Source organism: Saccharothrix sp. CCNWYY140, assembly GCF_037401995.1.
Classification (GTDB): Bacteria; Actinomycetota; Actinomycetes; order Mycobacteriales; family Pseudonocardiaceae; genus Actinosynnema.
In genome coordinates this window covers 1-50,913 of the sequence record NZ_JBBEGC010000053.1, presented here as the reverse complement: position 1 = coordinate 50,913, position 50,913 = coordinate 1, and the positions used below count along the sequence as shown (strand labels likewise).

Annotated in this window: 49 protein-coding genes; 25 read left to right on the top strand and 24 right to left on the bottom strand. The window is 71.7% G+C overall.

All coding sequences use genetic code 11. From position 1 onward, the window contains the following. Positions 1-199 precede the first annotated feature (199 nt). A complete protein-coding gene (locus WBN91_RS22720; protein WP_337726046.1) occupies positions 200-850 on the bottom strand; it encodes a DUF3153 domain-containing protein in 651 nt (216 codons plus the stop codon). Positions 851-954: 104 nt separating this feature from the next. On the opposite strand from WBN91_RS22720, the gene WBN91_RS22715 reads away from it, so the two are divergent. Continuing rightward, positions 955-2,634, top strand: a complete 1,680-nt coding sequence (locus WBN91_RS22715) for a DUF885 domain-containing protein (protein WP_337726047.1) — start codon at positions 955-957, stop codon at positions 2,632-2,634. Between the two features lie 97 nt (positions 2,635-2,731). Next, the gene (locus tag WBN91_RS22710) at positions 2,732-3,355 is read left to right on the top strand and encodes a CHAP domain-containing protein (protein WP_337726048.1); all 624 of its coding nucleotides are present in this window, start codon (positions 2,732-2,734) and stop codon (positions 3,353-3,355) included. Between the two features lie 5 nt (positions 3,356-3,360). Here the strand turns inward: WBN91_RS22710 and WBN91_RS22705 are convergent, their stop codons facing one another. Together WBN91_RS22705 and WBN91_RS22700 are read right to left on the bottom strand one after the other, a co-directional pair. After that, a complete protein-coding gene (locus tag WBN91_RS22705) occupies positions 3,361-3,921 on the bottom strand; it encodes a GNAT family N-acetyltransferase (RefSeq protein ID WP_337726049.1) in 561 nt (186 codons plus the stop codon). Beyond that, on the bottom strand, positions 3,918-4,418 hold the full coding sequence (locus WBN91_RS22700) for a YbaK/EbsC family protein (protein ID WP_337726050.1): 501 nt from the start codon (positions 4,416-4,418) through the stop codon (positions 3,918-3,920). Before WBN91_RS22700 ends, WBN91_RS22705 begins: the two co-directional genes overlap by 4 nt. A 181-nt stretch (positions 4,419-4,599) precedes the next feature. Here WBN91_RS22700 and WBN91_RS22695 point away from each other — a divergent pair, with 181 nt between their 5' ends. Then, positions 4,600-5,022 (top strand): SAV_6107 family HEPN domain-containing protein, encoded by a 423-nt coding sequence (locus tag WBN91_RS22695; protein ID WP_337726051.1) that lies wholly within the window; start codon positions 4,600-4,602, stop codon positions 5,020-5,022. Further along, complete coding sequence (locus WBN91_RS22690) at positions 5,019-5,780, top strand: maleylpyruvate isomerase family mycothiol-dependent enzyme (protein ID WP_337726052.1); 762 nt, start codon at positions 5,019-5,021, stop codon at positions 5,778-5,780. The genes WBN91_RS22695 and WBN91_RS22690 overlap by 4 nt, the downstream gene beginning before the upstream one ends. Positions 5,781-6,413: 633 nt before the next feature. Here the strand turns inward: WBN91_RS22690 and WBN91_RS22685 are convergent. After that, positions 6,414-8,081 (bottom strand): alkaline phosphatase D family protein, encoded by a 1,668-nt coding sequence (locus WBN91_RS22685; RefSeq protein ID WP_337726053.1) that lies wholly within the window; start codon positions 8,079-8,081, stop codon positions 6,414-6,416. Positions 8,082-8,105: 24 nt separating this feature from the next. On the opposite strand from WBN91_RS22685, the gene WBN91_RS22680 reads away from it, so the two are divergent. Then, positions 8,106-8,816 (top strand): VOC family protein, encoded by a 711-nt coding sequence (locus tag WBN91_RS22680; RefSeq protein ID WP_337726054.1) that lies wholly within the window; start codon positions 8,106-8,108, stop codon positions 8,814-8,816. A gap of 3 nt (positions 8,817-8,819) precedes the next feature. Here WBN91_RS22680 and WBN91_RS22675 read toward each other — a convergent pair whose 3' ends face one another. Then, positions 8,820-9,428 (bottom strand): PadR family transcriptional regulator, encoded by a 609-nt coding sequence (locus WBN91_RS22675; protein WP_337726055.1) that lies wholly within the window; start codon positions 9,426-9,428, stop codon positions 8,820-8,822. A gap of 61 nt (positions 9,429-9,489) precedes the next feature. Here WBN91_RS22675 and WBN91_RS22670 point away from each other — a divergent pair, with 61 nt between their 5' ends. From WBN91_RS22670 to WBN91_RS22655, 4 genes are read left to right on the top strand one after another with little or no spacing between them, the layout of a single operon-like run. Beyond that, positions 9,490-10,059, top strand: a complete 570-nt coding sequence (locus tag WBN91_RS22670) for a GNAT family N-acetyltransferase (RefSeq protein ID WP_337726056.1) — start codon at positions 9,490-9,492, stop codon at positions 10,057-10,059. 6 nt (positions 10,060-10,065) lie between these two features. Next, positions 10,066-10,464, top strand: a complete 399-nt coding sequence (locus tag WBN91_RS22665; RefSeq protein ID WP_337726091.1) for a cupin domain-containing protein — start codon at positions 10,066-10,068, stop codon at positions 10,462-10,464. Beyond that, a complete protein-coding gene (locus WBN91_RS22660; RefSeq protein ID WP_337726057.1) occupies positions 10,461-10,949 on the top strand; it encodes a RidA family protein in 489 nt (162 codons plus the stop codon). The genes WBN91_RS22665 and WBN91_RS22660 overlap by 4 nt, the downstream gene beginning before the upstream one ends. Before the next feature lie 2 nt (positions 10,950-10,951). Next, positions 10,952-11,101 carry a hypothetical protein gene (locus WBN91_RS22655; RefSeq protein ID WP_337729399.1) on the top strand — a complete coding sequence of 50 codons (150 nt, stop codon included), beginning with the start codon at positions 10,952-10,954 and terminating at the stop codon, positions 11,099-11,101. A 112-nt stretch (positions 11,102-11,213) separates the two neighbouring features. Here WBN91_RS22655 and WBN91_RS22650 read toward each other — a convergent pair whose 3' ends face one another. Then, positions 11,214-12,239 carry a hypothetical protein gene (locus WBN91_RS22650; RefSeq protein WP_337726059.1) on the bottom strand — a complete coding sequence of 342 codons (1,026 nt, stop codon included), beginning with the start codon at positions 12,237-12,239 and terminating at the stop codon, positions 11,214-11,216. Between the two features lie 142 nt (positions 12,240-12,381). Here WBN91_RS22650 and WBN91_RS22645 point away from each other — a divergent pair, with 142 nt between their 5' ends. Together WBN91_RS22645 and WBN91_RS22640 are read left to right on the top strand one after the other, a co-directional pair. Further along, a complete protein-coding gene (locus WBN91_RS22645) occupies positions 12,382-13,020 on the top strand; it encodes a GntR family transcriptional regulator (protein WP_337726060.1) in 639 nt (212 codons plus the stop codon). A 1-nt stretch (position 13,021) separates the two neighbouring features. Next, a complete protein-coding gene (locus WBN91_RS22640; RefSeq protein ID WP_337726062.1) occupies positions 13,022-14,017 on the top strand; it encodes a 1-aminocyclopropane-1-carboxylate deaminase in 996 nt (331 codons plus the stop codon). A 154-nt stretch (positions 14,018-14,171) separates the two neighbouring features. On the opposite strand, the gene WBN91_RS22635 is transcribed toward WBN91_RS22640, so the two are convergent. Further along, on the bottom strand, positions 14,172-15,005 hold the full coding sequence (locus WBN91_RS22635) for a PHP domain-containing protein (protein WP_337726063.1): 834 nt from the start codon (positions 15,003-15,005) through the stop codon (positions 14,172-14,174). 9 nt (positions 15,006-15,014) lie between these two features. Beyond that, positions 15,015-19,559 (bottom strand): ATP-dependent helicase, encoded by a 4,545-nt coding sequence (locus WBN91_RS22630; protein WP_337726064.1) that lies wholly within the window; start codon positions 19,557-19,559, stop codon positions 15,015-15,017. A gap of 77 nt (positions 19,560-19,636) precedes the next feature. Here WBN91_RS22630 and WBN91_RS22625 point away from each other — a divergent pair, with 77 nt between their 5' ends. Next, positions 19,637-21,589, top strand: a complete 1,953-nt coding sequence (locus WBN91_RS22625; protein ID WP_337726065.1) for an Hsp70 family protein — start codon at positions 19,637-19,639, stop codon at positions 21,587-21,589. Positions 21,590-21,639: 50 nt separating this feature from the next. Continuing rightward, positions 21,640-22,878: an MFS transporter gene (locus WBN91_RS22620; RefSeq protein ID WP_337726066.1), complete on the top strand. Its 1,239-nt coding sequence runs from the start codon at positions 21,640-21,642 to the stop codon at positions 22,876-22,878. 151 nt (positions 22,879-23,029) lie between these two features. On the opposite strand, the gene WBN91_RS22615 is transcribed toward WBN91_RS22620, so the two are convergent. Beyond that, the gene (locus WBN91_RS22615) at positions 23,030-23,497 is read right to left on the bottom strand and encodes a winged helix-turn-helix transcriptional regulator (protein WP_337726067.1); all 468 of its coding nucleotides are present in this window, start codon (positions 23,495-23,497) and stop codon (positions 23,030-23,032) included. 84 nt (positions 23,498-23,581) lie between these two features. On the opposite strand from WBN91_RS22615, the gene WBN91_RS22610 reads away from it, so the two are divergent. The 3 genes from WBN91_RS22610 (at position 23,582) to WBN91_RS22600 (ending at position 25,719) form a co-directional block, all read left to right on the top strand. Continuing rightward, a complete protein-coding gene (locus tag WBN91_RS22610; RefSeq protein ID WP_337726068.1) occupies positions 23,582-23,776 on the top strand; it encodes a DUF3046 domain-containing protein in 195 nt (64 codons plus the stop codon). Positions 23,777-23,948: 172 nt separating this feature from the next. Further along, complete coding sequence (gene recA, locus WBN91_RS22605; protein WP_337726069.1) at positions 23,949-24,989, top strand: recombinase RecA; 1,041 nt, start codon at positions 23,949-23,951, stop codon at positions 24,987-24,989. Between the two features lie 121 nt (positions 24,990-25,110). Further along, positions 25,111-25,719, top strand: coding sequence for a regulatory protein RecX (locus WBN91_RS22600; RefSeq protein WP_443217774.1), 609 nt, complete (start codon positions 25,111-25,113; stop codon positions 25,717-25,719). 179 nt (positions 25,720-25,898) lie between these two features. Here the strand turns inward: WBN91_RS22600 and WBN91_RS22595 are convergent, their stop codons facing one another. Then, entirely contained in the window at positions 25,899-26,582 is a 684-nt protein-coding gene (locus WBN91_RS22595; protein ID WP_337726070.1) for a YqeB family protein, read from the bottom strand. A gap of 85 nt (positions 26,583-26,667) precedes the next feature. On the opposite strand from WBN91_RS22595, the gene WBN91_RS22590 reads away from it, so the two are divergent. Continuing rightward, on the top strand, positions 26,668-27,294 hold the full coding sequence (locus WBN91_RS22590; protein ID WP_337726071.1) for an HAD family hydrolase: 627 nt from the start codon (positions 26,668-26,670) through the stop codon (positions 27,292-27,294). 131 nt (positions 27,295-27,425) lie between these two features. On the opposite strand, the gene eda is transcribed toward WBN91_RS22590, so the two are convergent. Both eda and edd read right to left on the bottom strand, forming a co-directional pair. Further along, positions 27,426-28,046 (bottom strand): bifunctional 4-hydroxy-2-oxoglutarate aldolase/2-dehydro-3-deoxy-phosphogluconate aldolase, encoded by a 621-nt coding sequence (gene eda, locus WBN91_RS22585; protein ID WP_337726072.1) that lies wholly within the window; start codon positions 28,044-28,046, stop codon positions 27,426-27,428. Next, positions 28,043-29,908, bottom strand: a complete 1,866-nt coding sequence (edd, locus tag WBN91_RS22580) for a phosphogluconate dehydratase (RefSeq protein ID WP_337726073.1) — start codon at positions 29,906-29,908, stop codon at positions 28,043-28,045. Before edd ends, eda begins: the two co-directional genes overlap by 4 nt. Before the next feature lie 225 nt (positions 29,909-30,133). Between edd and WBN91_RS22575 the strand changes: the two genes are divergently transcribed. The 5 genes from WBN91_RS22575 (at position 30,134) to WBN91_RS22555 (ending at position 34,583) form a co-directional block, all read left to right on the top strand. Beyond that, positions 30,134-30,424, top strand: a complete 291-nt coding sequence (locus WBN91_RS22575) for a hypothetical protein (RefSeq protein WP_121221819.1) — start codon at positions 30,134-30,136, stop codon at positions 30,422-30,424. 106 nt (positions 30,425-30,530) lie between these two features. Next, the gene (locus tag WBN91_RS22570; RefSeq protein ID WP_337726074.1) at positions 30,531-31,292 is read left to right on the top strand and encodes a hypothetical protein; all 762 of its coding nucleotides are present in this window, start codon (positions 30,531-30,533) and stop codon (positions 31,290-31,292) included. A 10-nt stretch (positions 31,293-31,302) separates the two neighbouring features. After that, positions 31,303-33,177, top strand: coding sequence for a fumarate reductase/succinate dehydrogenase flavoprotein subunit (locus WBN91_RS22565; RefSeq protein WP_337726075.1), 1,875 nt, complete (start codon positions 31,303-31,305; stop codon positions 33,175-33,177). Position 33,178: 1 nt separating this feature from the next. Then, positions 33,179-33,928, top strand: a complete 750-nt coding sequence (locus WBN91_RS22560; protein ID WP_337726076.1) for a succinate dehydrogenase/fumarate reductase iron-sulfur subunit — start codon at positions 33,179-33,181, stop codon at positions 33,926-33,928. Between the two features lie 40 nt (positions 33,929-33,968). Continuing rightward, positions 33,969-34,583, top strand: a complete 615-nt coding sequence (locus WBN91_RS22555; protein WP_337726077.1) for a hypothetical protein — start codon at positions 33,969-33,971, stop codon at positions 34,581-34,583. Here WBN91_RS22555 and WBN91_RS22550 read toward each other — a convergent pair. The 6 genes from WBN91_RS22550 to WBN91_RS22525 all read right to left on the bottom strand — a co-directional run bounded on the left by WBN91_RS22550 (position 34,505) and on the right by WBN91_RS22525 (position 41,144). Next, entirely contained in the window at positions 34,505-35,248 is a 744-nt protein-coding gene (locus tag WBN91_RS22550; protein ID WP_337726078.1) for a ferritin-like domain-containing protein, read from the bottom strand. The two genes, WBN91_RS22555 and WBN91_RS22550, sit on opposite strands and share 79 nt — an antisense overlap. Positions 35,249-35,339: 91 nt before the next feature. Continuing rightward, the gene (locus WBN91_RS22545) at positions 35,340-36,323 is read right to left on the bottom strand and encodes an ADP-ribosylglycohydrolase family protein (RefSeq protein ID WP_337726079.1); all 984 of its coding nucleotides are present in this window, start codon (positions 36,321-36,323) and stop codon (positions 35,340-35,342) included. A 24-nt stretch (positions 36,324-36,347) separates the two neighbouring features. After that, complete coding sequence (locus tag WBN91_RS22540; RefSeq protein ID WP_337726080.1) at positions 36,348-36,482, bottom strand: hypothetical protein; 135 nt, start codon at positions 36,480-36,482, stop codon at positions 36,348-36,350. Between the two features lie 500 nt (positions 36,483-36,982). After that, positions 36,983-39,817: a vitamin B12-dependent ribonucleotide reductase gene (locus WBN91_RS22535; RefSeq protein WP_337726081.1), complete on the bottom strand. Its 2,835-nt coding sequence runs from the start codon at positions 39,815-39,817 to the stop codon at positions 36,983-36,985. Positions 39,818-39,908: 91 nt separating this feature from the next. Then, complete coding sequence (nrdR, locus tag WBN91_RS22530; protein WP_337726082.1) at positions 39,909-40,364, bottom strand: transcriptional regulator NrdR; 456 nt, start codon at positions 40,362-40,364, stop codon at positions 39,909-39,911. A gap of 285 nt (positions 40,365-40,649) precedes the next feature. Then, positions 40,650-41,144: a LysM peptidoglycan-binding domain-containing protein gene (locus WBN91_RS22525; protein ID WP_337726083.1), complete on the bottom strand. Its 495-nt coding sequence runs from the start codon at positions 41,142-41,144 to the stop codon at positions 40,650-40,652. A 219-nt stretch (positions 41,145-41,363) separates the two neighbouring features. Here WBN91_RS22525 and lexA point away from each other — a divergent pair, with 219 nt between their 5' ends. Next, positions 41,364-42,062: a transcriptional repressor LexA gene (gene lexA / locus WBN91_RS22520; RefSeq protein WP_443217773.1), complete on the top strand. Its 699-nt coding sequence runs from the start codon at positions 41,364-41,366 to the stop codon at positions 42,060-42,062. Positions 42,063-42,435: 373 nt separating this feature from the next. On the opposite strand, the gene WBN91_RS22515 is transcribed toward lexA, so the two are convergent. From WBN91_RS22515 to WBN91_RS22505, 3 genes are read right to left on the bottom strand one after another with little or no spacing between them, the layout of a single operon-like run. Beyond that, a complete protein-coding gene (locus WBN91_RS22515) occupies positions 42,436-43,494 on the bottom strand; it encodes a hypothetical protein (RefSeq protein WP_337726084.1) in 1,059 nt (352 codons plus the stop codon). 4 nt (positions 43,495-43,498) lie between these two features. Continuing rightward, positions 43,499-44,941 carry a GTPase HflX gene (hflX, locus tag WBN91_RS22510; protein ID WP_337726085.1) on the bottom strand — a complete coding sequence of 481 codons (1,443 nt, stop codon included), beginning with the start codon at positions 44,939-44,941 and terminating at the stop codon, positions 43,499-43,501. Positions 44,942-44,983: 42 nt separating this feature from the next. Further along, positions 44,984-45,469 (bottom strand): ArsR/SmtB family transcription factor, encoded by a 486-nt coding sequence (locus WBN91_RS22505; protein WP_337726086.1) that lies wholly within the window; start codon positions 45,467-45,469, stop codon positions 44,984-44,986. Positions 45,470-45,508: 39 nt separating this feature from the next. Between WBN91_RS22505 and WBN91_RS22500 the strand changes: the two genes are divergently transcribed. Continuing rightward, entirely contained in the window at positions 45,509-46,741 is a 1,233-nt protein-coding gene (locus WBN91_RS22500; protein WP_443217772.1) for an MFS transporter, read from the top strand. A gap of 44 nt (positions 46,742-46,785) precedes the next feature. On the opposite strand, the gene dapF is transcribed toward WBN91_RS22500, so the two are convergent. Genes dapF through WBN91_RS22485 form a run of 3 tightly spaced genes read right to left on the bottom strand, consistent with a single transcriptional unit; the run spans position 46,786 to position 49,208 of the window. After that, entirely contained in the window at positions 46,786-47,589 is an 804-nt protein-coding gene (gene dapF, locus WBN91_RS22495) for a diaminopimelate epimerase (protein ID WP_443217771.1), read from the bottom strand. Positions 47,590-47,599: 10 nt separating this feature from the next. Further along, on the bottom strand, positions 47,600-48,523 hold the full coding sequence (gene miaA / locus WBN91_RS22490) for a tRNA (adenosine(37)-N6)-dimethylallyltransferase MiaA (RefSeq protein ID WP_337726088.1): 924 nt from the start codon (positions 48,521-48,523) through the stop codon (positions 47,600-47,602). Between the two features lie 4 nt (positions 48,524-48,527). Further along, positions 48,528-49,208 (bottom strand): hypothetical protein, encoded by a 681-nt coding sequence (locus tag WBN91_RS22485; protein WP_337726089.1) that lies wholly within the window; start codon positions 49,206-49,208, stop codon positions 48,528-48,530. A 183-nt stretch (positions 49,209-49,391) separates the two neighbouring features. Here WBN91_RS22485 and WBN91_RS22480 point away from each other — a divergent pair, with 183 nt between their 5' ends. After that, complete coding sequence (locus WBN91_RS22480; protein WP_337726090.1) at positions 49,392-50,714, top strand: DUF349 domain-containing protein; 1,323 nt, start codon at positions 49,392-49,394, stop codon at positions 50,712-50,714. Positions 50,715-50,913: the final 199 nt, after the last annotated feature.

Genomic DNA, 50,913 nt, shown 5'->3' with positions numbered 1-50,913 from the left:
TTCGCCCAGGCCGGACGGGGAAAGAAACCGAGGCCCTTCCCGTGGTCGCTGCCGCTTGGCGGAACGCAAGAGCCCCCGCCCTTCGGGCGTACCGCCTTCGGCGGAAAAGCGTGCCTTCGGCGAAAAGCGGGCGCTCCGCGCGGAAAGCACGCGGCGGTCGAGTGGTGGGTCAGGCTCACCCGCGGCCGGCGTTACTCGTCTAGGCCACCTGGCTCCGGCGGTGCGCCACGATCGCCAGCACGACCACGATCAGGGCCGCACCGCCGGTCAGGCCGGCCAGCAGCATGGTCCACCCGAAGTACGAAGGCGAGTTCTCCCCGGCGTAGCGGACGGTCGCCTGCAACATCGACGCCTGGCCCGCCTTGGGCGACCAGGCGATCGTGGCCGACTCCTCCTCGCGCCCGTTGGTCTCCACGACCTCGCCCGGGAAGCTGATCTTGACCTGGATGTCCGCCCGCTCCGGCGGCACCTGGGTCAGGTCGACCGACCCGTTCATCGTCACCAGGTCGCCCGACCGGCGGAAGTTCAGCTGGTAGCGGCTCGACGACGCGCTCGTGGCCGCCGCCAGGGCGCGCACCTCGTCGAAGGTCAGGCCGCTGAAGAACAGCTGCGTGCCGGTGTAGTTGTCCTGCGAGTACGGCTTGGTGGTCACCCGGCTGGCCAGCTCGTTGGGCACCCTGAGCTGGGGACCGGGGTCGTTGTCGCGCGTCGGCGGTGTCGCGGCGACGATCTCGCCGGACACGCGGTCGTCCTGCGACAGCGCCATCGCCGCGTGCAGGCGGACGCAGCCCGTCAGCGAGAAGAGCGCGAGGAGCATCACCGGCAGGATCAGCGCTGTGGCCCTGGACACCCGGCCATCCTGCCGGCCGGGTCAAAAGTTGACCGCGCGAGTCCGGTCGTTCGGGCCGCTAATTACCTGTCGGGGTGACGCGACGCGCAGGTAACGTGCGATTCATGGCAACCTCTCCGGCCGGCGTGCACGGCATCAGCAACCAGTTCGTGGTCGAGTACGCCGCGGCGGACCCGTTGACGGCGACTTTCATCGGGACCCCCGGCCACGACGACGAGCTGACCGACTTCTCGCCGGAGGGGCACGCCGCGCGCCACGAGCTCGCGCGGCGCGCGGTCGCCGACATCACCGCCGCCGAGCCCGCGGACAAGTCGGAGGCCGACGCCAAGGCCGTGTTCCTGGAGCGGGTCGGGCTGGAGGTGGAGATCCACGAGGCCGGCCTGTGGGAGGGCGAGCTCAACGTCATCGCCGGGCCGATCCAGAGCCTGCGCGAGGTCTTCGACCTGATGCCCACCGACAACGCCGACCAGTGGGCCACCGTCGCCAAGCGGCTCGCCGCGATGCCCGAGGCGGTCGCCAACCTGCGCGCGGGCCTGGCCCACGCGGCCGACCGGGGCCAGGTCGCGGCGTTGCGGCAGGTCACGCGGGTCGCCGAGCAGTGCGACACCTACTCGGGCCGGACCAACGGCAAGTCCTACTTCGCGAACCTCATCGCGGGCGCGGACGTGGACGCGTCCCTGCGCACCGACCTGGAGGCGGGCGCGAAGGCCGCCGCCGAGGCCTACGCCGACTTCGCGCAGTTCCTGCGCACCGACCTCGCCCCGAAGTCCCCGCGCAAGGACGCCGTCGGCGAGGACGTCTACCGCCTGTGGTCGCGCTACTTCACCGGCGCCCGCCTGGACCTCGCCGAGGCCTACGAGTGGGGCTGGGAGGAGTTCACCCGCGTCGAGACCGAGATGAAGCAGGTGGCCAACCGGATCAAGGCCGGCGCCACGCTCGCCGAGGCCGCCGCCGCGCTGGACGCCAACCCGCGCTACCTGGTGCACGGCCAGGACGGCCTCCAGCAGTGGATGCAGCAGCTGTCGGACAAGGCCCTGCTCGACGTCCGGGACGTGCACTTCGAGCTGCCCGACGAGCTGATGAGGCTCGAATGCCGCATCGCGCCGCCCGGCGGTGGGGTGGGCGCGTACTACACCGGCCCGACGCCGGACTTCTCCCGCCCCGGCCGCATGTGGTGGTCGGTGCCCGCGGACAAGACCGAGTTCTCCACCTGGCGCGAGGTCACCACCGTCTACCACGAGGGCGTTCCCGGCCACCACCTCCAGGTCGCCACCGCCGTCTACCAGGCGGAGAAGCTCAACGACTTCCAGCGCCTGATGTGCTGGGTCTCCGGCCACGGCGAGGGCTGGGCGCTCTACGCCGAGCGCCTGATGCGCGAGCTGGGCTACCTGGAGGACGACGGCGACCTGCTGGGCATGCTGGACGCGCACCTGTTCCGCGCGGCCCGCGTGATCATCGACATCGGCATGCACCTGGAGCTGGAGATCCCCAAGGGCGCCGGCTTCCACGACGGCGAGCGCTGGACGCCGGAGCTGGGCCTGGAGTTCATGCTCACCCGCACCATCACCGACCCGCACCACGTGCGCGACGAGATCGACCGCTACCTGGGCTGGCCGGGCCAGGCCCCCTCGTACAAGCTCGGCGAGCGCCTGTGGCTCGCGGCCCGCGACGAGGCCCGCGCCCGCCACGGTGAGGCGTTCGACCTCAAGAAGTTCCACAAGGACGCGCTGGAGATGGGCGCGATGGGCCTGGACACGCTGCGGGAGCGCCTGAACGAGCTGTGAACGGTGGACGACAGGTGCCCCGGTGTCTGCCTTTACGGCCGTGTCACCGGGGCACCTGTTGCCTATGCTGGGGCACCGAGTTTTCCAGGGGGACGTCATGTCGAGACGAGTCGCGCGGTCCGCTGCGGGCCTGGCCGCGGTGTGCGCGCTGCTGTTCGGCGCCGCCCCCGCACTGGCGCAGGACGAGGTCGTGGACCCCGCCGAGTGGCGGGTGCGGCAGGACATCGTGGACTTCGCGCTCAGCCAGATCGGGGCGCGCGAGGACGGCCCCAACGGCTACCCGCTGAAGTACCAGGCGATCGACCCGGCGATCCGGCGGCCCGTCGAGTGGTGCGGCATCTTCGTCAACTGGGTGTGGACCAAGGCCGGCGTGGAGACCAAGCCGTCGATGGCGCCCGCGCCCGGCGCGCCCGGCGTCGACCAGGGCCATTGGGCCACGTACTGGCAGAAGTGGGGGCAGCAGAACAACCGCTGGCGGCCCCTGTCCTCGGGTGAGGCCGAGATGGGCGACGTGATCGTCTACGGCGAGTACCCGTCGATGTTCGCGCACGTCGGCGTCGTGGTGGAGGTCTCCTACGACTCGACCGGCCGGCACGCCACCCACATCCGGACCGTCGAGGGCAACGTCAGCGACCGGGTCGTCTACACGAAGTGGCGCAAGATCAGCGACCTCGCGTCCGGCGCGGGGCTGAAGGTCAGCGGGTTCGTCTCGCCGTTCTGAGGTCTCTAGTCGAGCGGGAGCGTCCGCCCGAGCACCGCGAACGGTCGCGGGTCTCCGGTGAACTGGTAGTGCCGCAGCACGTCCACGAACCCCAGCCGCCGGTACAGCCGCCACGCCTTGCTCGGGCCTTCGGGCGTGGACAGCAGCACGCGCGAGGTCGTCACGCCGCCCAGCAGGCTGCGCAGCAGGCCCTCGCCGATGCCCCGGCTCTGCGCGCGCGGCAGCACGTGCAGCTCGGTCAGCTCGAAGTAGTCGTGCATCCACTCCTCGACCGCGTGCGGCCCGGCGACGGCGGTCAGGCCGTGCCGCACCTGCTCGTGCCACCACTGGCCGACCGCGCCGCGGTAGCCGTAGCCGATGCCGATCAGCTCGTCCTGCTCGCCCAGCGCCACCACGCACCGCCAGCCGTCGCGCAGCATGTGCGCCAGCCACATCGGGGCGCGCTGCTCGGCCGTGCCGGGCGGGTAGTTCATCGCGCTGACGTAGAGGGCCAGGGCCTCGCCCAGCCGGGAGTTCAGCTCGCGCGCGGAGACCTCGACCAGGCGCTGCGACGGCGCGGCGGTCATCGGGCCACCCGCGCCGGTGTGCCGCCGGTCAGCTCGACCAGGCCCGCGTAGGTGGTGGGGAACACGGCGTGCGGGTGCCCGGCGGCGGCCCACACGACGTCGTACTGCTCCAGGTCCACGTCCACGAACGTCTGGATCGGGGCGGGGTGGCCCAGCGGCGAAACCCCGCCGATGACCTGCCCGGTGTGCTCGCGCACGAAGTCCGGCTTGGCCCGCTCGATGGCGTCGGCCCCGGCCAGCTCGGCCAACAGGTCGGTGTCCGCGCGGTGCGCGCCCGAGGTCAGGACCAGCAACGGGCTCGCGACACCGTCCCGGACCGCGGCGAACACCAGGCTGTTCGCGATGGCCCCGACCGGCACGCCCACGGCCTCGGCCGCCGCGGCGGCGGTGCGGACGGCGTCGGCGAGGACGACGATGCCGTCGGCGGCCTCGTGGTGGCCCGCCTCGGCCAATGCCGCCGCCACCTTTCGGATACCGGGGTGGTCAAGTGCGCTCACCTGTTCATGAGACCACGTGCGGGCGGGTTGAGGAGTAGCGGGTTTCCGGGTTACGCTGGGACGGCTCGAACATGTGTTCGAGCTATGCCTTGGTGGTGGGGCGGGGGAAGCGCCCCACCACCAAGTGCCGCCGTCTCCCCGCGGCGGTCGTCGCTGTCCCGACGCCGCGAGGAGGCCGCAAATGTCCACCGCGACCGACTTCCCCTCCATCCCGCTCCCGCTGCCCCCGGCGTCCGCCGTCAGCCTCCTCGCCCAGTCCCGAGAGTGCTTGCGCGAAGCCGAACGAGCCCCCGACCCCGCCGACCGCTTCGCCGCCGCGTACTTGGGCGCGATGCGCGCGGCAGCGGCAGTGCTGGCACTACGCGGCCGACCGCACCGGGGCAGGGCCAAGCCCACCAGCGTGTGGGTGCTGCTGCCCAGGCTCGCACCGGAACTGTCCGAGTGGGCCACGTACTTCGCGTCCTGCTCTGCGGCGCGAGCGGCAGTGCTGGCCGGCATCACCCGCCAGGTGACCCCGCGCAGCGCGGACGACTTGGTGCGCCAGACGGGCCAGTTCGCCGACCTGGTCGACGAGATCATGTACTCGCGCGAGGACGGGCTGTGACCAAGGGACTTCTCGACTACGCCCGCCTGATCGAGGTGGTGACAGCGGAGACGGAGCTCCTGGCGTCGTCCGCTGAGGGCCAACGCCCCGAACGCCAGGTCCCCGCATGCCCCGGCTTGAACCTCGGCGAGACCGTCCGCCACGTAGGCAGCCTGTGCCGAATGGCAACGGAATGGGTCCGCTCAGGCAGACAACCCACAACCTGGCAACAGGACCCCGACCCCGGCCAGTCCCTCCCCGACTACGTCCGCGCCGCCGCCGGTTCTCTGGTGGAGGCTTTGTCGTCCCGTTCGGCCGACGACCCGTGCGAGACGTGGTGGCCCGCGGACCGGACATGTGGCTTCTGGGCAAGGCGGATCGCGCATGAGGCGACCGTGCACCGGATGGACGTGCAGGCGGCAGCAGGCTTGCCGGTGGACCCGGTGCCGGACGACGTGGCGGAAGACGGTGTGGACGAGGTCCTGACCCTGTGGCTGGGCCACCGCTTGGCAGTGCTGGGCGTACGCGGGACAAGAGACGCCACAGTAACCATCCGCGTAGGCGACCGAGTCTGGCTAACCCACACAGGCCCAACCCCATCACAAGCATGGCGCGCCACCCCAGAGGAGACGGAGTCAGCGGATGCCGAGGTAACCGGCACCCCCATGTCTGTCTACCGCTGGCTATGGGGCCGCATCCCAGACCGCGAGGTACGCCCGGTAGGAGACCACGACGCAATCGCCCAACTCTGGGCTCTGCTGCGACTCGCAACAAAGTGACTACGAACGTGTGACACGCCTAAGCCCCTCTCGGACCTGCGACAATAGGCGGACCGGTCCTCACCCGAGCCCCGACGGCACCCCACCCGATCTTCGCCCGATCGAGTGACATGCCGGTTTGGGAACCGATCAGGGACTCACACGTCCCGTGAATTGAAGGAGCGGGCGGCGCGGCGGACACCCCGAACCCCGGAGGCCGGACGACCCGGACACCCGACCCGGGTAGCCGAGCCGGGCACCCAAGCCGAACAACCGAGCCGGACACCCGAGCCGCGAGCTACCCGGCAGGCAGCCGGGCAGCCGGGCAGCTGGGCAGCTGGGCAGCCGTGCCGCGGTCGCCAGCCGGTTCCGGCGGCGGTCGGGTCGGGCGGGGCGGCGGTCGGGTCGGGCGGCGGTCCGTTCGGCGGCCGTCGGGCTGTGCCGAGGTCGGCGGTCGGGCCGGGTCGGTTGGGCAGTCGGGCGCGGTGCGCGTGCGGCGGTGCGTGTGGTGCGTGGGTGCGCGTGCATGGGTGCTGTCGCCGGGAGCGGACTGTCGCCGCCGGGTCGTGCTGGTCGTGGCGCCGCCGGGTCGTGTCGTGTTGGCCGCTGGGTCGTGTCAGTCGCCGGGGGCGCGTCAGTGGCCGCCGGGGCGTGTCAGTGGCCGGGGTCGGGGCGGTTGGCGGGGGCGTGGCTGCTGCCGTCGTGGGGGTTGGCCTCGGTGGTGGCGTGGGGGTGGGGGTGGGGGAAGGACAGGTCGGCGGTTGTTGTGAGGCCGGTGGGTTTGGCGGTTTCCAGGTGGTAGCGGGCGGATTGGGGGGTCAGAGTCAGGATGGCTATCGAGTTGCCGAAGTGGGGGCCGCTGATCTTGCGCCAGCCCACCGGGTCCGGGGAGACGCCTGATCGGTTCGCGCGCCACCGCAGGAAGCGGGCCAAGGGCTTGGACCAGGACAGGGCGAAGATGGGGCGGAAGATCCACGGCGGGTCGTTGTGGATCGGGGAGCAGACCAGTTGCAGGACCTCGGAGTGCGTGGGGGTCGCGAAGTCCGCACGAGCCGCGTAGCTGTGGTGGACGTCGCCGGACAGGACGCAGATCGTGCTGGGGGCCTGAGGGCCGGTGCCGATTCGGTGAACCAGGCGGGCCAGGCGTTCGAAGGACGCTCGGAATGCGGGCCAGTGTTCCAGGTCGCCTACCTGGCGGACGCGTTCGGCCAGGCGTCCTCGTGGGCCGGGGCGGGCGGCCGATTTCTCGTTGAGGGATTGGAAGTGGCTCAGGGCGTGCGGCATGAGCCACGGTAGGGACGAGCCGATCAGCAAGTGGTCGTAGTCGCCCTCGGCGTTGCGTTCGATCCACTCGAACTCCTCGTCGCCGACCATCAGCCGCTCCGGGCCGTCGAGGATGCGGCCGGCTCGGGTGTCGATCACCAGCAGTCGCACCGGGCCCAGATCACGCCGGTAGCTCCAGCGCGTGGGTTTCCGCCCGTCGGCCTCTTCGTCGGCCTCCTCGGCGAACTCCTCCAGCAGGCCCTGCACGTCCTCGCCGGCCGCGCGCACCTTGCCCCACAACGCGTCCCGCGCCAGCTCGTCCGGGCCGAGGTTGCCCAGGTGCTGGTACACCCAGTACGACGCCAGCCCCGCCCGGATCCGCTGCGACCACCACGGGTACTCCGCCATCCGCGCCCGCCACACCCGCGAGGTGTTCCAGTCGTCGCGGATGTCGTGGTCGTCGAAGATCATCGACGTCGGCAGCACCGACATCAGCCACCGGATCTCCGGGTCCGCCCACGACTCGTGGTACAGCTCGGCGTACTCGCGGAACGACACCACCTCGCCCTCCGGCTCGGGTCTCCGCTCGGCCAGCCACCGCTTGACCTTCGGCGTCGGCTCGTCCGCGTACACCTGGTCGCCCAACAGCAGCAGGGCGTCCGGCCACTCGTCCTCGGGCGCGTCCTTGAGCCGCGCGCCGAACGCGTCCAGCGCGTCCGGCCCCAGCTTGTCGTGTCCCGGCCCGTGGTGTCCCTTCGCCGCACGGCACGAGCCGAACACCAAGCGCCGCACGCCCTTCGTCCGGATCCGGGGCGCGGGGAACGAGTAGTCCGGCGGCGGCCACACGACGTGGTCGTCCAGGCGCACGGTGTAAGGGGTCGTCGTGTCGGGCGTGAGCCCCTCGATGACGACCAGCGCGAAATGCTGTTCCCCCACCTGGAACGTGGCGGCCCGGTGACCGGCGACCTCCACCTCGCAAGCCACGTCGGTCTCCACCCACACGGTGGCCGACGTGGCGTCGACGTGCCGCAGCACCGGACCGAGCACCAGTTCCGCCATGCGAGCAGACGTTACCTTCGCAGCATGGCAACGAGGTTGTACGACGTCGTGGTGGATTCGGCCGACCCCGTCGCGCTCGGCCGGTTCTGGTCCGCGTTGCTGGACAAGCCGATCACCGGGGAGAGCGCCGACGAGGTGGACGTGGCGCTGGGCGAGGGCGTCGAGCTGGTGTTCGTGCCGGTGGCCGACGCGAAGCGGGTCAAGAACCGGCTGCACCTCGACCTGGCGACGACGTCGGCGGCGCACCAGGCGAAGGTGGTGGACCGGGCGAAGTCGCTGGGCGCGCGCGAGGCCGACATCGGTCAGGGGTCGGTGCCGTGGGTGGTGCTGGCCGACCCGGAGGGCAACGAGTTCTGCGTGCTGGAGCCGCGCGAGGAGTACCTGGGCATCGGCCCGGTCGCGGCCGTCGTGGTAGACGCGCTGGACCCGGTCGCGCTGGCCGGGTTCTGGGCGCACGCGACCGGCCTGCCGGTGACGCGGGAGCACCCGGAGTACGCGTCGCTGCGCCGGGAAGGCGGGTTCTGGGTGGAGTTCGTGCGGGTGGCGGAGCCGAAGTCGGTGAAGAACCGGCTGCATTTCGACGTCGTGCCGCCCGCCGACGGCGACCTGCCGCTGGAGGTTGCGCGGCTGGAGGCACAGGGCGCGGTGCGGGCCGACGTGGGTCAGCGCGACGTCGAGTGGGTAGTGCTGGCGGACCCTGAGGGCAACGAGTTCTGCGTCCTCACCCCGCGCTGACGGTCACCCCGGGGGTCGCGCCGCCTCCTCCAGCGGACCCGTCGCCGCCGGGCGCGGCGCGGTGTCGGGCCAGGCGGCCACGACGTCCTCCGCCCACCGTGCCCACCGCAGCACCGCGTTCGCCTGCTCCCACATGAACGCGAACACCAGCGCGTTGACGTGCAGCCGGTCGGGGAACGGGCCGCCCGTGGCGAGCAGGTCGGCGGCCAGTTCGGCGTGGTGCGCGCGCACGGCCTGCGCGTCGGCCCGCACCGCCGCCAGGGTGTCGAGCAGCTGCTCCCGGGTGCCCTGCTCGGCGAACAGCACCTTCACCAGCCCGTCGAACTCGACCTGGGGGAAGCCGCCCGGCGTGGCGAGCCACTCCCGCAGTGCCGCCCGCCCCTCGTCGGTGATCGCGTAGACCGTGCGCGGCCGGCGGCCCACGTGCTCGCGGGTCGCGGTGGCGAACCCCAGCGCGACGAGCTTCTTCGGCTCCTCGTACAGGTGGCTCTCGGCGCGCGGCCAGTAGTACCGGATGCTGCGCCGCATCTGGCGCGCCAGTTCGTAGGTCGACCAGCGGCGCAGCGCCAGCAGACCCAGGATCACGTAGGTCGTCGTCGTCGGCTTCGGCACTTGACGGATACCTCCGAACGGAGGATAAATTTACTCCAGTTGGGAGTATAGGGAGCTTGTCGTGGACGAACCCGCGACCCGACCCCCGCCCCGACCGGTCGTGCGTGACGCCCGGCCGGACGAGTCCGAGGCCGTCGCCGCTCTGCTCGCCGAGGTCTACGCGGTGTTCCGCGGGCACTTCCCCGCCGACGCCTGGGAGCGCTACCTCGGCGAGGTGGTCGACGTCGCCGCCCGCCTGCCGGATTCGGAGTTGATCGTCGCCGACCGCGGCGGCCCGCTCGTCGGGACGGTGGCCTTCTACCCCGACGCGACCCGGTCCGCGCTGGAGCACTGGCCGCCCGGCTGGGCTTCGGTCCGGGCGCTCGGCGTCCGCGCGGACGCCCGTGGACACGGCGTGGGCACCGCTCTCGGCGCGGAGTGCGTGCGCCGGGCCCGGCGGTGCGGCGCGCGAGCGGTCGGGCTGCACACGGCGTCGTTCATGACGTCGGCCACCCGGCTCTACCGGCGCCTGGGCTTCCGCCGCAGGCCCGACGACGACATCGAGATCGGCGAGATGTTCACCGGCCGTCCGCTGCCCGCGCGGTTCTCGTGGCGGGCCACGGCCTACTGGCTGGACCTCGCGGAGGAGTGATCGGTGATGGACAGGTGCGTCCTCGTCCGCCCCGCGGCCGGCGTGCCCGGCTCGACCGGCGTGACCTACGCGTCCGGGATCTCGGCGACCACCGCCGGCGCCCGCGCGCTGTGCCTGGAACTGGCGACCCTGCCGCCGGGCGCCCACGGCAAGCCCCACCTGCACGCCGGCCACGAGTCGGCCGCCTACGTCCTGAGCGGCGAGCTGACCCTGTGGTTCGGCGCCCGGCTGGAGGAGCGGGTCACCGCTCGCGCCGGGGACTTCCTCTACATCCCGAGCGGGGTGCCGCACCTGCCCGCCAACGCCAGTGCCACCGAGCCCGCCGTCGCGGTGCTCGCGCGCACCGACCCGGGCGAGCAGGAGAGCGCCGTCCCGCTCCCCGACCTGGAAGGGCTCGTGACATGAAGGTCGAAGCCAGACTGGAGGACATGGGGCTGCGCCTGCCCGCGCCGTTCCAGCCGCCGCCGGGGATCGTGCTCCCGTTCGAGTGGGTCCGCGTGCGCGGCAACCGCGCCTACATCTCCGGGCACGTCCCGCTGAACGACGACGGCACCCTGGCCCAGCCGCTGGGCAAGGTGGACACCGACGTCACCACCGAGCAGGGGTACGAGGCCGCCCGCCGCGTCGCGATGGCCCACCTGGCGAGCCTGCGCCGCGCTTTGGGTGACCTCGACCGGGTGACGGCGTGGCTGCGCGTGTTCGCGATGGTCAACGTCGCACCCGGCTTCAACCGGACGCCGGCGGTCACCAACGGGTACTCGGACCTGATCCTGGAGCTGTACGGGCCGGACGTGGGTGCGCACGCCCGGTCGTCGATCGGCATGGCCATCCCGCTGGACGCGCCGGTCAACTGCGAGGCCGAGGTGGAGATCGACGGCAGACCGTGGTGACGGTGGCGCCGCACGCGGCCTATTTCCCCGATCTGCTCACCCCGCCGGAGGACCTGTCCGGCATCGACGAGTGCGTCGAGGCCGTTCTGTCGACCGGCCGCAGCGCCTCCGTGCGGAGATCGGCCGGATCCGGCCCGCCCCCGGTGCGCTGATCGGCTACCCGTTCCCGGTCGCGGGGCCGCCCTGGTCGGCGGGACCGGGCCGCTGGTACACGGTCGCCGCCGACGGCTCCGCCCTCCACCTCTGTGCACTGGCGGACTGACGTCAGCGGACGCCGACGGCAGCGGCGAGGGTGCGCAGTTCGCCGCGCAGCCGCTCGGCGTCGTCCACGTCGACGCAGCCCGTGGAGACCCACACCGACAGTCGCTTGGTCTCGGGGAGGTTCAGGCGCAGGCCCGAGTTCTCGTCGACGGTCATGACGTAGCCGCGTTCCCCCATCCCCGCGTCCTTGCGGATCTTCACCTCGACCGCGGCGGCGGTGGCCTCGGGCAGTTCGCGGCTCTCCAGGACGAGGTGCAGTTCGACGAAGTGGGGCGAGGGGCCGAGGATGCCGTTGCGGCGCTCGCACCGCCAGGTGCGGAAGTCCACGGCGACGCCGGGCAGGGTCTCGTAGTCGCGGAACCTGGCGGCGAGGGTGCGCAGCGCGGCGGAGGTCGCCTCGGTGGAGGCCTGTTTGCGGTAGGTGGACCGGTCCGCCAGCTCCAGGCTCAGCAGCCCCGCGACCAGCGCCCACACCGACAGTGCGCACGCGAGCAGGCCGCCGGGCACGCCGAGCCGGGGCGTGCAGTCGCGGGCGGGGTAGCTGCCGTCGAGGCCGTAGGTGGGCTCGACGTCCGGGCGAGCGGCTTGCAAGGCCTCGACGAACGCCCGCTGTCCGGACGAGTCGCGCCACCGGGCGCGGACGCGGCCGTGGTTGGTGTCGACCTCCACGACCTCGCGGGCGAACTTGGTCGAGTTCTGCGCGGCCACGATGAGCCCGATGACCAGCGAGTTCGGCAACCAGAACGCGAGCCAGAACGGCTTGGCGGACACCCAGCCGGTGCGGGCGGAGGTGATCGAGCCGTACGGCACGCGCCGACCGCCCAGCACCAGCGCGTCCTCCTCGAAGACGGCGTGCCGGGGCCACCGCACGGCGTGGAGGGCGGCCACTGCGGCGACGACCAGGTCGGCGGCGGTGAGGTACCAGTAGAGGCTCCGCTCCGGGGTCTCGGTGATGCCCCAGATGTGCAGCGCGGCGCACGCCAGGGCCACCGCGACGACGCTCCACGCCCACAAGCCGGCTCTGGACAAGGGAATTCGTCGGGTCACGGAAGTATCGACGCCTGCCGTGCGACGGCGGTTTCCCGCTGCCCGCCGGAAACTTCCGCGTCCTCCGGCCGGGCGGCCGTTCGAGGTAGCGGCGGGGCGGGCAGGTGGTCTACAGTGCCGCAGTATGCAATATATCAGTCGGGCGCTGTACCGTGACCAGGCGCTTTCCGCGATCCGCGACGCGATCCTGGGCGGTGACCTCGCGCCCGGCGAGGCGATCAAGGACGTCGAACTGGCCGAACGGCTCGGGCTGTCCCGCACGCCGGTCCGCGAGGCACTGGCCCGGCTGACCGACGAGGGCTTGGTCGAGTCCAAGCCGCACAGCTACACCCGCGTCACTCCGTTGCGCACGGCACCCGTCCGGGACGCGTTGGCCGTCGTGCAGGCGATGCACGCACTTGCCGCGCGTTTGGCCGTGCCGCGCATGGGAGACGACGACCTGGTCGCCATGCGCACGGCCAACGCGAGGTTCGCCGCCGCGTTGGACGCCGGAGACGTTCCGGCGGCGCTCGCGGCGGACGACGAGTTCCACGGCGTGGCGGTGCGGTGCGCGGACAACTTCGCCGTCGCCGCCACGATCGACCGCTACACGCCCCTGGTGCGCCGGCTGGAACGGCTGCGGTTCGCGGGCGCGCCCGGCCGGCACTCCGTGGTGATGCACGACGAGATCGTCACCGCTTGCGCCGGGGGCGACGCCGACCTGGCGGCGCGGCTGGTCGAGCGGAACTGGGCGACCCTGTTCGACCTGCTGGAGGAGAACTGACATGGCGCTGCGCGACTTTCCCCGATACCCGCTGACCTTCGGTCCGTCGCCGGTGCACCCGCTGGAGCGGCTGACCAGGCACCTCGGCGGCGCGTCGGTGTGGGCGAAGCGGGAGGACTGCAACTCCGGGCTCGCCTACGGCGGCAACAAGACCCGCAAGCTGGAGTACCTGGTGGCCGACGCGCTGGCCACCGGCTGCGACACGCTGGTGTCCATCGGCGGCGTGCAGTCCAACCACACCCGGCAGGTCGCGGCGGCGGCGGCGCGGGTCGGGCTGAAGTGCGTGCTGGTGCAGGAGAGCTGGGTCGACTGGCCGGACGCCGTGTACGACCGGGTGGGCAACATCCTGCTCAGCCGGCTCATGGGCGCCGAGGTGCGGCTGGTCGAGGCGGGGTTCGGCATCGGCGTGAAACCCGCGTGGGAGCAGGCGATCGAGGACGTCCGAGCGGCCGGCGGCACGCCGTACCCGATCCCGGCGGGGGCGTCGGACCACCCGTTGGGCGGGCTGGGGTTCGCCGGGTGGGCAGCGGAGGTCGAGCAGCAGGAAGCCGAGTTGGGCGTCCGGTTCGACACGATCGTGGTGTGCTCGGTGACCGGCAGCACGCAGGCGGGGATGGTCGCCGGGTTCGCGGGCAGCGGCCGGCGGATCATCGGCATCGACGCCTCGGCGGAACCGGACGACACCCGGGCCCAGATCACGCGCATCGCGCAGGCCACCGGCAAGCTGCTGGACGTCGAGGTGGCCGAGTCGGACGTGCTGCTGGACGAACGGTTCCACGAGGGCATCTACGGCGTGCCCGGTGAGTCCACTGTGGACGCCATGAAGTTGGGCGCGCGCCTGGAGGGCATGATCACCGACCCGGTGTACGAGGGGAAGTCGTTGGCGGGCCTGGTCGAACTGGTCGGCTCCCGCGAGATCCCCCGCGACTCGACGGTCCTGTACGCCCACCTCGGCGGCCAACCGGCACTCAACGCCTACAGCAGCCTCTTCCGCTGACCCGCTGCTGGACGCGTCGTCCGGCAGCGGTCGGCGGGGTCGGCGGATGGTGGCTACCGGTGGGTGGCGGGCCGGCTGGCGGGTGCTGAGTGACCGGCGGTGCTGAGCGGCTTGTTGGGTGCTGAGCGGGCAGTGTCGGGTCAGAGTTGTCGGGTCAGCGGTGCCAGAGGTCGTGGGCGGTGCGGCCCGGGCGGAAGCCGCATGCCTCGACGACGGCCGCGGCCTGCTCGAAGCCGTGGCCGACGAGGGTCGGTTCGTGGGCGTCGCTGCCGAACGCCACGGCGTCGCCCCCGGCCTCGCGCCACCACCGGACCACGTCGGCGTGCAGCGGCACCTTGGTGTTGACCTCCAGCGCCCTGCCGCTGCCCGCCAACGCCCGCAGCACCGTGCGGAACTCGTCCTCGAACGCGCCCGGGTCGTAGCCGGTGGTCGGCCATGACCGCACCGGGTAGTCGACGTGGGCGAGCACCGCGAACGGCACGGACGACTCCACCAGCCGCAGCACCTCGCCGAGGTACTCGCGCATCAGGTCCGCCTCGGCCACCCGACCGTGCAGGGTCTCGGCCTCCCACGCGCCGCCGTCGTGGCGCAGGGCATGCACCGACCCGAGGACGCGGTCGAACTCCCCGGCCCGCAGCAGGTCGGCGGTGCGCTCGGGGTGCCAGTGCGGCTCGCTCAACTCGACCCCGGACAGCACCGTCAACCCCGGGAACCGCTCCCGGCACCGCTGCACGCACTCCAGGTACCCGCGCACGTCGAGGTCCGGCGCCTCCAGCACGCCGTCCGGCCGCAGCCTGACCCGGAAGTGCTCGGGCAGCCGGGGCACGAGCTCGTCCGGGATGCGCCACGGTGTCAGGTCCGCGTGCTCGGTGAAGGCGACCGAGGGCAGACCCAGTTCGACGGCCCGCGCGCAGGACGCCTCCATCGAACCGAGCACCGTGTCCCACGACCACTCGGTGTGCACATGACCGTCACCCGGAAGCCCCATGCCGCCAACCTAGGCGCGCAGGCGGAGTCCCTTGGGCGTTGCGCGGAATCCCGCCTCTTGCAGGATCCCGGCCAGTCTCGACCCCAGTGCCACCTCCCCGTCCGCTCGTTGGACCGCCAGTTGCCCCAGCCACCCGTCCCGCACCGCCCGGCTCAACGCCTGCGCCGCCGCGCGCAGGACGTCCTCGTCCTCGCTGAACGACAGCAGCGACCGGCCGCCGCGCTCGACGTACAGCGTCGCCTGGCCGTCCACCAGCACGGTCAGGGCGCCGGACTTGCGGGCGGGTCGGTGCTTGCCCTCGCCCAGCGGGTCGGGCCACGGCAGGGCCGCGCCGTAGGGCTGGGCCGGGTCGGCGGCGGCCAGGACCACCGCCTCCGGTGTGCCCGTGTGCTCTTGGCCCGGTGGACGGGACAGGGCACGCAGACGGTCTACGGCTCCGCGTGCCGCGAACTGGGCCGCGCCCAGCCCTTCGACCACGTAGCCGCGCACGACCTGCCCGGACTCCTCCATCGCGCGCAGCACCCGGTACACGCCGGAGAAACCACCGGTCACCCGCTCGGTGTCCAGCGCGCCCCGGGTCAACACGCCGTGCCGCTCCAGGAACGCCTCCGCCCGCGCGTGCGCCCGCCGGGTCGGATCCGTCGCGGGCACGACCGCCAGCGACCACCGGCCGGCGACCGTGGGCGGACCGGTGCGGCTGGGCATGTCCGGTCGGCCGGCGCGCATCCTCGCGTACCGGCCGCGCGGAGCGGCCCGTTTGGGTTTGTGCGCGGTGCCGCCGCCCGCCACCAGGGCGCGCAGCGGTGACAGGGTGTCGTTGGTGACGACCCCCGCCCACACCAGGTCCCACAGGGCGCCCACGACCTCGCCGTCGGTCGTCGGGCCTTGCAGGGACACGCGGTCGACGACCTGGCGGAAGAACAGCGCCCCGCCCGCCAGCACCTCGACCACGGCCCGGTGCAGCGGCGAGTCCGGCTGGGCCTCCGGCACCAGGTCTGGCAGCAGCAGGTCGGCCACGTCCGCCGGGGCGAGCGCGATCCACCCGTCACCGCCCGCCAGCGACCCGCAGCCGGTCCACGTCACCTCGCCGGACGCGGTCAGCTCGTCCAGCAGCGCCGGGTAGTAGCCGGGCAGCCGGGCGGGCAGCACCAGGGACTCCACCGCGCTGGCCGGCAGCGGCGCACCGGCCAACTGCTCGACCACCGCGTACACGTCGTCCACGGTCGGCGCGGCCCGCAGCCTGCGACCCACGCCGTGCCACGCGGGCAGGAACCGGCCCAACGCCTCCGGTTCCACCGGCTCGACCTCGGCCCGCAACCGCGCCAGCGACGCCCGCCGCAGCCTGCGCAGCACGTCGGCGTCGCAGTACTCGGTGTGCGTGCCGCCCGGCCGCAGTTCGCCGCGCACCAGCCGACCGGTGGCCGCCATGCGTTCCAGCACGCCGGTCACCACCGCGACACCCAGCCCGAACCGCTCCGCCGCCTGCATCGCGGGGAACGGCCCGTGTGTTCGCGCGTACCGGGCCAGCAGGTCACCCAACGGGTCGGCCACCGGCTCGGTGAACGCCTCGGGCACGCCCACCGGCAGCGCCACGCCCAACGCGTCCCGCACCCGGCCCGCGTCCTCGATGGCCAGCACGCGGTCGTCGCCCGCGATGCGCACCCGGATCGCCCGCCGCGCCGCGACCAGCTCGGCCAGCCACTCCGGCCGGACACCGCGGTCCGCCGCTTCGGCCTCGGACAGGTCGCCCAGGAACCGCAGCAGGTCGGCCGCGCCCTCCATGTCCCGGGCATGTCGGTCGGGCGCCAGCCGTTGCAGCGACCGCTCGACCTCCTCGACGACCTCCGGGTCCAGCAGCTCCCGGATCGCCTCGGACCCCAGCAGCTCCGCCAGCAGCGCCGAGTCCAGCGACAGCGCCGCCGCTCGCCGCTCCGCCAGCGGCGCGTCCACCTCGTACAGGAACATCCCGACGTAGCCGAACAGCAGGCTGCGCGCGAACGGCGAGGGCGCCGGTGTCTCCACCTCCACCACCCGCACCCGCCGTGCCCGCACGTCCGCCATCAGCTCGCGCAGTCCGGGCACGTCGTACACGTCCTGGAGGACCTCGCGCATCGCCTCCAGCACCACCGGGAAGCTCTCGTACTTGGCCGCCACGGACAGCAGTTGCGCCGCCCGCTGCCGCTGCTGCCACAACGGTGTCCGGCGCTTCGGGTCGCGCCGGGGGAGCAGCAGGGACCGGGCCGCACACTCCCGGAACCGGGCCGCGAACAACGCCGACCCGCCCACCTCGGCGACCACGACCTGCTCGACCTCCTCGGGGTCGAGCAGCACGTCCTCCGCGCCCGCCACGACCTGCGCGCCGTCGAGGTCTACGGCGTCCGGCAACCGCACCACGATCCCGTCGTCGGAGTGCGCCGCCTGCACCTCGATACCGCGCCGCTCGCGCAGCCGGGCCGCGATGGCCAACGCCCACGGCGCGTTGACCTGCGCCCCGAACGGCGAGTGCACCACCAGCCGCCAGTCGCCCAACTCGTCCCGGAACCGCTCCACCAGCACGGTCCGGTCGTTGGGCACGTGGCGCGTGGCTTCGCGCTGCTCGGCCAGGTACGCCAGCAGGTTGGACGTGGCCCACTCGTCCAGCCCGGCGTCCGCGGCCCGCGCCGTGGCCGTCTCGGTGTCCATCGTGGACACCTCGCGGAGGAACTTCCCCAGCGCCCGCCCCAGTTCCAGCGGACGACCCGGCGCGTCGCCCTTCCAGAACGGCATGCGCGCGGGCTGCCCCGGCGCGGGCACCACGATCACCCGGTCGTGGGTGATGTCCTCGACCCGCCAGGACGACGTGCCGAGCAGGAACGTGTCGCCCACCCGCGACTCGTACACCATCTCCTCGTCCAGCTCGCCCACCCGCGAGCCCGGACCGCGTTCCGACGGCGGTGTCATGACCGCGAACAGGCCGCGGTCGGGGATGGTGCCGCCGGAGGTGACCGCCAGCCGCTGCGACCCCGGCCGGCCGCGCAGCTCTCCGGTGATGCGGTCCCACGTGATCCGGGGCCGCAGCTCGCCGAACTCCTCGCTCGGGTACCGGCCCGCGAGCATGTCCAGCACCGCCTGGAGAGCTGACTCGGGCAACGCGGCGAACGGCGCCGCCCGCCGCACCAACCCGGCCAGTTCCTCGACGGTCCACGGCTCCATCGCCGTCATCGCCACGACGTGCTGCGCCAACACGTCCAGCGGGTTGCGCGGGTACCGCACGGCCTCGATCGCACCGTCCCGCATGCGCTCCGCGACCACCGCGCACGACACCAGGTCGCCCCGGAACTTCGGGAACATCACCCCGCGCGACACCGCGCCCACCTGGTGCCCCGCGCGGCCGACGCGCTGGAGCCCGGACGCGACCGTGGGCGGCGCCTCGACCTGCACGACCAGGTCGACCGAGCCCATGTCGATGCCCAGTTCCAGCGACGACGTGGCCACCACGCACGGCAGCCGCCCCGACTTCAGCTCCTCCTCCACCACGGTCCGCTGCTCGCGCGACATCGAGCCGTGGTGCGCGCGGGCGATCGTGGCCGACCGCTGGGTGGTCAGCCCGGACTGCCCGATCGCCTCGGCGGGGAAGCTCTCCACCTCGGCTTCCTCCTCCGCCAGCTCGTTGAGCCGAGCGGTGAGCCGCTCGGCCAGCCGGCGCGAGTTGGCGAACACGATCGTGGACCGGTGTTCCCGGACCAGTTCCAGGACCCGCCGCTCCACCGACGGCCAGATCGACGCCCGCTGCTCCGCGCCCGCCGCCGACCCGGACACCTCGCCGGTGGGCTCGCCCAACACCGACATGTCCTCGACCGGGACCTCGACCTCCACCTCGATGGTCTTCGCGGCCTTGGGCTGCACGACCCGCACCGGGCGGCCACCGGCGAGGAACGCGCTCACCTCCTCGACCGGCCGGACCGTGGCCGAGAGCCCGATCCGCTGGGCGGGCCGCTCGAGCAGCGCGTCCAGCCTTTCGAGTGACAACGCGAGGTGCGCGCCGCGCTTGGTGCCCGCGACGGCGTGGACCTCGTCGACGATCACCGTCTCGACGCCGCGCAGGGACTCGCGGGCTGAGGAGGTGAGGATGAGGAACAGCGACTCCGGGGTGGTGACCAGCACGTCCGGCGGTCGGCGGGCGAACGCCCGGCGGTCCTCGGCCGGGGTGTCGCCGGTGCGCATGCCGACCGTGGTGGACGGTTCGGGCAGGGACAGGCGGTGCGCGGCCTGGCGGATGCCGGCGAGGGGCGCGCGGAGGTTGCGCTCCACGTCGACGGCCAGGGCCTTGAGCGGGGAGACGTAGAGGACGCGGCAGCGCTTCTTGGGGTCGTCCGGGACCGGGGTGGAGGCGAGCCGGTCCAGGGCCCAGAGGAAAGCAGCCAGCGTCTTGCCGGATCCCGTGGGTGCGATGACCAGGGCGTGCTCTCCAGCCGCAGCCGCCTCCCAGGCACCCACCTGCGCGGAGGTGGGCGCCGCGAAGGCCCCGGCGAACCACTGCCGGGTCGCGGGGGAGAACGCGCCCAAATCTTCCATGCCGACCATCTTGAACCAGGGGTACGACATTTTTCGGTTGTGGCACGATCAGCGCGGTTTCGACTAAGGGGTGAGGCGTGCGAGTCCTGTCCATCGACCTGGGCACTTCCAACACCGTCGCGGTGCTCGCCGCGCACGGCAGGCCGCCCCGGGTTGTCGAGGTGGACGGGTCCGCCACCATGCCCTCCGCCGTCTACTGCGAGGAGGACGGCTCGCTGGTCGTCGGCCGGGACGCCGAGCGCCGCGCCCGCCTGGACCCCTCGCGGTTCGAGCCCAACCCCAAGCGGCGGGTCGACGACGGCATGCTGCTGCTCGGCGAGAACGTCGTCCCGGTCACCGACGCGCTGGCCGCCGTGCTGCGCCGCGTGCTGGAGGAGACGACCCGCCAGCTCGGCGGCGAGACCCTGGACGAGGTCCGCCTGACCCACCCCGCGCAGTGGGGTCCGACGCGCCGCAACGTGCTGCTGTCCGCGGCTCGCCTCGCGGGCGTGACCTGCGACATCGTGCCCGTCCCCGAGCCGGTCGCCGCCGCGTCGCACTACGCCTCGCTGGCCGTGGGCCAGGCGTTGGCCGTGTACGACCTGGGCGCGGGCACGTTCGACGTCGCCATCGTCGGCGCCACCCAGAACGGGTTCACCGTGCTCGCCGAGGACGGCCTGCAAGACCTGGGCGGACTCGACGTGGACCAGGCGCTGTTGGAGCACGTGGGACGCCAGGTGTCCCACCGCGACCCGGCGGGCTGGCAGCGGCTGTTGCGCCCGGAGACCACGGCGGACCGTCGCGCGCGCCGCGCCCTTCAAGAGGACGTGCGGGCCGCTAAAGAGTCGTTGTCGCGGCATGCGCACACCGAGGTGCCGATGCCGGAGCCGTTCGAGGACGTCCTGGTCAACCGGTCGGACCTGGAAGCCCTGATCCGCCCGAGCATGCTGCGCAGCGTGGAGTTGCTGGCGTCCACGATCCGCTCCACGGGCCTGGCGCCCAACCAGCTCGCGGGCATCTACCTGGTCGGCGGGTCGAGCCGGATCCCGCTGGTGGCGACGATGATCGCCGAGCAGGTGCGGGTGGTGCCGACCAGCCTGGACCAGCCGGAGACCGCCGTCGCCCTGGGCGCGCACCACGTGCCCAAGGACGGCATCACGCCGCGCGCCAAGGACCCGGTGAAGGTGTCCAACGAGCCGCCGACGGTGGTCACCAAGCCGGTGACCGGACCCACGCCGGTGCAGAACCCGGCCGTGAGCGGCCCGAACCCCGTGGTCAGCGGCCCGTACCAGGTCAACCCCGGCGTGAGCGGTCCTTACCAGGTCAACCCCGGGGCGAGTGGCCCGTACCAGGTGAACCCGGGCGCCAGCGGTCCCTACCAGGTCAATCCGAACGTGAGCGGTTCCTACCAGGTGAACCCGGCGGTCAGCGGCCCGTACCAGGTGCCGCAGCAGTTCAACTTCCCGAGCGTGTCCCCGCGCGCCCAAGAGAAGAAGAAGGCGAACCCGAAGCTGCTCATCGCGGTCGGTGCGGCTGTGGTGCTCGTGTTGGCCGTCGTCGGCGGCATCTTCGCGTTCAGCGGCCCCGGTGAGCTGACCGCGCAGGACTGCAAGAGCGACACCGCCAAGGACGACAAGGGCTTCACCGAGTGCCTGCGCAGGCTCGCGGGCACGATCCCGGACTCGAGCACGTGCAAGGCGGGCGGTTCGGCGGGCGTGTCGGGCATCGCCGAGATCAAGGGCACGGTCGTCAGCTGCGCCCTCAAGGACGACTACTCGGTGCAGTACGTGCTCACCGAGACCGTCACGGGCGCGCAGCAGAGCGCGGACGCGTTGGCGCGGTCCTTGAAGACGGACATGGTCCAAGCGGAGTGGGGCGGCAACGGCCTCAAGGGCACCTACCGGGCCACCGCGAACGGCGGCGTGGGGCTGCTCGCGTTCACCGCGGACAACCTGCCGCTGCTGGGCATCGTGACCAAGAGCAGCGGTGCCGACGTGAGCGCCGACAACGTCGCCGACTTCTTCGAGAACACCGTTCAGCCTGGTACCTGACCCGGACGGTGGCTGTGGGGCCACCCGCCACCCTGGCACGATCCATGATCATGACCGCGGTGGAAGTGGTGCAGCGCAAGGTGCTGCGCGTGCTGGCGGCGACCCAGGTGCTGGGTGCCGCCGGCGTCACCATCGGTCTCGCGGTGTCGACGTTGCTCGCCGCCGCCCTGTCGGGTTCGAACGCCGTGGGCGGCATGGCGCAGACGGCCGCCGTGGTCGGTGCGGCGGTGTTCGCGGTGCCTGCGGCACGGGTCGCAGCACGGCACGGACGACGGCCGGCGTTGGTGTTCGGCTACACCGCGGGCGCGATCGGCGCGGTGGTGGCCGCGTGCGGCGTGGTGCTCCGGTCGTGGCACGTGCTGCTGATCGCCTTGGTCTTGTTCGGTGCCGCGACCAGCGCGAACCTCGCCGCCCGGTACGCCGGCGCGGACCTGGCCGACCCGCGTCGGAGAGCGCGGTCGGTGGCCGTCGTGGTGTGGGCGGCGACGCTGGGCGCGGTCGCCGGACCGAACCTGGCCGACCCGGCCGGGCGGTTCGCGGTGCAGCTCAGCCTGCCCGTGGGCGCGGGTCCCTACCTGTTGTCGGCGGCGCTGTTCGGGGCGGCGGCCCTGGTGGTGGCGCGGTTCCTGAGGCCGGACCCGCTGGTTGTCGTGCGTGATGCGGCCGTGGCGCCCGCGCACTGCGTCGGGGGAGTGGCCGACACGCGGGGGTCGGGTGCCGTGTGGTGGTCGTTGCCAGGGGGCGCGAAGCTCGCGTTGGGCGGCATCACGCTGTGCCACACGGCGATGGTCGGGCTCATGTCGATGACACCCGTGCACATGGACCACGCGGGGGCGTCGCTGCGGGTCGTCGGGGTGGTCATCAGTGTGCACGTGGCCGCCATGTACGTCGCTAGTCCCTTGTTCGGGTGGATGGCGGACCGGTTGGGTCGTGTGTCGGTGTTGGCCATCGGAGCGGCACTGGTGGTGGCCGCCTCCGGCATCGCGGGCATGGCGCCCTCCCACAACGCGCCGCAGCTCGCGGCCGGTCTGGCGTTGCTGGGTTTCGGCTGGTCGGCGGGCTTGGTGGCGGGGTCGGCGCTGCTCACCGAGTCGGTGGCGGTGGCGGACCGACCGGCCGCACAAGGGCTGTCCGACCTGTGCATGAACGTCGGTGGCGCCGTAGGGGGTGTGGCGGCGGGCGTAGTGGTGACGGCGTGGTCTTATGCCGCCTTGGGGCTCATGGTGGGCTTCACCGCGTTGCCGCTGCTGGTGGTGTGCTTGTTCTCGTCGTTGCAGCGGGTGCGCTGATCAGCGGTTGCGGTTGTTCCACCAGGCGCGCAGACCCACGACGAGAGCGGCTATGAGGCTCGCGAAGATGAGGATCTGACCGATCGGCGACGACAGGCCGGTGGGGTCTTCCATCCTCCGAGATTAGCGCGCGGCGGCGGCACCTCGGGTACTAGCGGTTGACCTGCAACACGAGGTCTTCGGCGGTCAAGGCACGGTCGTCTTCGCCGCGCACCTGCACGCGCACGGACGCTCCGGTGGCGTCGACCACGCGTAGGGGGCCGCCGTCGTTCTGGAGGTGGCGATCGCCCCACTGCATCAGCGCCAGCATCGCGGGCAGCAGGTCGCGGCCCATGTCCGTCAGGACGTACTCGTGCCGTGTGCGCTGGCCGGGCTCCTGGTAGGGGCGCTTCTCGAACACCCCGATGTCGACCAGTTCACGCAGCCTGGCTGACGCTGACGCCTCGGTCACCCCCACGCGCGTGGCGAAGTCGTGGAACCTGGTGGTGCCGTAGAACGCCTCGCGCAGCAGCAGTATCGCGGTGCGGTTGCCGACGACCTCCATCGCCTTGCCGATCGAGCACCGCGTGGCCTGCCAGCGGTCCCGGTCGGCCAGGGGGCCGTCCAAGGTCATCGCCATTCCGCGAGGGTACCACCTGGCTTGTTGTCGCTATAGTCAGGCGGACGGCCCGGCGCGGAAGGTCGCGCGCTAGCCTGGGCGGCGATGCGCACCACGGTGTTCCGCAAGTTGATGGCGAACGAGTTCGGCGAGGTCCGGGCGGAGATGGTGGCCAGGGACCACGTCCTGTCCGCCCTCGGCGGGCGCACCCCCGACCAGGCGCTGGAGGCCGGTCTGCCGGCCAAGGAGATCTGGCTCGCGGTCTGCGACGCCTTCGACGTGCCGGAACACCGCCGGTGACCCGGCGTGTCGGACAAGCGGTCGAACACCTGTTCGGCTATAGTGCCCACCACGACCGGGTGACGCACCCCCGCAGGTGACCCGGCCCCGCCGAAAAATGTCGTACCCCGCCCGTAACGTCGGCCCCGACATCGCAACGGCGAACCCGCAGACTCAACGAGGTGGACTCCAGATGGCACAGGCACCCGACCGGGACAAGGCCCTCGAACTGGCCCTGGCCCAGATCGACAAGCAGTTCGGCAAGGGCTCGGTCATGCGGCTCGGCGAGGAAGGCCGCGCCCCGATCGAGGTGATCCCCACCGGCGCGATCGCGCTCGACGTCGCGCTGGGCATCGGCGGCCTGCCCCGGGGCCGCGTCGTGGAGATCTACGGCCCGGAGTCGTCCGGTAAGACGACAGTGGCGCTGCACGCCGTGGCCAACGCGCAGCGCAACGGCGGCATCGCGGCGTTCGTCGACGCCGAGCACGCGCTGGACCCGGACTACGCGAAGAAGCTGGGCGTCGACACGGACGCGCTGCTGGTCTCCCAGCCCGACACGGGCGAGCAGGCGCTGGAGATCGCGGACATGCTGGTCCGCTCCGGCGCGCTGGACATCCTCGTGATCGACTCGGTGGCCGCGCTGGTGCCCCGTGCCGAGATCGAGGGCGAGATGGGCGACAACCACGTCGGCCTCCAGGCGCGTCTGATGAGCCAGGCGCTGCGCAAGATCACCGGTGCGCTGAACTCCTCCGGCACCACGGCGATCTTCATCAACCAGCTGCGCGAGAAGATCGGCGTCATGTTCGGCTCGCCGGAGACCACGACCGGTGGCAAGGCGCTGAAGTTCTACGCGTCGGTGCGCCTGGACGTGCGCCGGATCGAGACGCTGAAGGACGGCGGCGAGCCGGTCGGCAACCGGACCCGCGTCAAGGTCGTGAAGAACAAGGTCGCGCCGCCGTTCAAGCAGGCGGAGTTCGACATCCTCTACGGCCAGGGCATCTCGCGCGAGGGCTCGCTCATCGACATGGGCGTGGACCAGGGCATCCTGCGCAAGTCGGGTGCTTGGTACACCTACGAGGGCGACCAGCTGGGCCAGGGCAAGGAGAACGCGCGGAAGTTCCTGCGCGAGAACCCCGACGTGGCCAACGAGATCGAGAAGCGGATCAAGGAGAAGCTCGGCATCGGCGCGACACTGGAGGCCGACGACGCCGCGCCCGCCCCGGTCGAGTTCTGATCGCCGGCCGAGTTCCGGAGGGCCGCGCGCCGACGGTGTCCGCGACTGGTGGGGTCGCGGCTCTGGCGGCGGGGTCGCCGGCCGAGTCGGGGGGAGGCGGTGTTGTGGGGAGGCGTGAGCTGTGACCGACGGGTCGTCCGGTGGTCGGGGGCGGTTCGGCGGTTCCCGGCGGCGCGGTCGGTCGGCTGGGGGGTCCTCGGACTCCGCGGAGTCGGCCGCGCCGGTTGACCCGGTCAAGGAACAGCGCAAGGCGACCGACCTCTGCTACGCGCTGCTGGCCGCTCGGGCCCGGACCCGTGTGGAGCTGAAGGACGCACTGCTGCGCAAGGGCATCCGGGAGGAGACGGCCGAGCTCGTGCTCGGCAAGTTCGACCGCGCCGGGCTGATCGACGACGCCGCCTTCGCCGAGGTGTGGGTGCGTTCGCGCCACGAGCACCAGGGGTTGGGGCGGCGGGCGTTGGTGCAGGAGTTGCGGCGCAAGGGCGTGGCCGACGAGGTCGCGGCCGAGGCGTTGGCGGCCGTGGACGACGAGGCCGAGCAGGAGCGGGCACGGGAGTTGGTGCGCAAGAAGCTGCGCACCATGTCCGGGTTGGACCACCAGACGAAGATGCGTCGGCTGGTGGCCGCGCTGGCGCGCAAGGGGTACGCCGAGGGCATGGCGTACCGGGTGGTGCGCGACGAGGTGAAGGCTGAAGGGGAGGCTGATGTGGAGGATTACCTGCCGGAGTGACCGGGGTCGGCCTGCTGGGGTGACCGGGGCCGGCGGGGCGCGCGGGTTGGCTTGAGCTGTGGCGGCAGGCCAGCTGAGCTGGGGCCGGGTGCGCGGGTCTGGCTGAGCTGAGTCCGGGTGCGTGGGCCTCGCCGAGCGGGGGTGGCGTGCGTGAGCCTGGTTGCGGGGCCGGCCGGGGGTTAGTTGCCGGGCTGGTTGGTCAGGCGCCAGAACTGGCGTTTGCCCTCGTCTCGCACGACCACGCCCAGGCGGGCGAGTGCGGTGCGCAGTTCGGTGGCGTCGTCGCCGTCGCTGTTCTTCAGGGCCTTGGCGCGTGCCTTGAGCAGGGCGTTGGCAGCCGGGGGCAGGCCGGGCATGTCCTCGACCCAGCGGCGGAAGTCGTCGCGGTGCGGGTCGGCGTCGAGCCACGGGTAGCCGTGGCTCTGGAAGGCGTCGGCCACGGTCGCGGCGGACAGGTCGTGGGACTCGCGGGCCAGTTCCTCCGAGGAGCGGCCGAGCACGACGAGTTTCTTGTGGTCGAGGAAGACCGCGGAGATCTCGGTGCGGTCGAGGGTGCGGGACTTGCCTCGGCTGGTGAGCGTGAGGGCCTCGTCGGACAGCTCTACGGTGAGGCGCTCGTGCGCGGCCCAGGCGGCGAGGAACAGTCCGATCGCGGCGCCGACGGTCAGGGAACCGGCTGTGGCCCACGGCTCCGGGATGGAGTCGATCAGCGCCAGCGGGCCGCGGAACGGTGTCCAGCGCAGGGACACCAGCCACCCCGCGGCTGCTTGCACGCCCCACAGCAGACCGGCTCCGACGACCGGGAGCCCCACCCACACCAGTCCGACCTGCCAGCCGGGTTCGGCGACCGTGGTCGACCGCATGTTCCACCCCTCCCCGAGTGCGGCCCCAACTTATCGCAGCGCGCATGGCAGGCTGGGCGGGTACCGGGAGCTGGGGGGAAGCGCTGTGAAGCACGTGGTGTGGGACTGGAACGGCACTCTGCTCGACGACACGCACGCCGTGCTGCACGCGGTGAACCAGGTGTGCCGGCGGTACGGCCGTGCGGCGCTCACGCTGGAGGAGTGGCGCGCGGTGTTCAGCCGGCCGCTGATCGCCTGCTACGAAGGAGTCCTGGGGCGCACGCTGTCCGAACAGGACTGGGCGGACATCGACCTCGTCTACCACGTCGAGTACCGGGCGCTGCTGGACACGTGCGGGCTGGCGGCGGGCGTGGACCTGCTGCACCGCTGGTCCGGGACGCAGTCGCTGCTGTCCATGTGGTTCCACGACGAGCTGGTGCCACTGGTCGGGAAGCTGGGGCTGGCGGGGCTGTTCACCCGGGTCGACGGGCTGCGGGTGGACGTGGGCGGCGGGTCCAAGGCCGAGCACCTCGCGGAGCACCTGGAACGGCAAGGGCTCCACGCGCGGGACGTGGTTCTGATCGGTGACGTGGTGGACGACGCCGAGGCCGCGCGGCACGTCGGCGCGCAGGCGGTGTTGGTGACCACGGGGGTGGGGGAGCGGCGGCGGTTGGAGGCGACCGGGATGCCGGTGGTCGACTCGATCCCCGAAGCGCTCGCCCTCATCGCCTGACGGCCGCCGCCTGACGCCCGCCGCCGGAAGTGGGTGGTGGGTGAGCGGAGTGGGCGTGGGAAGGGCCGCGCGAGCGGGAGGGTCGCGAGCGTGGGTGCCTCCCCCGAGCGAAAGGCACCCACGCGGGCGGGTCAGAGGTTGGCGGCGGCCTTGGCCAGGGACTCGATGCGGGTCCAGTCGCCGGCCGCCAGGGCGTCCTTCGGGGTCAGCCAGGAGCCGCCGACACAGCCCACGTTGGGCAGGGCCAGGTACTTCGGCGCGGTCTCCGGGGTGATTCCGCCGGTCGGGCAGAAGCGCAGGCCGGGTAGGGGGCCGGCCACGGACTTGAGGTAGTCCGCGCCGCCCGCCGCCTCCGCCGGGAAGAACTTCAGGGCCGTCAGGCCGCGTTCGGCCAGCTTCATGGCCTCCGACACGGTCGCCGCGCCCGGCAGGAACGGCAGGCCCGTGTCCTCCACCGCGTCCAGCACCCGGTCCGTCGAGCCCGGCGTGACCAGGAACGACGCTCCCGCCTTCAACGCCTGCTCGGCGTGTTCGGGTGCGGTGACCGTCCCCGCGCCCAGCACGATGTCCGGTACCTCGGCCGCGATCCGCTCGATCGCGGGCAGCGCGGCGGGCGTGCGCAGGGTCAGCTCGATGACCCGGATGCCCCCGCGCAGCAGCGCCTGCGCCAGCGGCACGGCGTGGGCCGCGTCGTCCAGCACGACGACGGGGATGACGGGGGACAGCTCCAGCAGGTCCTTGCTGGTGGTCACCGACTTACCTCCTGGTTCAACTGGCCCGCGAAGTGCGAGGCCGCGATGGGTCCGAACACGCTGGCGCCCCGGTCGGCCGGTCCGACGGCCCGGCGCAGCGCGCCGAACAGCTCGCGGCCGGTGCCCGTCCACGCCTGGGCGTCCGGCGGGAAGTCCACCAGGTCGCGCGCGGCCAGCTCGGCCGGGTCCACGAGCGCCTCCAGCGTGCCGGTCTCGGCGTCCACGCGCAGCACGTCGCCGTCGCGCACCCGGGCCAGCGGACCGCCCACGGCGGCCTCGGGCGTGACCTGGATGGCGGCCGGCACCTTGCCAGACGCGCCGGACATGCGGCCGTCGGTGACCAGCGCGACCTTGAAGCCGCGGTCCATGAGCACGCCCAGGGCCGGGGTCAGCTTGTGCAGCTCGGGCATCCCGTTGGCCTGCGGACCCTGCTGCCGCACCACGACCACGACGTCCCGCTCCAGCTCACCGGCCTGGAACGCCGCGCTGAAGTCGTCCTGCGAGGTGAACACCCGCGCCGGCGCCTCCACGACCCGGTGCTCGGACGCGACCGCCGACACCTTGGTCACCGCGCGGCCCAGGTTGCCCGACAGCATTCGCAGGCCGCCGTCCGCCGCGAACGGGTCGGACACGGGCCGCAGCACGTCGGTGTCCAGCGAGTGGTCCGGGCCGTTTCGCCAGGTCAGGGCGCCCTCGATGAGCACGGGCTCCTTGCGGTAGCGGTTCAGGCCGAAGCCCGCCACGGTGTGCACGTCCTCGTGCATCAGGCCCGCGTCCAGCAGCGTCGAGACCAGGAACTGCACGCCGCCGGCGGCCTGGAAGTGGTTGATGTCCGCGCTGCCGTTCGGGTAGACCCGCGCCAGCAGCGGCACCACCGAGGACAGGTCGGCGAAGTCGTCCCAGCTCAGCTCGATGCCCGCCGCCGAGGCGATGGCCACCAGGTGCATGGTGTGGTTGGTCGAGCCGCCGGTGGCCAGCAGCGCGATCACGCCGTTGACCACGGCCTTCTCGTCCACGACCCGGCCGATCGGCGTGTACTCCTCGCCCCGGCTGATCTCGACGGCCCGGCGCGCGGCCTCCTCGGTCAGCGCGCGGCGCAGCTTCGTGCCCGGCGGGACGAAGCTCGCGCCCGGCAGGTGCAGGCCCATGACCTCGACGACGAGCTGGTTGGAGTTGGCCGTGCCGTAGAAAGTGCAGGTCCCGGGGCTGTGGTAGGACGCGGCCTCGGCTTCGAGCAGGTTCTCCCGCGTCGCCTTGCCCTCGGCGAACAGCTGCCGGACCCGCGCCTTCTCCTTGTTCGGCAGGCCCGAGGCCATCGGCCCGGCGGGGACCAGGATCGCGGGCAGGTGCCCGAACGACAGTGCCCCGATCAGCAGGCCCGGCACGATCTTGTCGCACACGCCGAGCAGCAGGGTCGCGTCGAACATGTCGTGCGACAGCGCGATCCCGGTCGCCATCGCGATCACGTCCCGGCTGAACAGGGACAGCTCCATGCCCGCGCGGCCCTGCGTGATGCCGTCGCACATCGCCGGCACCCCGCCGGCGAACTGCGCGATTCCGCCTTGAGCCCGAGCGGCGTCCTTGATCCACCCCGGGTACTCGTGCATCGGCTGGTGCGCCGACAGCATGTCGTTGTAAGCCGACACGATGGCCACGTTCGGGCGACGGAGCGCACGCAGCGCCTCCTTGTCACCACCCGTGATACCCGCGAAACCGTGCGCGAAGTTGGAGCACGCGAGGTCGCGGCGAACCGGACCCTCGGTGTGGGCCGCGGCGAGTTTGTCCAGGTAGGCGGACCGACCGGCGGCGCTGCGGGCGGCGATACGAGCCGTCACTTCGGCGACGACGGGATGCACGCTCATGGTTCGCTGTCTCCCGGGGGTGATCACGGGCCGTGGTGGGGCCCGGTGGGACGGCAGCGCTGGCGTCGCACGGACGGACGTGACAGCACCCACACTATGTCACGACACATGATCGTCACAAAAACGATTCAGTGGTTGAGACGCGACGCGGCGACTTGTGGTGCTTGTCACAAGCCGCCGAAGCGGGCAGAGTCGGCACACGGACCCCCAAGGGAGGTGCTGACCATGACGGCTTCGGAGATCGTGGAACTGCGCCGCGTGCTCGGCCAACTTCGCCAGTGCGTGGGCTCGCTCAGGTCGCGCTACGGCGACGTCGCGTCCGTGCAACGGCTGGCCAACGACGTCGAGCGGATGGACATCGACGCGACGGAGCTGCTCGACCTGGACAGCACACCCCGTCAACGCGAGGCCCCCAGGGTGGAACGGGAGGTCGTCGTCGTGCCCGACACGCCGTACGACCCGAAGCTCTGGCACGACGCCGACGACGAAGGTCTGGGTGGCTACCGCCACACGTGAGCGCAACACAGGCCGGCCCCCGCGATCTCGACGCGGGGGCCGGCTTCGGTTTTTTCCCGACACCGATTGACGTCCCCGCCACAGCGAAGTGGAACCGAGGTGAGGTATGAGGGCGCAGATCGCCCAGCGCACGTTGCGAACGGACCGGTGGTGGCTCCCGCCGCTGGTCACGTTCACCGGCCTGCTGCTGATCTCGATCTACGCGGCGGTGCGCACGTTCATGGGCGACTTCTACTGGGTGGACGACTACCGGTACCTCACGCCCATGTACTCGCCCTGCCTGAGCGAGGAGTGCCTCCCGGCCGCGGCGCACTTCGGCCGGCCGCTGCCGGAGCTGCCCGGGTTCCTGACGCCCCCGGTGGTGATCCTGCCGTTCCTGCTGGGCTTCCGGGTCACCTGCTACTACTACCGCAAGGCCTACTACCGCGCCGCGTGGATGTCCCCGCCCGCCTGCGCGGTCGCCGAACCGCACGGCAAGTACACCGGTGAGACCCGGTTCCCGCTGATCGCGCAGAACCTGCACCGCTACTTCTTCTACGCGGCCTCGATCCTGTTGCTGATCAACGTCTACGACGCGATCTACGCGCTGACCACCGGTCTCGGGCTGGGCAACATCGTGCTGCTGGTGAACGTGGCGCTGCTGGGCGCGTACACGCTGTCGTGCCACTCGTGCCGGCACATCGCGGGCGGTCGGCTCAAGCACTTCTCCAAGCACCCGGTGCGGTACTGGATGTGGACGCAGATCTCCAAGCTCAACGCCAAGCACATGCAGCTGGCGTGGGCGTCTCTGATCTTCGTGTGCGTCACCGACCTTTATGTCGCGCTGGTCGCGTCCGGCGCCATCACCGACCTTCGCATCATCAACTGAGGAGCCTGTTTTGCCCGAGGTGGAACGGCATTCGTTCGACGTGCTCGTGATCGGCGCGGGTGGCGCGGGTCTCCGGGCGGCGATCGAGGCCAGGGAGCACGGGATGCGCACGGCGGTGCTGTGCAAGTCGTTGTTCGGCAAGGCGCACACGGTGATGGCCGAGGGCGGCATCGCCGCGGCGATGGGGAACGTCAACTCCAACGACAGCTGGCAGGTGCACTTCCGGGACACCATGCGCGGCGGGAAGTTCCTCAACAACTGGCGCATGGCCGAGTTGCACGCCAAGGAAGCCCCGGACCGCGTGTGGGAGCTGGAGACCTACGGCGCGCTGTTCGACCGCACCAAGGACGGCCGGATCAGCCAGCGCAACTTCGGCGGGCACGAGTACCCGCGCCTGGCGCACGTCGGCGACCGGACCGGGCTGGAGCTGATCCGGTCGTTGCAGCAGAAGGTCGTGTCGCTGCAACAGGAGGACTTCGCGGCGACCGGGGACTACGAGTCGCGGCTGAAGGTCTTCCAGGAGTTCACCGTCACCGACCTGGTGCAGGACGGCGGCGCGGTGGCCGGCGCGCTCGGCTACTGGCGCGAGTCCGGCCGGTTCGTGCTGTTCGAGGCGCCCGCGGTGGTGCTGGCGACCGGCGGCATCGGCAAGTCGTTCAAGGTGACCTCGAACTCGTGGGAGTACACCGGCGACGGGCACGCGCTGGCGATGCGCGCCGGGGCGTCGCTGATCAACATGGAGTTCATCCAGTTCCACCCGACCGGCATGGTGTGGCCGCCGTCGGTGAAGGGGATCCTGGTCACCGAGTCGGTCCGCGGCGACGGCGGCGTGCTGCGCAACTCCGACGGCAAGCGGTTCATGTTCGACTACATCCCCGAGGTGTTCAAGGACAAGTACGCCGACAACCCCGAGGAAGCCGACCGCTGGTACACCGACCCGGACAACAACCGCCGGCCGCCGGAGCTGCTGCCCCGCGACGAGGTGGCGCGGGCGATCAACTCCGAGGTCAAGGCGGGTCGCGGCACCGAGCACGGCGGGGTGTTCCTGGACGTGTCGACCCGGTTGCCGGCCGAGGAGATCACCCGGCGGCTGCCGTCGATGCACCACCAGTTCAAGGAGCTGGCCGACGTCGACATCACCGCGCAGCCGATGGAGGTCGGGCCGACGTGCCACTACGTCATGGGCGGTGTGCAGGTCGACCCGGACACCGGGGCGTCGTCGGTGCCGGGGCTGTTCGCGGCGGGCGAGGTGTCCGGCGGGATGCACGGCTCGAACCGGCTGGGCGGCAACTCGCTGTCCGACCTGCTGGTGTTCGGGCGGCGCGCCGGGGCGGGCGCGGCGAACTACGTGCTGGGGCTCTCGGACCGGCCGGTGTGCTCGGAGGACGCGGTCGCCGAGGCGCAACGCGTCGCGGTGGAGCCGTTCTCGCGTGAGGGCGGGGAGAACCCGTACACGCTGCACATGGAGTTGCAGCAGGTGATGAACGACCTCGTCGGCATCATCCGCCGCGCCGACGAGATGGAACAGGCGTTGAAGCGGCTGGACGACCTCAAGCGGCGGGCGGAATCGCTGTCGGTCGAGGGGCACCGCCAGTTCAACCCCGGCTGGCACCTGGCCCTGGACCTGCGCAACATGCTGCTGGTCAGCGAGTGCGTGGCGAAAGCGGCGTTGCTGCGCACCGAGAGCCGCGGCGGCCACACCCGGGACGACTACCCGGGCATGGACTCGTCGTGGCGGCAGAAGTTGTTGGTGTGCAAGGTCTCCGACGGCTCGGAGGTCAGCGTGGTCGAGGAGCCGCAGATCCCGATCCGGTCCGACCTGCTGGCCCTGTTCGAGCACAGCGAGTTGCAGAAGTACCTGACCGCCGAAGAACTGGAGGGCTGAGATGGGTTACCAGGGGCGGTTCAGGGTGTGGCGCGGTGATGTGGACGGGGGAGGTCTGGAGGACTTCACCGTCGAGGTGAACGAGGGCGAGGTCGTGCTCGACATCATCCACCGGTTGCAGGCCACCCAGGCCGCGGACCTCGCCGTGCGGTGGAACTGCAAGGCGGGCAAGTGCGGTTCGTGCTCGGCGGAGGTCAACGGCCGGCCGCGGCTGCTGTGCATGACCCGGATGTCGGTGTTCGCGGAGGACGAGGTGGTGACCGTGACGCCGATGCGCACGTTCCCCGTCATCCGCGACCTCGTGACCGACGTGTCGTACAACTACGAGAAGGCGCGGGAGATCCCGGCGTTCCAGCCGCCGAAGGGCGTGGCCCCGGGTGACTACCGGATGTCCCAGGTGGACGTCGAGCGGTCGCAGGAGTTCCGGAAGTGCATCGAGTGCTTCCTGTGCCAGAACACCTGCCACGTCATCCGCGACCACGAGGAGAACAAGGAGTCCTTCTCCGGTCCCCGCTTCCTGATGCGCGTGGCGGAACTGGAGATGCACCCGCTCGACGAGGCCGACCGCGTGCCGGCGGCGCAGGCCGAGCACGGGCTGGGGCTGTGCAACATCACCAAGTGCTGCACGGAGGTCTGCCCGGAACACATCAAGATCACGGACAACGCGTTGATCCCGATGAAGGAACGCGTCGCCGACCGCCGCTACGACCCGATCGTGTGGCTGGGCAACAAGCTGTTCCGGCGGTCCTAAACGCGTTGCGGTCCCTCCTGCGACCGCCGACCCTGGTGCCGTGGACTTCGAGAACGGCACGGCACTGGGATCGGCGGTCGCGGCACACCTGAGGCGGACCCTGGTCAACCCGCGCGTGCGCAACGGCGTGGCCATCGAGCCCGGGTTGACCGACGCCGAGATCGCGGCGGTGGAGGACCGGTTCGGCTTCGAGTTCGCCGACGACCACCGCGCCTACCTCGCCGAGCTGCTGCCGACCGGTGGCGGCTACCCGGACTGGCGCGACGGCGATCCGGACGCGCTGCGCCGCCAGGTGGAGTGGCCGGTCGAGGGCGTCCTGTTCGACGTGGTGGAAAACCGGTTCTGGTACACGCCGTGGGGCGAACGCCCGGCAGCCGACGACGACGCGGTCGCGCTGGCCCGAACCCGCCTGGCCGAGGTGCCGCGCATGGTCCCCGTCTCCGGGCACCGCTGCCTACCTGGCGGACGCGGCACGTTCGGCTACCCCGTGCTGTCGATGTACCAGACCGACATCATCCACTACGGGGGGAACCTGCTGCACTACTTCGGCGGGCCGGGCCCAGCGCCGCACACGGCTCACGCGCGGCCGATCCCGTTCTGGGACGACCTGGTCGATTTCGGCAGCGAACTGCTGGTGCGCGGGAACGACGACTGAGCGCGCGTCGTCGCGAGTGCGGCCTTGAACTCGCTCACGACCTCCACGGCGAACCCGCGTCGTGTCACCCCGAGGTGGCGCAACGCGGGGCCGTGGTCCCAGCACACCGCGGCCAGTGCGCCGAGCAGCAGGAACCACCAGACCACGTGCGCCGGGCGGGGGATCTCGCCGCGCAGGCGCAGGCAGTGGAACGGGACGTGGCGGCGTTCGTCGGCGAGGATGCGGCCGGCGACTTCCGAGGTGAGGGAGTCGGGGGAGCCGTCGCGCAGCGCGCGGTAGTACGCCAGCGCCACGACTTCCGCGATCAGCAACACCATCAGTTCGAGCCGCAGCCCCAGCGCCCGCCGCAGCCGCACGAACACCGCGTCGCTCCAGTGGCTGTCGAGGGTCGTCGCTCCGGCGGACCGCAGTAGCAGCGCCAGCATCCGGGCGTGGTTCTGCTCCTCCGCCACGAACATCCGCACGGCCTTCGCGTAGACCGGGTCACCGGCAGCCTTGGCGATCAGGTTGGCCCCGTCCCCGGCCTCCCCGACCTGGAACCGCTGCACACTGGCCACCACGGCGGGCGCCATCACGGCACGCTGCCCGAAGTCGGGGTCCCCGTCGCGCTGCCGCTTCCGCGCCTGGTCCTCGAAGTCGGCGACCCACTCGGTGAACGCGTTCACGTCCGCTCCTCTCGTCCTGGTGTGGGGACGGGTGGAGCGGGGGTCGCGTTGCCGGATCCGTGTGGAGATCGGGTGGAGGTTCCGTGGAGGCCTAGTCCCACAGGCGGCCGAAGTGGGCGAGTTCGGCGCTGTACTCGATGCGGTGCGACCAGTCCTCCGGCCAGGCCGCGTGGCCGTGGTACGCGCCGGCGAAGGCGCCGGCCAGGCAGGCGATCGAGTCGGAGTCGCCGGAGGTCGTGGCCGCGCGGCGCAGGACGCGGACCGGGTCGTCGGGGAACAGCAGGAAGCAGTGCAGGGCAGTGCCCAGGGCTTCCTCGGCCACCCAACCCTCGCCGGTGGCGCGGCACGGGTCCTCGTCCGGGTCCGGGTGCGACAGGGCGGCGTCGAGGTTGTCCAGCACGCGCAGGCACTCGTCCCAGCCGCGGGCGATGAAGTCCTCGGGCGTGGTCGCGGCGGGGCCGGTCCACAGGTCTTCGAGCCAGTCGCCGTGGTAGGTGGTGCGCTGCTCGTGGGCGCGGGCGCGCAGGGCGGCGGGCAGGTCCCGCGGGTGCAGGCCGGAGCGCAGCCAGTGCACGGCGAACGCGGTCAGCTCGGACGCCGCCAGCGCCGTCGGGTGGCCGTGGGTGAGCGCGGACTGGAACTGCGCGACAGCGGCCCGCGTCCGGTCCTCCCACCCGTGCACCAACCCGACCGGCGCGACCCGCATGTTGGCCCCGCACCCCTTGGACCGGCGGCGGCTCGCCTCCGTCCAGGACAGTCCGGTGGCCAGCCGCTCACACGCTTCCAGGCAGGTCAGGCCGGGCGCGCGGTTGTTCTCGGGGTCCTGCCACCAGTCCACGAAGTGCCGCCGCAACGCCGCCTCGACTGGCTCGGGCCACGGCACCACATCCGCCAACGCCCGCGCCACCGCCAACGTCATCTGCGTGTCGTCTGTGACCTTGGCCGGCTGCCCTTCGAGGTCGGCCGGCCCTCCAGGCCCGAACCGCCGCTCGATCTCGGCCACGGACAAGAACTCCGTCGCCGCCCCCAACGCGTCCCCGTAGGCCAACCCGAACAGGCTGCCGCTCGCCTTCACCGTTCCCCCTCCTCGACCCCGGCTTCAACCTAGCCGAGAGCCGAGGGCGAGCAGGGTGCCCTTGGTGAGAACGAGCACCCCGTCCGCCCCGTCTTCCCGCGCCGTCGCGATCCGCCGCGCGACCTGGATGCGCCCGCGCACCTGCCCGTCCGGGTCCAAGTGGAACAGGGTGCCTCGCCGACCACGACCTGATGGCACACGCGCCACAGCTCGTCAGCGGGCGGGTGTGGTTGCGGGAGCGCCACGGCTACACGACGGTGGCCGGGTCGGGTGGAGGTTCGCCGAGGTCGGCCAGTCCCTGGGCGATGTGCTCCCGGCAGACGAGGGTTTCGTGGTCGCCGGTGGGGCAGTGTCTGCGGCAGCACCAGGCACCGCGTCCCGGCGAGCACGACCGCGCGCGGCCAAGTGCCGATGGGAACGTCCCACCGCACCGAGCCGTCCTCGACGTCGAGGCACACCAACCGCGTCTGCCGCTCGTGCACGACCACCCGGCCCGAGGCGATAGCGAGCTCGGACGTCCCACCCGCCTGGTGGAGCGGCCGTTCCCACCTCACGTCGAACACAGGCGCAGTCCAGCAAGAGTTTCCGACGCGGGCAAGCGCAAAGAAGGGGCGGGGAGCCCGCGAAACGCGAACTCCCCGCCCCAATTACCGCTCAGGTCAGCTGCAACCCGAGGTCGAGCCGCAGCCCTCGCAGAGGTAGCAGGAGCCGGCCGGGCGCATCTTCGTGCCGCAGGTCATGCACAGTGGTGCGTCGGCGGTCGTGCCCAGGTGGAGTTCGAGCAGTTCCGTGGAGCTGCCGACCTTCACGTCCGCCGTGGACTTCTTCTTCTCCTCGACCGCCGGGGTGGGGGAGGAGTCGACCGACGTGCGCAGGCCCTCCAGGTCCACGTCCGAGCTGCTGCCGTAGTCCTGGGAGACCTGGGCGGTGCGCTCGTCGGCGGTGAAGATGCCGAGTTGGGCGCGCTTCTCGAAGGGCAGGTAGTCCAGGGCCAGGCGGCGGAACAGGTAGTCCAGCACGCTGGTCGCGATGCGGACGTCCGGGTCGTCGGTCATGCCCGCGGGCTCGAAGCGCAGGTTCTGGAACTTCGAGACGTAGAACTCCAGCGGGATGCCGTACTGGAGACCGACCGAGATGGACATCGAGAACGCGTCCATCACGCCCGCCAGGGTCGAGCCCTGCTTGCCCAGCTTGACGAAGATCTCGCCCAGGCCGTCGTCCGGGTAGGAACCGGCGTGCAGGTAGCCCTCGGCGCCGCCGACCGTGAACGACACCGTCTGCGACGGGCGCTTCTTCGGCAGCCGCTTGCGCACCGGGCGGTACTCGACGACCGTCTCGGTCGCCTTGGTCTCCGAAGAGGACTTCGCGGACTTGCCCGCCGACAGCGGCTGGCCGACCTTGCAGTTGTCGCGGTAGATCGCGAGCGCCTTCAGGCCCAGCTTCCAACCCTGGTAGTAGATCTCCTCGACGTCCTCGACGGTCGCCGTCTCCGGCATGTTCACCGTCTTGGAGATCGCACCCGAGATGAACGGCTGCACCGCCGCCATCATGCGCACGTGGCCCATCGGCGCGATGGAGCGCTCGCCCATCGCGCAGTCGAACACCTCGTAGTGCTCCTGCCGCAGGCCCGGCGCGTCCACGACGTGGCCGTGCTCGCCGATGTACTCGACGATCGCCTCGATCTGCTCTTCCTGGTACCCCAACGCCTTCAGCGCGCGCGGCACGGTCTGGTTGACGATCTGCATCGAGCCGCCGCCGACCAGCTTCTTGAACTTCACCAGCGCCAGGTCCGGCTCGATGCCGGTCGTGTCGCAGTCCATCATCAGGCCGATGGTGCCGGTCGGGGCCAGCACGGACGCCTGCGCGTTGCGCCAACCGTTGCGAGCGCCGACGAGCTGACCCTCCTGCCACACCCGCGTCGCCAGCTTCTGCACCTGGGCGTCGTTGGCGTGGTAGGTGCGGATGAGGTCGTTCGCGGCGGCGTGCTTGCGGATCACGCGCTGGTGGGCCTCGGCGTTGCGGGCGTAACCCTCGTACGGGCCGACGATCCCGGCCAGCTCCGCGGACCGCTTGTACGCCACGGCCTGCATCAGCGACGTGATGGACGCGGCCAGCGCCCGGCCGCCCTCGGAGTCGTACGCGTGACCGGTCGCCATGAGCAGCGCGCCCAGGTTCGCGTAGCCGATGCCCAGCTGGCGGAACTTGCGGGTGGTGTCCGCGATCGGCTCGGTCGGGAAGTCCGCGAAGCTGATGGAGATCTCCATCGCCGTGATCACGAACTCGACCGACTTGGCGAACAGCTCCGCGTCGAACTGGCCGTCGTCCTTGAGGAACTTCATCAGGTTCAACGACGCCAGGTTGCAGCTGGAGTTGTCCAGGTGCATGTACTCCGAGCACGGGTTGGACGCGGTGATCCGGCCCGACTCCGGCGTGGTGTGCCAGTCGTTGATGGTGCCGTCGTACTGGATGCCCGGGTCGGCGCACTCCCACGCCGCCTGCGCCAGCTTGCGGAACAGGCCCTTGGCGTCGACGGTCTCGATGACCTCGCCGGTCAGGCGGGCGCGCAGGCCGAACTGGCCGCCGTTCTCGTAGGCGTGCATGAACTCGTCCGACACGCGGATCGAGTTGTTCGCGTTCTGGTACTGCACGGACACGATGTCCTTGCCGCCCAGGTCCATGTCGAACCCGGCGTCGCGCAGCGCGCGGACCTTGTCCTCTTCGCGCGCCTTGGTCTCGATGAACTCCTCGACGTCCGGGTGGTCCACGTCGAGCACGACCATCTTCGCCGCACGACGGGTCGCGCCACCGGACTTGATGGTGCCCGCCGACGCGTCCGCGCCGCGCATGAACGACACCGGGCCGGACGCGGTGCCGCCGGAGGACAGCAGCTCCTTGGACGACCGGATGCGGGACAGGTTCAGGCCCGCGCCCGAGCCGCCCTTGAAGATCAGGCCCTCCTCGCGGTACCAGTTGAGGATCGACTCCATCGTGTCGTCCACGGCGAGGATGAAGCACGCGCTGACCTGCTGCGGCGAGCTGGTGCCGACGTTGAACCACACCGGCGAGTTGAAGCTGAACACCTGGTGCAGCAGCATCCAGGTCAGCTCGTGCTCGAAGATCTCCTCGTCCTTGCCGGCCGCGAAGTAGCCGTGCTTGACGCCCGCCTCGACGTAGGTCTTCACCACGCGGTCGATCAGCTGGCGCAGGCTGTGCTCGCGCTGCGGCGTGCCCACCGCGCCGCGGAAGTACTTGCTGGTGACGATGTTGGTCGCGTTGACCGACCAGAAGTCGGGGAACTCCACGCCGCGCTGCTCGAAGTTGATCGAGCCGTCGCGCCAGTTCGTCATGACGACGTCGCGGCGCTCCCAGGTCACCTCGTCGTACGGGTGCACGCCCTCGGTGGTGTAGACGCGCTCCACGTTCAGGCGCTGCTTCTCCCCCGCGCCGTTCTGGGTGGCCGTCTTCTTGCTGGAGCCACCAACGGTCTCCGTCATTCCCCGTTCCTCTTTCTTCCGTCACTCGAATGCCTGGGGGCGACCACGTCCGGGCTCGGAGTCCGAATCGGTCGCGGGAAGTCTTGTGGTGTTATTCGGACTGCTGCGCGTTGCGCAGGTCCGCGATCTCCTTCTCGAAGTCCTCGACCGACGAGAAGGAGCGGTACACGCTGGCGAAGCGCAGGTAGGCGACTTCGTCCAGTTCGCGCAGCGGCCCGAGGATCGCGAGTCCCACCTCGTGGCTCGGGATCTCGGCGCACCCGGTGGAGCGGATCGACTCCTCGACGCGCTGGGCGAGCAGCGACAGGGCGTCCTCGTCGACGGGCCTGCCCTGGCACGCGCGCCGGACGCCGGTGACCACCTTGTCCCGGCTGAACGGCTCGGTGACGCCGGAGCGCTTGACCACCGCCAGCACCGCCTCCTCGACGGTGGTGAAGCGGCGTCCGCAGCTGGAGCAGGAGCGGCGTCGGCGGATCACCTGACCCTCGTCCACCTCGCGCGAGTCGACCACGCGGGAGTCCGAATTGCGGCAGAACGGACAGCGCACGACTGGCTCACCCCTCCCCGGCGCAGCACCCGTCGCGTCAGCCCACGTGATGGGGAAACCCACAACCTGTGGACTAACTACAACGGTGTAACCACTAGATGTAGGGGTCAACCTATGCCCGTCGCCTAGATGGCGCAACTCGGACACCGGCGTGTCGCGCGCCGACACGAAGTGGTGAACGCGGTGCGACCCGGTGAACACGGGGTGGCGTCGGCGGTGCGGACACGACAGCGGGCCGGCACCCGCACAGGGTGCCGGCCCGCGACCGGAGGACCGGGAAGGGGGTCAGCCGTCGGCGCGCCCGTCCGGGACGACCAGGGCCTGACCGGGCTTGACCGACGAGTCGGAGAGCTGGTTGAGCTCTTTGATGCGGACCACGACGGCCTCGGGGTCGCTGGCGGGGGCGCTGCGCTCGGCGATGTCCCAGAGCGTCTCACCCACCTGGACGTGCACGACGCTGGTGCGTTCGGGCACCGTCGCCGCGCCGGAGGCGAACAGGTACAGCAGGCTGAGGGCGACCGCCGCGACCACGGCGACGGCGGCGTAGCGGGCGAACTGGACGGCCGGGTGGCGCTCCTCGCGGACCTCGCACGCGACGGGCTCCGGCGCGGTGTGCACGGCCAGCGGCCTGGGGCGCGGCGTCGACGGCCGGCGCTGATCGGTGTGGAAGCTGCGCAGGACTCGCGGTCCGGGCCGAAGTGGTTCGCCCCGCCGCACGTCCTCCGCAACGGCGCCGTCGACGAGTTCGAACCCGTTCCGCGTACCGACCACCACCGCCATGACGCACTCCCGTCGCAGGTCAAACGATCTTGATCGAACTCCTGTTCGATCGAACGTCCGTGCGAATGTCTACCACTTCGACCGGCGGAACGGGAAGGACACGCCGACACTTACTTCGAACAGGTGTTTGATCTGGACAACGAGTGCGACTACCTTCGACAACTGAAGATCGACGTACAGCCGGCCTGGGCAATCGGGACCGGTGAGGAGGGAAGCACTGTGGCCCGCAAGACCAATGACGACCTGCGCATCGCCGATGTGCCCTCCGTCCCCGAACCAGCGGACATCGCGGGCAACGCGGGGTTGACCCTGCGCCAGCGCAAGGTGCTCGACGTGATCCGGGACTGGCTGGACCGGTTCGGCTACCCGCCCAGCGTGCGGGAGATCGGCGAGGCGGTCGGGCTCACGTCCACCTCCTCGGTCGCCCACCAGCTGCGCGCACTGGAGCGGAAGGGCTTCCTGCGCCGCGACCCGAACCGCCCGCGCGCGGTGGGTGTGCTGCCCACGGAGATCGTGACCGGCCTCGACCCGGCGTCCAAGCCGACCCCCGCCTACGTGCCGATGCTGGGCCGGATCGCCGCCGGTGGCCCGATCCTGGCGGAGGAGGCGATCGAGGACGTGTTCCCGCTGCCCCGCGACCTGGTGGGCGAGGGCGAGGTGTTCCTGCTGAAGGTTGTGGGCGACTCGATGGTGGACGCCGCCATCACCGACGGCGACTGGGTCGTGGTGCGCCAGCAGCCGACGGCGGACAACGGCGACGTGGTCGCGGCGATGATCGACGGCGAGGCGACCGTGAAGACGTTCAAGCGCAAGGACGGCCACGTGTGGCTGATGCCGCACAACCCGGCCTACGAGCCGATCCTGGGCGACGAGGCGACCATCCTGGGCAAGGTGACAGCCGTCCTGCGCCGCCTCTGAGACCCCCCTCGGAGACCCCGCCGGGAGTCCCACCCGATCGAGTGACATGCGCGTTTCGGAACCGGTCGGCCCGTCGCGCGTCCCGTGATTGGGAGGAACGCGCGGCGGGGCAGGCTCAGCCGCGCGGCGGGGCTCGGTGGCGGTGCGGGGTTGGAACGCGTCGCCGGGTGTCGGGCTAGGCGGCAGTGCGCTGGGGGAGCGTGGGCTCGGCTGCGGGGTGCTGCGGGCTTGAGGCTCGGCGGGAGCGCGGTGTCCGGGTCGGCGGAGTGTGAGGCTCTGCGGCGGTGCCCTGCGGGGTGTGAGGCTCAGCGGGAGCGTGCTGCGAAGGTGTGAGGCTCGGTGGCAGTGCGCTGCGTGGTCTCGCTGGGGGATGTCAGGTTCGGCGGCGGGAACGGCGGACGCTCAGCCAGACCAGGCCCAGGATGGCGGCGGCGCCCGCGATGACCGGCCAGAGGGGTGGTCCGGTGTCGTCGGAGTCCTGGGCGGGGGATGCTGCCGGGTCGCGGTCGGCTGGCCTGTCTGCCGGTGGGGGCGGTGGGGGAGTCGTGGTTGGTGCTGGGGGTGCGGCGAGTGTCGCGGCCGAGGGGACTGCGCGCAGGGTTGAGGTCGTGGCGCCGGTGGCGAATTCCGAGGCTGACAGGAGGGTGCCGTCCGGGTCGAACGCGATTGCCTCGCCCTGGGGTTCGTTGGGCAGGGGGACGCGGACCGGGTCGGATTGCAGGGCCTTGGCCAGGTCGCCGTCGGGCACGGGGAACAGGTACGCGTCGGTGTAGGTGCGCAGGGCCGCTACGCGGCCGTCGTGGGACATCGTGCCGCCGGTTACCAGGCGGGTGACGACGGTGCTCTCCAGCGGGCCGCCGGGGGTGTCGGTGGTGCGGAGGGACACGCGGCCGACCTGTTCCAGCGGGGTGGGGGCCTCGGGGGTCAGGGGGCCTGTCGGGCGGTAGACCAGGGCCGAGCCGATGGGTTCCTTCGTGACGACGTGCGGGACGCCGTCGGGGGACATCAGGAGGGCCTCGGCGTCGTGCCGGCCGTCCGGGTACGTGAGGCGGTACAGGGCGGACTTGCCGTTGGGGGAGATCGCGTGCAGGGCGATCGTCTCGCGGGTCTTGCCGTTGTCGCCGGTGTCGGCGAGCCACAGGGTGCCGTCGCGGGTTTGGGCCAGGTCCTCGATGTCGTACGGGTTCGCGGGGGCCGTGATGGTCCGGGTCACCGCGCACGAACGGTCCAGGACTTGGACTTCCACGCGGCCGTTGTCGCTGTCGTTGACCGCGAACCACTCGTCGCCGCTGGACGCAAGGCCGGACAGCTCCTCCAGCGAGGCGTCCGTGATGGCGCAGACATCGGCGACGGCCGGTTCCGCCGCGGAGGCGGAACCGGCCGTCAACGTCAGAGCCGACCCGAGGGCCAGCGCTACCAGTGCCGTGCGCAACGGATCAGGCGCGGCTTCCGTTCACGGCGAACTGCTCCAGCACGCCGGCCAGGTCGGGGCGCACGCGAGCGCTCAGCTCGGTGCCCTCCTCGGTGTGCCGTTCCTTGAGCACCTCGCCCTCGCGGTGCACGCGGGCGACGATCTCGCCGCGCGCGTACGGCACCAGGGCGTCCACGACGACCTCGGGCCGCGGGATCAGCGACGCGATGCGCTCGCGCAGTTCGTCGATGCCCTCGCCGGTGTGCGCCGAGACGAACACCGCCGTCGGGAACAGGTGCCGCAGCCGCGCCGAGCCCAGGTCGCCCACCGCGTCCACCTTGTTGACCACCAGCAGCTCGTGCGGCATGGAGTCGTGGCGCTCGCTGATCTCCGAGATCACCTCGCGCACGGCCGTGACCTGCTTCTCCGGCATGCCGTCGGACCCGTCCACGACGTGGACCAGCAGGTCCGCGTCGGCGACCTCCTCCAGCGTCGACCGGAACGCCTCCACCAGCTGGTGCGGCAGGTGCCGGACGAAACCGACGGTGTCGGTCAGCGTGTACGGCAGGCCCTCCGGCGTCTGGGTGCGCCGCGTGGTCGGGTCGAGGGTCGCGAACAGGGCGTCCTGCACCAGCACACCCGCCCCGGTCAGGGCGTTGAGCAGGCTGGACTTGCCCGCGTTCGTGTACCCCGCGATGGCCACGTTCGGCACCGCGTTGGCCACCCGCGCCCCGCGCTTGGTCTCCCGGATGACGCTCATCGCCGCGATCTCGCGCCGCAGCTTGGCGATCCGGGCCCGGATGCGCCGCCGGTCGGTTTCGAGCTTGGTCTCACCGGGACCGCGCAGACCCACACCGCCGTTGCCGCCGCCGGCACGGCCACCGGCCTGCCGGGACAGCGACTCGCCCCAACCGCGCAGGCGCGGCAGCAGGTACTGCAACTGCGCCATCTCGACCTGGGCCTTGCCCTCCTTGGTCGAGGCGTGCTGGGCGAAGATGTCCAGGATCAGCGCCGTGCGGTCGATGACCTTGACCTTGAGCTTCTCCTCCAGCTGCCGCAGCTGGCCGGGGGAGAGCTCGCCGTCGCAGATCACCGTGTCCGCGCCGGTCGCGATCACGACGTCGCGCAGTTCGGCGACCTTGCCGGAGCCGATGTAGGTGGCCGGGTCGGGTCGGTCGCGGCGCTGGACGAGGCCTTCGAGGACCTCCGAGCCCGCCGTCTCGGCGAGCAGCGCCAGTTCGGCGAGTGAGGCTTCCGAGTCGGCCGCCGTGCCCTCGGTCCACACGCCGACCAGCACGACGCGCTCCAGGCGGAGCTGTCGGTACTCGACCTCTGTGACGTCCTCGAGCTCGGTGGACAACCCGGCGACGCGGCGGAGCGCCGCGCGGTCGGCGAGAGCCAGCTCGCCGGTGGACAGCTCGGCGTCGTGGTCGAGCCAGTCGTTGCTGTTGTGCGTGTTTTCCGTCATTTGCCCTTCATCGTCGCATGTCCCGCCGCCGGCGCCGAGTGGTTAATCGCCTGGGTACACCGCCAGGTAGATCGCCACACGCTCCCCTTCCGGGTCGTCCGGTTCAGCGGCCAGCTCATCCAACAACGTGCGGAGACGCCGTTTTAGTTCCCCGGGATCGACCCTCCTCACCAGGCGTGTCTGGTCGATCTGGTCGTAGCCCAGTTCGCCGACCTCGGACAGGAACGCCTGGAGCATGGCCTCGCCCTTGGCTTGCGGGTCGACGCCGGACAGCTGCCAGGACAGGCCGGTGGACAGGTAGGGGATCTCGCGCGCGCCCCGGTTGCCGGTGCGCGCCGGCTGGGGTTCGAGGAAGCCGGTCGCGACGAGTTTGCGCACGTGGTGCAGGGTCGTGGCGGGGTCGCGGCCGAGGCGTTCCGCGATCTCCTTGTTGGTCATCGCCCGGTCGTAGGTCAGCCGGATGATGCGCAACCGCACGGCGGAGGCCAGGGCGGCGGCTTCCGCCTCGGTGGCGGGGCGTCTCTGCACGGGGCCAGCATAAGTGATTGACAGTTTCCAATCACTCCCGTGAGACTGCTCGACGTGTCCCTGTGGTCTCACCGCGACTTCCGCCTGCTCTGGGCAGGCGACACCATCAGCTACCTCGGCGCGTCCGTCGGGCGTGTCGTGCTGCCCCTGCTCGCGGCGGGCGCCCTCGCGGCGACCCCGTTCCAGATGGGGCTGTTGACGGCGGCGAACACCGCCGCGTTCCTGCTCATCGGCCTGCCCGCGGGCGTGTGGGTGGACCGGATGCGCCGCCGCCCGATCATGCTGACCGCCGATTTCGTGCGCTTCGGCCTGCTGCTGTCCGTGCCGGTGGCGTGGTGGCTGGGCGCGCTGACCCTGGTTCACCTGATCGTGGTAGCCCTGCTGGTGGGCGCGGCGACGGTCATGTTCGACATCGCCTACCAGTCCTACCTGCCGGTCCTGGTCGGGCGGGACCAGTTGGTCGAGGGCAACTCCAAGCTCACCGCGAGCCAGTCCGTGGCCGAGGTGTCGGGGCCGGCGATCGCCGGTGGTGTCGCCCAGGCGGTCGGGGCGGCCAACGGCGTGCTGGGCACCGGCGTGGGTTACCTGTGCTCGGCGTTGTTCCTGCTGCGCATCCGGACCCAGGAGCCCGAACCCAAACGGGCCGAGAAGCCGAACCTGGTCGCCGAGATCAAGGAGGGGCTGCGGTTCGTGTTCGGCAACCGGTCGCTGCGCGCGATCGTCGGCACGACCGGGACGGCGAACTTCTTCGGCGGCATGGGGATGGCCGTCATCGTGCTGTTCCTGGCGCGCGTGCTGGACCTGTCCGACGGAGTGATCGGGCTGGTCCTGACGTCGGCGGGGATGGGCGGCGTGCTCGGCGCGCTGACCGCGAACCGGTGGAACAAGCGGTTCGGGCAGTTGCGGGTGATCTGGCTGGTCATGCTGGTGACCCAGCCGTTCGGGCTGCTGATCCCGCTGGGCGGCGCGGACTGGCGGCTGGTGTTCGTGTTCGTCGGGGACCTGGCCGTGGCGTACGGGGCGATCGTCTACAACATCGCCCAGGTCAGCTACCGGCAGGCGATCTGCCCGGACCACCTGCTCGGCCGGATGAACGCGTCGATCCGGTTCGTGGTGTGGGGGTCCATGCCGCTGGGCGGCCTGGTCGGCGGTGTGCTGGGCGGGCAGATCGGGATCGTCGGGACGCTGTGGCTGGCGATGGCCGGTCAGGCGCTGGCCGTGCTGTGGGTGCTCTTCTCGCCGCTGCGGACGCGGGAGGCCGTGGCGGCCTAGGCGGTCAGGGGGCGACCCGGGCGGTCAGAAGGCGGCCGACGCCGTCAGAGCGCGTCCCACCAGGCCTGGTCCAGTTCGCCCCGGGCCAGGAGGACGGCCGGGCCGGTGAGGGTGGAGGTGTCCTCCTCGATGACGACCGTGACCTGTCCACCCGGGACGTCCACAGTGGCCTTGCCGGTGCGCTGGCCGGTGCCGTGCAGCCACGACGTGACCGCCGCTACCGTGCCCGTGCCACACGAACGGGTTTCGCCGACGCCCCTTTCGTGGACGCGCATGCGCAGAGCGCCGTCGCCCAGGACGTTGACGTACTCGACGTTCACCCCGTTGGGGAACACCGAGTGGTCGAACTCGGGGGTGTTGCGGAGCAGGTCCAGGGACGCGACCGGGGTGGTGGTGACGCACGCCAGGTGCGGGTTGCCGACGTCCACGGCCACGCCGTCGAACGTCGCCGTGCCGAGCGTGCTCGAGGACGTGCCGAAGACGCGGGCCGGACCCATGTCCACGGTGACCGTGCCGTCCTCGTGAGCGATGACGTGCCGCTGCCCGGCGCGGGTGCCGATGGTGAACTCGCCGGTCGGCGCCAAGCCCTCCGAGACCAGGTACCGCACGAACACGCGCACGCCGTTGCCGCACATCTCCGCGATGGACCCGTCGGCGTTGCGGTAGTCCATGAACCACGGGCCGAAGTCGGGGCGCACCACCCGCAGCACGCCGTCCGCGCCCAGGCCGCGCTGCCGGTCGCACAGCGCCCGCACGCGGTCCTCGGTCAGGTCCAGCAGGCCGTCCGGGTCGGGCAGCACCACGAAGTCGTTCTCGGTGCCGTGCCCCTTGAGAAATTCCACGCCCACACCCACCAGGCTACTTCGCGCCCGACCCGGGCCTCGCCGAGACCAGCCGCAGCACGTCCTCGACCAGTGTCGAGGAGGCGGCGTCGAACCAGGTGACCCGCTGGTCGCGCCGGAACCACGACCGCTGCCGCCGCACGAACCGCCGGGTCGCGCGGGCCGTCTCCTCGGCCGCCGCCGCCAGGTCGCACTCGCCGTCGAAGGCCGCCAACACCTGCTGGTACCCCAGCGCCCGGGACGCCGTCCGCCCCTCGCGCAGGCCGTGGGCCTCCAGCGCGCGCACCTCGTCCACCAGCCCGGCCGCGAACATCCGCTCCACCCGCAGGTCGACCCGCTGGTCCAGTTCGGACGCCTCCCGGTCCAGGCCGACCAGCACCGTGCCGTACCGGGCGGGACCCGGCTTGGGCAGGGTCGCCGAGAACGGCTGCCCGGTCAGCTCGATGACCTCCAGCGCCCGCACCACGCGCCGCCCGTTGGACGGCAGGATCGCCAGCGCCGCCGCCGGGTCCAGCCGCGCCAGCCGCTCGTGCAGCACGCCCGGCCCGACCGCCTCCAGTTCCTCGGACAGCCGCGCCCGGACCGCTTCGTCGGTGGCCGGGAAGACCAGGTCGTCCAGGACGGCCTGCACGTACAGCCCGGAGCCGCCGGCCAGCACGGGCACCCGGCCGCGCGCGAGGACGTCTTCGATCGCCGCCCGCGCCTCGCGCTGGTAGACAGCCACGTGCGCGGTTTGGGTGACGTCCAGGACGTCCAACTGGTGGTGCGGCACGCCCTGCCGCTCGTCGAGCGTCATCTTGGCCGTGCCGATGTCCATGCCGCGGTAGAGCTGCATCGAGTCGGCGTTGACCACCTCGCCGCCCAGCTCGACCGCGAGCCGCACGGCCAGGTCGGACTTGCCGGTCGCGGTGGGGCCGACGACGGCGATGGGCACGTTCACGCCGCTAAGCCTCCCAGACGGCCACGTGGTACCCGACGCCGAAGGGTGCCGAGAACTCCGCTCGCGTGCACCGCCACGCCCCCGGCACGCCCGCCAGCACCTGCCACGCCGCCCGCCCGGCCGCGCCCAGCTCGTCGGCCAGGACGGGGTCCAGGGCCTTGAGCGCCTCCTGGTCGGCGGAGACCAGGGCTTTGCGCACTTCGTCGTCGAACGGCTCCGCACGGTCGTCGGCCCGGCCCACGGCCCGCTCGCCGTGCCGGTGCGACCCGTCGCCGAGCACAAGCAGCGCCCGGCCACCCAACTCCGCCCCCAGCGCGACGCACTCGGCGGTCGACAGGTCCGGCGGCACCAGGTGGACGCGCACGCTGCGTGCACCCGCGTGTTCCCGCAGCCATGCGGCCACCAGCGCGGGAAGGGGCAGGGCCGGTTCCACAGAGGACGCCCCCTCCGCCAGCGCCACCCGCACGTCGACGCCGAAACCGAGAAACGATCCGGCAACGTTTTCCAGCACCCGGGGACCGCTCGGATCGGCCGCGACAGCGGTCCAGTCGAGGTCGTGCGCGGCCAGATCCCGCGCCGCGGCAAGGCAGGCGGCCCGCACCGCCTGGGTTTCGGCGACGGCCCCGCCCACCAGTTCGGGGACCAGCAGGGGTGGGTGCGGCACGACGGCGACACGCGAGATCATGGCAACGCACGCTACTCATCGGCCACCACCAGTACCGATGCGAGCCCTGACCTGTTTGAATGCGCGCGGGGTACTGGGGACTATTGAGGAGTCGCGGTACCCGGGTGCTGGGCCCCGCCATAGGCGGGGCGCCCGTGGTCGGCACGGGCACCACGAAGTGGGCAGGCGAGGAGGAAGCCGGCGATGACGGAACACGAGACGACACCGGAAGCCACTGGTGACAGTGGCACGGGGGCGGTGGTCGAGGAGACGCGGACGGTGAGCGCACCTCCGCCGGTCCCCGTGGCGTCGGACCACCCTGACCGCTGGGGGCGCGTCGACGAGGACGGCACGGTCCACGTCAAGACGGCGGACGGTGAACGGGTCGTCGGTTCCTGGCAGGCGGGCGAACCCGCCGAGGGCTTGGCGCACTTCGCGCGCCGGTTCGACGACATCCGCACCGAGGTCGAACTGCTGGTGACGCGGCTGACGTCGGGCGCCGGAGACCCGAAGCACGCGATGACCAGCGCGAAGCACGTCCAGGAGAGCTTGAAGGACGCGGCGGTCGTCGGCGACCTGGCGGCCCTGGCCGCGCGGGTGGAGTACGTCCTGGTGCTCGCCGAACAGGGCCTGGAAGCCGCGAAGGCCGCGAAGGACGAGGCCCGCGCCGCCGCCGGCGCCCGCAAGCTGGCGCTGGTCGAGGAGGCCGAGACCCTGGCCAACGAGTCCACGCAGTGGAAGGCGGCCGGCGACCGCCTGCGAGCGATCCTGGACGAGTGGAAGACCATCCGCGGGGTCGACCGCAAGACCGACGAGCAGCTGTGGCGCAGGTTCTCCAAGGCCCGCGACGCCTTCAACCGGCGCCGCGGCTCCCACTTCGCCGACCTGGACCGCCAGCGCGGCGTGGCGAAGAACCGCAAGCAGGAGCTGGTCGACGAGGCGGAAAAGCTCGTCGAATCCGACGACTGGGGTCCCACGGCCGGCCGCTACAAGGAATTGATGGTCGAGTGGAAGGCAGCGGGCCGCGCCCCGAAGGAGGCCGACGACGCCCTGTGGCAGCGCTTCCGTGCGGCTCAGGACGCTTTCTTCGCACGTCGGTCGGAAGCCTTCAGCGAGCGTGACGCGGAATTCGCCTCCAACGCCAAGCTCAAGGAAGAACTGCTGGCCGAGGCCGAGCACATCGACCCCAGCCACGACTTGGAAGCGGCCCGTCAGCAGCTGTACCGCATCCAGGAACGCTGGGACGCGATCGGCAAGGTCCCGCGCGAGCGGGTGCGGGAGCTGGAGGGCAAGCTCCGGGCCATCGAGGAGCGGGTGCGCGGGGCTGTGGACGCCCAGTGGCGTCGGTCCGACCCGGAGGCTGAGGCTCGGGTGGCGCAGTTCCGGGAGCGGGTTGAGCAGTTCGAGGCTCAGGCTGCCAAGGCTCGGTCTGCCGGGGACAAGCGGCGGGCGGAGCAGGCTGAGGCCCAGGCCAAGCAGTGGCGTGAGTGGCTGGCGGCGGCGGAGCAGGCTGTGGCCACGCGGTAGGTAGCGCGGTAGTAGCGCTTTCAGTTCGACGGCACAAAGCCCCCTTCCCGCTCCGGGGAGGGGGCTTTTGCTTGCGCCGAGCACATTGCCGTTGCCGTTCCCGCCGCGCGCAGCGCGGTCTGCGCGCGCGGAGCGCGCGGTAGGTGTTACCTACAAGTGGAGGGCCTCGGTTCCCCCACCGTATGGCCTGCCCGAAGGG

Excerpts from the sequence above, each read along its gene's own strand:
- WBN91_RS22715 (WP_337726047.1), top strand. The coding sequence starts at position 955 with ATGGCAACCTCTCCGGCCGGCGTGCACGGCATCAGCAACCAGTTCGTG.
- WBN91_RS22710 (WP_337726048.1), top strand. The coding sequence starts at position 2,732 with ATGTCGAGACGAGTCGCGCGGTCCGCTGCGGGCCTGGCCGCGGTGTGC.
- WBN91_RS22705 (WP_337726049.1), bottom strand. The coding sequence starts at position 3,921 with ATGACCGCCGCGCCGTCGCAGCGCCTGGTCGAGGTCTCCGCGCGCGAG.
- WBN91_RS22695 (WP_337726051.1), top strand. The coding sequence starts at position 4,600 with ATGTCCACCGCGACCGACTTCCCCTCCATCCCGCTCCCGCTGCCCCCG.
- WBN91_RS22685 (WP_337726053.1), bottom strand. The coding sequence starts at position 8,081 with ATGGCGGAACTGGTGCTCGGTCCGGTGCTGCGGCACGTCGACGCCACG.
- WBN91_RS22680 (WP_337726054.1), top strand. The coding sequence starts at position 8,106 with ATGGCAACGAGGTTGTACGACGTCGTGGTGGATTCGGCCGACCCCGTC.
- WBN91_RS22665 (WP_337726091.1), top strand. The coding sequence starts at position 10,066 with ATGGACAGGTGCGTCCTCGTCCGCCCCGCGGCCGGCGTGCCCGGCTCG.
- WBN91_RS22660 (WP_337726057.1), top strand. The coding sequence starts at position 10,461 with ATGAAGGTCGAAGCCAGACTGGAGGACATGGGGCTGCGCCTGCCCGCG.
- WBN91_RS22645 (WP_337726060.1), top strand. The coding sequence starts at position 12,382 with ATGCAATATATCAGTCGGGCGCTGTACCGTGACCAGGCGCTTTCCGCG.
- WBN91_RS22640 (WP_337726062.1), top strand. The coding sequence starts at position 13,022 with ATGGCGCTGCGCGACTTTCCCCGATACCCGCTGACCTTCGGTCCGTCG.
- WBN91_RS22635 (WP_337726063.1), bottom strand. The coding sequence starts at position 15,005 with ATGGGGCTTCCGGGTGACGGTCATGTGCACACCGAGTGGTCGTGGGAC.
- WBN91_RS22630 (WP_337726064.1), bottom strand. The coding sequence starts at position 19,559 with ATGGAAGATTTGGGCGCGTTCTCCCCCGCGACCCGGCAGTGGTTCGCC.
- WBN91_RS22620 (WP_337726066.1), top strand. The coding sequence starts at position 21,640 with ATGACCGCGGTGGAAGTGGTGCAGCGCAAGGTGCTGCGCGTGCTGGCG.
- WBN91_RS22615 (WP_337726067.1), bottom strand. The coding sequence starts at position 23,497 with ATGGCGATGACCTTGGACGGCCCCCTGGCCGACCGGGACCGCTGGCAG.
- WBN91_RS22610 (WP_337726068.1), top strand. The coding sequence starts at position 23,582 with ATGCGCACCACGGTGTTCCGCAAGTTGATGGCGAACGAGTTCGGCGAG.
- recA (WP_337726069.1), top strand. The coding sequence starts at position 23,949 with ATGGCACAGGCACCCGACCGGGACAAGGCCCTCGAACTGGCCCTGGCC.
- WBN91_RS22595 (WP_337726070.1), bottom strand. The coding sequence starts at position 26,582 with ATGCGGTCGACCACGGTCGCCGAACCCGGCTGGCAGGTCGGACTGGTG.
- edd (WP_337726073.1), bottom strand. The coding sequence starts at position 29,908 with ATGAGCGTGCATCCCGTCGTCGCCGAAGTGACGGCTCGTATCGCCGCC.
- WBN91_RS22575 (WP_121221819.1), top strand. The coding sequence starts at position 30,134 with ATGACGGCTTCGGAGATCGTGGAACTGCGCCGCGTGCTCGGCCAACTT.
- WBN91_RS22570 (WP_337726074.1), top strand. The coding sequence starts at position 30,531 with ATGAGGGCGCAGATCGCCCAGCGCACGTTGCGAACGGACCGGTGGTGG.
- WBN91_RS22560 (WP_337726076.1), top strand. The coding sequence starts at position 33,179 with ATGGGTTACCAGGGGCGGTTCAGGGTGTGGCGCGGTGATGTGGACGGG.
- WBN91_RS22535 (WP_337726081.1), bottom strand. The coding sequence starts at position 39,817 with ATGACGGAGACCGTTGGTGGCTCCAGCAAGAAGACGGCCACCCAGAAC.
- WBN91_RS22525 (WP_337726083.1), bottom strand. The coding sequence starts at position 41,144 with ATGGCGGTGGTGGTCGGTACGCGGAACGGGTTCGAACTCGTCGACGGC.
- hflX (WP_337726085.1), bottom strand. The coding sequence starts at position 44,941 with ATGACGGAAAACACGCACAACAGCAACGACTGGCTCGACCACGACGCC.
- WBN91_RS22485 (WP_337726089.1), bottom strand. The coding sequence starts at position 49,208 with ATGATCTCGCGTGTCGCCGTCGTGCCGCACCCACCCCTGCTGGTCCCC.
- WBN91_RS22480 (WP_337726090.1), top strand. The coding sequence starts at position 49,392 with ATGACGGAACACGAGACGACACCGGAAGCCACTGGTGACAGTGGCACG.